The sequence below is a fragment of the Nocardia cerradoensis NBRC 101014 genome, assembly GCF_000308535.1.
In the GTDB taxonomy this organism is placed as follows: domain Bacteria; phylum Actinomycetota; class Actinomycetes; order Mycobacteriales; family Mycobacteriaceae; genus Nocardia; species Nocardia cerradoensis.
In genome coordinates this window covers 1-57671 of sequence record NZ_BAFW01000387.1, presented here as the reverse complement: position 1 = coordinate 57671, position 57671 = coordinate 1, and the positions used below count along the sequence as shown (strand labels likewise).

At 66.7% G+C, this 57671-nt stretch carries 57 protein-coding genes (1 of these 57 running past the window's edge); 22 read left to right on the top strand and 35 right to left on the bottom strand.

All coding sequences use genetic code 11. The features are described from left to right. Nucleotides 1-32, bottom strand: the beginning of a protein-coding gene (locus ON23_RS34765; protein WP_051043760.1) for a family 43 glycosylhydrolase. It extends 826 nt beyond the left edge of the window; 32 of the gene's 858 nt are visible here — the first part of the coding sequence; it begins with the start codon at nt 30-32; its stop codon lies off the left edge, out of view. A gap of 300 nt (nt 33-332) precedes the next feature. On the opposite strand from ON23_RS34765, the gene ON23_RS34760 reads away from it, so the two are divergent. Continuing rightward, complete coding sequence (locus ON23_RS34760; RefSeq protein WP_157170382.1) at nt 333-1166, top strand: alpha/beta fold hydrolase; 834 nt, start codon at nt 333-335, stop codon at nt 1164-1166. 113 nt (nt 1167-1279) lie between these two features. Here ON23_RS34760 and ON23_RS34755 read toward each other — a convergent pair whose 3' ends face one another. Beyond that, on the bottom strand, nt 1280-1570 hold the full coding sequence (locus ON23_RS34755) for a DUF427 domain-containing protein (protein WP_039784019.1): 291 nt from the start codon (nt 1568-1570) through the stop codon (nt 1280-1282). A gap of 198 nt (nt 1571-1768) precedes the next feature. On the opposite strand from ON23_RS34755, the gene ON23_RS34750 reads away from it, so the two are divergent. Beyond that, complete coding sequence (locus tag ON23_RS34750; RefSeq protein WP_039784105.1) at nt 1769-2335, top strand: hypothetical protein; 567 nt, start codon at nt 1769-1771, stop codon at nt 2333-2335. 70 nt (nt 2336-2405) lie between these two features. Here ON23_RS34750 and ON23_RS34745 read toward each other — a convergent pair whose 3' ends face one another. From ON23_RS34745 to ON23_RS34685, 13 genes are all read right to left on the bottom strand, one after another. Further along, on the bottom strand, nt 2406-4223 hold the full coding sequence (locus ON23_RS34745; RefSeq protein WP_039784017.1) for an acyl-CoA dehydrogenase: 1818 nt from the start codon (nt 4221-4223) through the stop codon (nt 2406-2408). Nucleotides 4224-4494: 271 nt separating this feature from the next. Then, nucleotides 4495-6654, bottom strand: a complete 2160-nt coding sequence (locus tag ON23_RS34740) for a 3-hydroxyacyl-CoA dehydrogenase NAD-binding domain-containing protein (RefSeq protein ID WP_039784014.1) — start codon at nt 6652-6654, stop codon at nt 4495-4497. 4 nt (nt 6655-6658) lie between these two features. Further along, nucleotides 6659-7870: an acetyl-CoA C-acetyltransferase gene (locus ON23_RS34735; protein WP_039784012.1), complete on the bottom strand. Its 1212-nt coding sequence runs from the start codon at nt 7868-7870 to the stop codon at nt 6659-6661. A gap of 107 nt (nt 7871-7977) precedes the next feature. Further along, entirely contained in the window at nt 7978-8505 is a 528-nt protein-coding gene (locus ON23_RS34730; protein ID WP_223273343.1) for a hypothetical protein, read from the bottom strand. Nucleotides 8506-8572: 67 nt separating this feature from the next. Beyond that, the gene (locus ON23_RS34725; protein WP_039784008.1) at nt 8573-9628 is read right to left on the bottom strand and encodes a 2,3-butanediol dehydrogenase; all 1056 of its coding nucleotides are present in this window, start codon (nt 9626-9628) and stop codon (nt 8573-8575) included. Continuing rightward, on the bottom strand, nt 9625-10767 hold the full coding sequence (locus ON23_RS34720; protein WP_039784006.1) for a beta-ketoacyl-[acyl-carrier-protein] synthase family protein: 1143 nt from the start codon (nt 10765-10767) through the stop codon (nt 9625-9627). Before ON23_RS34720 ends, ON23_RS34725 begins: the two co-directional genes overlap by 4 nt. A 90-nt stretch (nt 10768-10857) precedes the next feature. Then, entirely contained in the window at nt 10858-11706 is an 849-nt protein-coding gene (locus ON23_RS34715; RefSeq protein ID WP_039784004.1) for an enoyl-CoA hydratase, read from the bottom strand. Between the two features lie 2 nt (nt 11707-11708). After that, entirely contained in the window at nt 11709-13205 is a 1497-nt protein-coding gene (locus ON23_RS34710; protein WP_039784002.1) for an aldehyde dehydrogenase family protein, read from the bottom strand. Continuing rightward, entirely contained in the window at nt 13202-14869 is a 1668-nt protein-coding gene (locus ON23_RS34705) for an AMP-binding protein (protein WP_039783999.1), read from the bottom strand. The genes ON23_RS34710 and ON23_RS34705 overlap by 4 nt, the downstream gene beginning before the upstream one ends. A gap of 43 nt (nt 14870-14912) precedes the next feature. Then, nucleotides 14913-16607: a thiamine pyrophosphate-requiring protein gene (locus ON23_RS34700; RefSeq protein WP_039783997.1), complete on the bottom strand. Its 1695-nt coding sequence runs from the start codon at nt 16605-16607 to the stop codon at nt 14913-14915. A gap of 32 nt (nt 16608-16639) precedes the next feature. Then, on the bottom strand, nt 16640-17584 hold the full coding sequence (locus ON23_RS34695; RefSeq protein ID WP_083904430.1) for a TIGR03620 family F420-dependent LLM class oxidoreductase: 945 nt from the start codon (nt 17582-17584) through the stop codon (nt 16640-16642). Continuing rightward, on the bottom strand, nt 17569-18729 hold the full coding sequence (locus ON23_RS34690; protein ID WP_157170381.1) for an amidohydrolase family protein: 1161 nt from the start codon (nt 18727-18729) through the stop codon (nt 17569-17571). Before ON23_RS34690 ends, ON23_RS34695 begins: the two co-directional genes overlap by 16 nt. Before the next feature lie 542 nt (nt 18730-19271). After that, nucleotides 19272-19913 (bottom strand): TetR/AcrR family transcriptional regulator, encoded by a 642-nt coding sequence (locus ON23_RS34685; RefSeq protein ID WP_039783990.1) that lies wholly within the window; start codon nt 19911-19913, stop codon nt 19272-19274. 538 nt (nt 19914-20451) lie between these two features. Here ON23_RS34685 and ON23_RS34680 point away from each other — a divergent pair. Beyond that, nucleotides 20452-20790 carry an NIPSNAP family protein gene (locus ON23_RS34680; RefSeq protein ID WP_051043757.1) on the top strand — a complete coding sequence of 113 codons (339 nt, stop codon included), beginning with the start codon at nt 20452-20454 and terminating at the stop codon, nt 20788-20790. A 97-nt stretch (nt 20791-20887) separates the two neighbouring features. Next, nucleotides 20888-21655, top strand: coding sequence for an SDR family NAD(P)-dependent oxidoreductase (locus ON23_RS34675; protein ID WP_039783988.1), 768 nt, complete (start codon nt 20888-20890; stop codon nt 21653-21655). Between the two features lie 71 nt (nt 21656-21726). Here ON23_RS34675 and ON23_RS34670 read toward each other — a convergent pair whose 3' ends face one another. The 3 genes from ON23_RS34670 to ON23_RS34660 all read right to left on the bottom strand — a co-directional run bounded on the left by ON23_RS34670 (nt 21727) and on the right by ON23_RS34660 (nt 23458). Beyond that, nucleotides 21727-22236 carry a hypothetical protein gene (locus tag ON23_RS34670; protein ID WP_039783987.1) on the bottom strand — a complete coding sequence of 170 codons (510 nt, stop codon included), beginning with the start codon at nt 22234-22236 and terminating at the stop codon, nt 21727-21729. Between the two features lie 329 nt (nt 22237-22565). Beyond that, entirely contained in the window at nt 22566-23063 is a 498-nt protein-coding gene (locus ON23_RS34665) for a flavin reductase family protein (RefSeq protein WP_039784104.1), read from the bottom strand. Nucleotides 23064-23125: 62 nt separating this feature from the next. Continuing rightward, nucleotides 23126-23458 (bottom strand): putative quinol monooxygenase, encoded by a 333-nt coding sequence (locus ON23_RS34660; protein WP_039784102.1) that lies wholly within the window; start codon nt 23456-23458, stop codon nt 23126-23128. A 496-nt stretch (nt 23459-23954) separates the two neighbouring features. On the opposite strand from ON23_RS34660, the gene ON23_RS34655 reads away from it, so the two are divergent. From ON23_RS34655 to ON23_RS34645, 3 genes are all read left to right on the top strand, one after another. After that, nucleotides 23955-24494 carry a VOC family protein gene (locus ON23_RS34655; protein WP_039783986.1) on the top strand — a complete coding sequence of 180 codons (540 nt, stop codon included), beginning with the start codon at nt 23955-23957 and terminating at the stop codon, nt 24492-24494. Between the two features lie 92 nt (nt 24495-24586). After that, nucleotides 24587-25462 carry an SDR family NAD(P)-dependent oxidoreductase gene (locus tag ON23_RS34650; protein ID WP_039783985.1) on the top strand — a complete coding sequence of 292 codons (876 nt, stop codon included), beginning with the start codon at nt 24587-24589 and terminating at the stop codon, nt 25460-25462. 116 nt (nt 25463-25578) lie between these two features. After that, a complete protein-coding gene (locus ON23_RS34645; protein WP_051043756.1) occupies nt 25579-26094 on the top strand; it encodes a VOC family protein in 516 nt (171 codons plus the stop codon). A 191-nt stretch (nt 26095-26285) separates the two neighbouring features. Here ON23_RS34645 and ON23_RS34640 read toward each other — a convergent pair whose 3' ends face one another. From ON23_RS34640 to ON23_RS34600, 9 genes are all read right to left on the bottom strand, one after another. Further along, a complete protein-coding gene (locus tag ON23_RS34640) occupies nt 26286-27116 on the bottom strand; it encodes an SDR family NAD(P)-dependent oxidoreductase (RefSeq protein WP_063821404.1) in 831 nt (276 codons plus the stop codon). Nucleotides 27117-27144: 28 nt separating this feature from the next. Continuing rightward, nucleotides 27145-27537 carry an SDR family oxidoreductase gene (locus tag ON23_RS34635; protein WP_051043755.1) on the bottom strand — a complete coding sequence of 131 codons (393 nt, stop codon included), beginning with the start codon at nt 27535-27537 and terminating at the stop codon, nt 27145-27147. Between the two features lie 103 nt (nt 27538-27640). After that, the gene (locus ON23_RS34630; protein WP_223273342.1) at nt 27641-28606 is read right to left on the bottom strand and encodes an alpha/beta hydrolase; all 966 of its coding nucleotides are present in this window, start codon (nt 28604-28606) and stop codon (nt 27641-27643) included. 143 nt (nt 28607-28749) lie between these two features. Continuing rightward, nucleotides 28750-29793 (bottom strand): NADPH-dependent curcumin/dihydrocurcumin reductase, encoded by a 1044-nt coding sequence (curA, locus tag ON23_RS34625; RefSeq protein ID WP_039783983.1) that lies wholly within the window; start codon nt 29791-29793, stop codon nt 28750-28752. 36 nt (nt 29794-29829) lie between these two features. Next, nucleotides 29830-30660: an SDR family NAD(P)-dependent oxidoreductase gene (locus ON23_RS34620; protein ID WP_039783982.1), complete on the bottom strand. Its 831-nt coding sequence runs from the start codon at nt 30658-30660 to the stop codon at nt 29830-29832. A 16-nt stretch (nt 30661-30676) separates the two neighbouring features. After that, nucleotides 30677-31078 carry a MaoC/PaaZ C-terminal domain-containing protein gene (locus tag ON23_RS34615; protein WP_039783981.1) on the bottom strand — a complete coding sequence of 134 codons (402 nt, stop codon included), beginning with the start codon at nt 31076-31078 and terminating at the stop codon, nt 30677-30679. Continuing rightward, the gene (locus tag ON23_RS34610; RefSeq protein WP_083904427.1) at nt 31075-31533 is read right to left on the bottom strand and encodes a MaoC family dehydratase N-terminal domain-containing protein; all 459 of its coding nucleotides are present in this window, start codon (nt 31531-31533) and stop codon (nt 31075-31077) included. The genes ON23_RS34615 and ON23_RS34610 overlap by 4 nt, the downstream gene beginning before the upstream one ends. Before the next feature lie 3 nt (nt 31534-31536). Then, a complete protein-coding gene (locus tag ON23_RS34605) occupies nt 31537-32709 on the bottom strand; it encodes an acyl-CoA dehydrogenase family protein (protein ID WP_039783980.1) in 1173 nt (390 codons plus the stop codon). Further along, nucleotides 32702-33892, bottom strand: a complete 1191-nt coding sequence (locus ON23_RS34600; protein WP_039783979.1) for an acyl-CoA dehydrogenase family protein — start codon at nt 33890-33892, stop codon at nt 32702-32704. Before ON23_RS34600 ends, ON23_RS34605 begins: the two co-directional genes overlap by 8 nt. 601 nt (nt 33893-34493) lie before the next feature. Here ON23_RS34600 and ON23_RS34595 point away from each other — a divergent pair. From ON23_RS34595 to ON23_RS34575, 5 genes are all read left to right on the top strand, one after another. Next, nucleotides 34494-35486 carry an oxidoreductase gene (locus ON23_RS34595; protein WP_039784092.1) on the top strand — a complete coding sequence of 331 codons (993 nt, stop codon included), beginning with the start codon at nt 34494-34496 and terminating at the stop codon, nt 35484-35486. A gap of 79 nt (nt 35487-35565) precedes the next feature. Further along, nucleotides 35566-36075: a nuclear transport factor 2-like protein gene (locus ON23_RS34590; RefSeq protein WP_039783978.1), complete on the top strand. Its 510-nt coding sequence runs from the start codon at nt 35566-35568 to the stop codon at nt 36073-36075. Between the two features lie 129 nt (nt 36076-36204). Further along, nucleotides 36205-36894, top strand: a complete 690-nt coding sequence (locus tag ON23_RS34585) for a TetR/AcrR family transcriptional regulator (RefSeq protein WP_039783977.1) — start codon at nt 36205-36207, stop codon at nt 36892-36894. Further along, entirely contained in the window at nt 36879-37931 is a 1053-nt protein-coding gene (locus ON23_RS38370) for a helix-turn-helix domain-containing protein (protein WP_039783976.1), read from the top strand. Before ON23_RS34585 ends, ON23_RS38370 begins: the two co-directional genes overlap by 16 nt. 47 nt (nt 37932-37978) lie before the next feature. Beyond that, entirely contained in the window at nt 37979-40342 is a 2364-nt protein-coding gene (locus tag ON23_RS34575) for an ATP-binding protein (protein WP_157170380.1), read from the top strand. A gap of 17 nt (nt 40343-40359) precedes the next feature. Here the strand turns inward: ON23_RS34575 and ON23_RS34570 are convergent, their stop codons facing one another. Continuing rightward, nucleotides 40360-40581, bottom strand: coding sequence for a hypothetical protein (locus tag ON23_RS34570; protein ID WP_051043752.1), 222 nt, complete (start codon nt 40579-40581; stop codon nt 40360-40362). A 317-nt stretch (nt 40582-40898) separates the two neighbouring features. On the opposite strand from ON23_RS34570, the gene ON23_RS34565 reads away from it, so the two are divergent. After that, on the top strand, nt 40899-41408 hold the full coding sequence (locus tag ON23_RS34565) for a nuclear transport factor 2-like protein (protein ID WP_039783975.1): 510 nt from the start codon (nt 40899-40901) through the stop codon (nt 41406-41408). Between the two features lie 96 nt (nt 41409-41504). On the opposite strand, the gene ON23_RS34560 is transcribed toward ON23_RS34565, so the two are convergent. Further along, nucleotides 41505-42041, bottom strand: a complete 537-nt coding sequence (locus ON23_RS34560; protein ID WP_039783973.1) for a glutathione peroxidase — start codon at nt 42039-42041, stop codon at nt 41505-41507. 64 nt (nt 42042-42105) lie between these two features. Between ON23_RS34560 and ON23_RS34555 the strand changes: the two genes are divergently transcribed. Both ON23_RS34555 and ON23_RS34550 read left to right on the top strand, forming a co-directional pair. Beyond that, entirely contained in the window at nt 42106-42696 is a 591-nt protein-coding gene (locus tag ON23_RS34555) for a TetR-like C-terminal domain-containing protein (protein WP_051043751.1), read from the top strand. Nucleotides 42697-42831: 135 nt separating this feature from the next. Then, on the top strand, nt 42832-43659 hold the full coding sequence (locus ON23_RS34550) for an SDR family NAD(P)-dependent oxidoreductase (RefSeq protein ID WP_039783970.1): 828 nt from the start codon (nt 42832-42834) through the stop codon (nt 43657-43659). An 83-nt stretch (nt 43660-43742) separates the two neighbouring features. Here the strand turns inward: ON23_RS34550 and ON23_RS34545 are convergent, their stop codons facing one another. Next, entirely contained in the window at nt 43743-47042 is a 3300-nt protein-coding gene (locus tag ON23_RS34545) for a protein kinase domain-containing protein (RefSeq protein ID WP_306307157.1), read from the bottom strand. 417 nt (nt 47043-47459) lie between these two features. Beyond that, nucleotides 47460-48407, bottom strand: a complete 948-nt coding sequence (locus ON23_RS34540; RefSeq protein ID WP_143859940.1) for a CdaR family protein — start codon at nt 48405-48407, stop codon at nt 47460-47462. A 586-nt stretch (nt 48408-48993) separates the two neighbouring features. Between ON23_RS34540 and ON23_RS34535 the strand changes: the two genes are divergently transcribed. The 6 genes from ON23_RS34535 to ON23_RS36415 all read left to right on the top strand — a co-directional run bounded on the left by ON23_RS34535 (nt 48994) and on the right by ON23_RS36415 (nt 53608). Further along, nucleotides 48994-49530: a nuclear transport factor 2 family protein gene (locus ON23_RS34535; protein WP_039783964.1), complete on the top strand. Its 537-nt coding sequence runs from the start codon at nt 48994-48996 to the stop codon at nt 49528-49530. Between the two features lie 199 nt (nt 49531-49729). Then, entirely contained in the window at nt 49730-50527 is a 798-nt protein-coding gene (locus ON23_RS34530; RefSeq protein ID WP_039783962.1) for an SDR family oxidoreductase, read from the top strand. A gap of 105 nt (nt 50528-50632) precedes the next feature. Beyond that, entirely contained in the window at nt 50633-51412 is a 780-nt protein-coding gene (locus ON23_RS34525) for an SDR family NAD(P)-dependent oxidoreductase (protein ID WP_039783959.1), read from the top strand. A gap of 351 nt (nt 51413-51763) precedes the next feature. After that, the gene (locus ON23_RS39935; RefSeq protein ID WP_373282278.1) at nt 51764-52033 is read left to right on the top strand and encodes an alcohol dehydrogenase catalytic domain-containing protein; all 270 of its coding nucleotides are present in this window, start codon (nt 51764-51766) and stop codon (nt 52031-52033) included. A gap of 436 nt (nt 52034-52469) precedes the next feature. Then, the gene (locus tag ON23_RS34515) at nt 52470-52706 is read left to right on the top strand and encodes a hypothetical protein (protein WP_039783953.1); all 237 of its coding nucleotides are present in this window, start codon (nt 52470-52472) and stop codon (nt 52704-52706) included. Between the two features lie 62 nt (nt 52707-52768). Continuing rightward, entirely contained in the window at nt 52769-53608 is an 840-nt protein-coding gene (locus ON23_RS36415; RefSeq protein ID WP_157170379.1) for an alpha/beta hydrolase fold domain-containing protein, read from the top strand. 261 nt (nt 53609-53869) lie between these two features. Here the strand turns inward: ON23_RS36415 and ON23_RS34505 are convergent, their stop codons facing one another. From ON23_RS34505 to ON23_RS34495, 4 genes are all read right to left on the bottom strand, one after another. Further along, nucleotides 53870-54766: an aminoglycoside phosphotransferase family protein gene (locus tag ON23_RS34505; RefSeq protein WP_223273341.1), complete on the bottom strand. Its 897-nt coding sequence runs from the start codon at nt 54764-54766 to the stop codon at nt 53870-53872. Nucleotides 54767-55072: 306 nt separating this feature from the next. After that, nucleotides 55073-55582 carry a hypothetical protein gene (locus ON23_RS34500; protein ID WP_210743189.1) on the bottom strand — a complete coding sequence of 170 codons (510 nt, stop codon included), beginning with the start codon at nt 55580-55582 and terminating at the stop codon, nt 55073-55075. A gap of 141 nt (nt 55583-55723) precedes the next feature. Continuing rightward, on the bottom strand, nt 55724-56101 hold the full coding sequence (locus ON23_RS39655; RefSeq protein ID WP_262985048.1) for a DUF3626 domain-containing protein: 378 nt from the start codon (nt 56099-56101) through the stop codon (nt 55724-55726). Continuing rightward, on the bottom strand, nt 56037-56624 hold the full coding sequence (locus tag ON23_RS34495) for a DUF3626 domain-containing protein (RefSeq protein ID WP_262985047.1): 588 nt from the start codon (nt 56622-56624) through the stop codon (nt 56037-56039). The genes ON23_RS39655 and ON23_RS34495 overlap by 65 nt, the downstream gene beginning before the upstream one ends. Before the next feature lie 271 nt (nt 56625-56895). Here ON23_RS34495 and ON23_RS34490 point away from each other — a divergent pair, with 271 nt between their 5' ends. Further along, nucleotides 56896-57654, top strand: a complete 759-nt coding sequence (locus ON23_RS34490) for a class I SAM-dependent methyltransferase (RefSeq protein WP_039783949.1) — start codon at nt 56896-56898, stop codon at nt 57652-57654. Nucleotides 57655-57671: the final 17 nt, after the last annotated feature.

Genomic DNA, 57671 nt, shown 5'->3' with positions numbered 1-57671 from the left:
ATCGTGTGGAAATGCTCGGCCCGGACGCGCACTGCGGGTCCTGCAGGTCGATCGTCGAGACCGGGTCGGTCGGCGGCCGGTCCTTCTGGAAACTCGATCTCGGGCTCGGCCATCCGGCACCTCTCTCCTCGGTCTCGTTCGCCGCCCGGGGCGAGATCCGGCCACGCAGCTCGTCGCGCAGGACAGCCACCTCGCGATCCCATGCGCTGGGCAGAATTCAACCACGCACTCCCCCGCTGCCGGCAGAAATCCGGCCCGATCGCAGTCGGCCTCAGCGGCGAATTGCGCGCGAATACCGACGATCAGCGGAATCGCTTCCACCATCCCCATCGGTGGCGAAGACCTGGTATCGCTCTCTTAATAGACTGCGCGCCATGCGGACAGCGATGACGCTCGACAGCGGCCAAGTCGTCAGCTACATCGACCACGGCGGTTCCGGCCCGGCCGTGCTGCTGTTGCACAGCTACCTGATGGACGCGGACATGTTCGCCCCGCAGGTGCGTTCGCTCGGCCAGTCCTACCGGTTGATCGCCATGGACGAACGCGGCCACGGCGAAACGCCTGCCGACAGCCCCTTCACCTATTGGGACGTGGCCCGCGACGCACTCGGATTGCTCGACCACCTCGGAATCGCTCGGTGCGCGGTGCTGGGTACGAGTCAGGGTGGGTTCATCGGTTTGCGCATGGCCCTCCTGGCACCGGACCGGGTGGCCGCGCTGGTGTTGCTCGGAACGTCGGGCGCCGCCGAGGACCCGCAGGTCGCCGACGCCTACCGGCAGGCCGCTGCCGCATGGCGGCAACTCGGTCCCACGCAGGACCTGCTCGATATGAACGCCGCCATCTGCCTGGGCCGGCACGACGCAACCGAGTGGCAGGCCAAGTGGCGCACGCTTTCCGGAGATCATATCGACCGCGTCCTGACCCCACTGGTCGAGCGGGACGGCATCCTCGACCGGGCATCCGCGATCGACTGCCCCGCCCTGGTTCTGCACGGCTCGGCGGACGCCGCCTATCCGGTCGACCGCGCCGTCGAGTTGGCCGCGGCACTGCCGAACGCCGGGCCGCCGGTGATCATCGACGGCGGCGCGCACTTCCTGTCGCTCACCGATGCGGCCGCCGTCGAACCGCACCTGCTGAAGTTCCTCTCACAATCGCTGCCGAGCTGACTTCGAGGTCCGGTAATCCGAAGCGGGCACCGCGTCGCCTGGTGACAGGGACCCAGGCGACCGGCGATTCCGGATCGATCAGTTCGCCGACCTCTGTCGTTCGCCCGCCGGAGTCATTCGTGGATGGAGACCTTGTTCTTGTAGAACGCGACGTGGCCTTCGATGTTGGCCGCTGCCCGCTTCGCCTCGGGGTAATACCATGCGGCGTCGACGAGAGGGTTTCCGTCACCGACATCCACGGTGTAGTAGCTCGCACGCCCCTTCCACGGGCAGATGGTGTGCGTGTCGGTGGGCGTGAAGTACTCCTGCTTGATCGACTCCGGCGGGAAGTAGATATTGCCCTCCACTGTTTCGTAGTGGTCGGACTCCGCGATGGTGACACCGTTGATCGTTGCCTTTGCCATGCTCCTATTCTGCCCCGGTCGGCCACGCCACGGTGCCACCGAGCCGGGCCCGGCGGCGGCCCCGGTGTTCGCCGTCACAGCTGCCGCCGGCACGGCCACGCTGCCGACGAACGACGACTGCAGCTACACCCGCGGCTCGAGATCGTCCGCAGCCCGGCGGACATGGCCAATTCTGTTGGCGCACTCTACGATCGCCCGGTGACGCTTTCTCCCGCCGATCTGATCGGCTACGTCGACAGTGGCCTCGACGCCGATCTGAGCCGCTGGTTTCCCGACGCCGAACCTGTGGTGGTGCCCGAGCAGACCCGTTCGGCGACACCGTTTCTCGCCCGGCTGGCCCCGGCGGACGCGGCCGCACTGGCCGCGCTGGACGCCCGGGTGCGTTCGGGGGTGATGCCGCAGTTTCTCGACATCTTCGACTGGTCCTACGCCTTCGACTTCGCCGGCAACGAGTGCGGCATCCTCGACGCGGACTACACCACCGAACTCACCGACGCCGACGTCTTCTCCGTGGGTGCCGACGGCGGCGGAAATCTGTTCTGTGTGCTCACCAATGGTCAAGTGGCACTGTGGTTTCACGAGGAGGAGGTCCTCGAGGGCGGCACCCGCTTCGACAATCTCGACGTCTTCGTCTGGTCGTTCCTGCGTTACCGCGCGGTGCGCGCGGGCCGCCTCGAACTCGAGGCCGTGGCGGCGGATTTCCGTGCTCTCGGGCAGGACGGCGCACTGGAACCGCAGCTGGGCCTGCTGAGTCTGATGTCGTGAGAACGCCCCGGCTGTACCCACCCGATTCGATTCGATGCACAATCGATGCATCGAATATGCGGGCACGCGGTCAGAAGATCGACTCGTCGAGAGTCATGACGTCGGGGTCGACGTCGCGGACGATGGTGCGCACCTCGCCGAGTCCCGGCAGCACGTTCTTCGCGAAGAACGACGCGGCCGCCACCTTTCCCTCGTAGAACGGGGTGTTGCCGGTGGCGTCGATCGCGGCGAGCGCGACCTCCGCCTGGCGCAGCAGCAGCCAGCCGACGAGCAGGTCGCCGACGGCGAGCAGAAACCGCACCGACACCAGTCCGATCCGGTACACCGCGGTGGGTTCCCGTTTCGCCGCGGCCGCGTAGCCGGTGAGGGTTTCGACCATATCCTCGACGTCGGCGAGCGCGGTCGCGAGAAGCGAGCGCTCGAGGTCGAGACGGCCGGGGCCATCCGCGAGGAATTTCGCGATCTGCCCGGTCACGTGGTCGAATGCGACGCCTTCGTCCCGAAGGATCTTGCGAAAGATGAAGTCCTGGGCCTGGATCGCCGTGGTTCCCTCGTATATCGAGTCGATTTTGGTGTCGCGAACGTACTGCTCGATCGGATAGTCCTGCAGGAAGCCGGACCCACCGAGCGTTTGCAGGGATTCGGTCAGGCACTGGTATGCGCGTTCGGATCCGACACCTTTCACGACCGGCAGCAACAGGTGATTGAGGTCGAAGGCCGATTCGGCGTCGGCTCCCGACACCGCCGCGGCCGACTCCGGGTCTTGATGCGCGGCCGCGTACAGGTAGAGCGCGCGCAGGCCCTCCGTATAGGCCTTCTGCAGCAGCAGGCCGCGCCGCACATCGGGGTGGTGCGTGATCGGGACCCGAGGCGCGTCCTTGTCCGTCATCCGGGTCAGGTCGCTGCCCTGCACCCGGGTCGTCGCATAGGCGAGTGCGTTGAGATATCCGGTCGACAGGGTGGCAATCGCCTTGGTGCCGACCATCATTCGCGCGTATTCGATGACCTTGAACATCTGCGCGATGCCGGTGTGCGAGTCGCCGACGAGCCAGCCCACGGCGGGGATGCCGTGGCCGCCGAAGGTCAGCTCGCAGGTCGCCGACGCCTTGAGCCCCATCTTGGCCTCCAGGCCGGTGACGAACACGCCGTTGCGGGCACCGAGTTCTCCGGTGCCGGAGTCGAAATGGAATTTCGGTACGACGAACAGCGACAGCCCCTTGGTCCCCGCCGCGGCGCCCTGGGGCCGCGCCAGGACCAGATGCAGGATGTTGTCCGAGATATCGGAATCGCCGCCGGTGATGAAACGCTTCACCCCCTCGAGATGCCAGCTGCCGTCGGCCTGCGGAATCGCCGTGGTCCGGGCGGCTCCGACATCGGAGCCGGCGTCGGCTTCGGTCAGCGCCATGGTGCCGGACCACTCACGCTCGGCCGCGAGTTCGGCCCACCGCCGCTGCGTGGGGTTACCCAGGTCGTGCAGAATCGCGGCGTTCTGTGGTCCGCTGGTGTAGACGAAGGCCGCCGGTTGAGCTCCGAGCAGCAGCTCCCAGATCGCCCACTTGACGGCGGCGGGTGCCGGAGTGCCACCGACCTCCGGTTTGAGTCCGACCTTGTGCCAACCGGCATCCCGCCAGGCCAGCGTCGATTCGACGAACGACGCGGGCAGCGACACCGCGTGCGCGGCCGCATCGAACGTCGGCGGCGTGCGGTCCGCGTCGGCGAACGATTCCGCCACCGGCCCTTCGGCCAGCCGCGCCGCTTCCGCCAGCATCGCGCGAACCGTGTCGGCATCCAGGTCGCCGAACGCCCCCGAGTCGAGAACGCGGTCGAGCCCCAGCACCTCGAACAGGTTGAACTCGAGGTCGCGGATGTTGCTCCTATAGTGGCCCACCGTGGACGCCTCCCTATGCTGGTTCGATCGGATCAGGAAATCACCACGCGCGCAGCAGATCTCAGCGGCGGCGGTCCGGCACGGCGGGGTGAGATTGTGTTCCGCGAACGGATCGCGGCCCGGCGCTCGGCTCCTCGACACCGGCGTCCGGTCGCGAGCCGGACGCGGAATCCGCTTGCTGCGCAGCGGTTCCGCCGTCCGACATGCCCGCGCCCTGACTCCGGTAATTGACGCAAGACCAGATGAAACCCGTGACGATCACGGCGCCGGCCTACTCGTAGATCTCACCCTTGCCGGCCTTCTCCACCAAGGACCGCGGCGGCAGGAAATGCTCACCATAGCGTTCAGCCAATTCCCGGGCGCGTGCGACGAAACCCGCCAAACCACCCTCGTATTGATTGATGTACTGGACGACACCGCCGGTCCACGCCGGGAAGCCGATACCGAACAGTGAGCCGATGTTGGCGTCCTCCACCGAGTTCAGCACACCCTCGTCGAAACACCGGACTGTTTCGAGGGCCTCGGCGAACAGCATCCGATCGCGCAGATCCGCGAGCGGAATCCGGGTGCTGCCGCTGTTGAAGGCCTCGCGCAGACCCGGCCAGATGCCGGTGCGTCGCCCGTCGACGTAATCGTAGAAGCCGGCCCCCGTGGAGCGGCCCTTGCGGTCGAATTCGTCGATCATGCGGTCGAGGACGGCTTCCGAGCCGTGCGGGGTCCAGTGCCCACCCGCGGCCTCGACCGCGGCGCGTGTCTCCAGCCGGATCTTGCGGGGCAGCGTCAAGGTCAGCTCGTCCATGAGTTGCAGCGGCGGCGCCGGATAACCGGCCTGTGCGGCCGCCTGCTCGATGGATGCGGGTTCCACCCCCTCCCCGACCGCCGCCACGGCCTCGTAGATGAAGGTGCCGATCACGCGCGAGGTGAAGAAGCCACGACTGTCGTTGACGACGATGGGTGTCTTGCCGATCCGCAGCACATAGTCGAAGACCTTCGCCAGCGTCGCGTCGGACGTCTTCTCGCCACGGATGATCTCCACCAGCGGCATCTTGTCCACCGGCGAGAAGAAGTGGATGCCGATGAAATCGTCCTGTCGCCGCACGCCCTGGGCGAGATCGGTGATCGGCAGCGTGGAGGTGTTCGAACCGAGCACGGCGTCCGGGGCGACGACTTCCTCGATCTCGCCGAATACCTTCTGCTTCAGTTCCGGGCTCTCGAATACGGCCTCGATCACCAGATCGACACCGGCGAGGTCGGCAGGATCGGACGTCGGCGTGATCCGGGCGAGCAGCGCGTCCGACGCTTCCTGTGTGGTTTGCCCGCGCGACAACGCTTTTCGCTCGAGAGCGACCGCGTACCCCTTGCCCTTCTCGGCGTTCTCCGGTGAGACGTCCTTCAGCACCACGTCGATGCCGGCCTTCGCGGTCACGTAGGCGATGGCCGCCCCCATCATTCCGGCGCCGAGTACGCCGACCTTCCACGGGACGTACTTCTCGAAGCCGTCGGGGCGGGAACCACCCGCGGTGATCCGCTTCAGATCGAAGAAGAACGCTTTGGTCATATTCTTCGCGACCTGACCGGTGACGACATTGACGAAGTACCGCGTCTCGATCCTCGACGCGGTCTCGAAGTCCACCTGCGCGCCCTCGATCGCGGCGGCCAGGATCGCCCGCGGTGCGGGCAGCGGCGCACCCTTGACCTGTTTGCGCAGGTTGGCGGGCAGGCTCGAGAGGTGCGCGGCGAACGCCGGATCCGTCGGCGACCCACCGGGAATCCGGTAGCCCTCGGCGTCCCACGGCTGCCCGGCACCGGCATCGGCCTTGATCCACGCCTTGGCCCTGGGCAGGAGTTCGTCCACCGCGGACACCACCTCGTCCACGAGGCCGAGTTCCGCGGCCCGCGCGGGGCCGTGCCGCTGTCCCTGTAGCAGGACGTTCCGGGTCGCGCTGCGGATCCCCAGCAGCCGGGTGGTGCGCACGACGCCGCCGGCGCCCGGCATCAACCCGAAGGTCACTTCGGGCAGACCGACGACGGTGCCTCGCACATCGGCCGCGATGCGGTGATGCGTCGCGAGCGCGATTTCGAAGCCGCCGCCCAGGGCCGCGCCGTTGATGGCCGCGACGACCGGCTTGCCCAGTGTCTCCAGTCGGCGCAGCTGCGCGTTCATCGCGGTGGCGGCCTCGGTGACATGCTCGGCGTGCTCGGGTGTCGCCCGGATCAGATCCCGCAGATCACCACCGGCGAAGAACGCCTTCTTCGCCGAGGTGATCACGACGCCGGTGATCGAATCCTTTTCCGCTTCCAGCCGTTCCACGGTCTGAGCGAAGGACTCCTGGAAGTCGGCGTTCATCGTATTGGTCGCCTGGCTGGGGTCGTCCAGGATCAGCACGACGATGCCGTCGGAATCCTGTTCCCAGCGAATTGTTTTCGTCATATCCTCACACCCGCTCGATGATCGTCGCGATACCCATGCCGCCGCCGACGCACAGCGACACCAGTGCCCGCCGGGCCTGTCGTCGCTCGAGCTCGTCGACCATGGTGCCGAGGATCATCGCGCCGGTGGCGCCGAGCGGATGTCCCATCGCGATCGCGCCGCCGTTGACATTGACCTTCTCGTCCGGCAGGTTCAGGTCCTTCATCCATTTCAGGACGACCGAGGCGAACGCCTCGTTGAGTTCGAACAGGTCGATGTCGTCGACGGTGAGACCGGCCTGATCGAGCACCTTCCGGGTCGCCGGGGTGGGACCGGTGAGCATGATGGTCGGATCGGATCCCGTGATCGCCGCGGCGACGATGCGGGCGCGCGGGACCAGACCGAAATCCTTGCCCACCTGTTCGTTTCCGATCACAACCAGTGCGGCGCCGTCCACGATGCCGGAGGAGTTACCGCCGGTGTGCACATGCTCGATCTTCTCGATCCAGTGATACTTCTGCAGTGCCACCGCGTCGAAACCGCCTCGCTCACCGATGGTTTCGAATGCGGGCCGAAGTTTGCCGAGGGTCTCGACGGTGCTGCCCGGACGGCGATGCTCGTCGTGGTCGAGGATCGTCACACCGTTGATGTCCCGCACCGGCACAACCGATTTCGCGAAATGCCCGCCCGACCATGCGGCCTCGGCGCGGTCCTGCGACCGCACGGCGAAACGATCGACGTCCTCGCGGGAGAACCCCTCGATGGTCGCGATCAGATCGGCGCCGATGCCCTGCGGGGCGTGCAAGGTGTCGTAGGTCAGTACCGGGTCGTGGTACATCGCGCCGCCGTCGGCGCCCATCGGTACCCGCGACATCGACTCGACACCGCCGGCGATGATCAGGCTCTCCCACCCCGAACGCACCCGTGCCGCAGCCTGATTCACCGATTCCAGACCCGAGGAACAGAACCGGTTGAGCTGCACGCCCGCCACTGTGTCCGGCAAACCGGCACCCATCGCGGCGGCGCGCGCGATGTCGCCACCCTGATCACCCACCGGGGAGACGACACCCAGCACGATGTCGTCGATCGCGGCGGGATCCAGGCCGGGATGACGCGCCCGCAATTCCTCGATCAGGCCGATCACCAGATCGACCGGCTTGGTCCCGTGCAGCGACCCACCCTTGTTCTTGCCGCGAGGCGTGCGGATCGCCTCGTAGATATACGCCTCGTTGGTCACGCCGCCAGTCCCTGTTCAGCCATATCGATAACTTCGCTTTCGTCGAAAAAATGGAATGCGTGGCGTGCGGGCGAAATCTTCGGCACGCCGGTGCCACGCAGGCGCGACTAACCGGGCACGTTGATCGACCGGCCTTGCGCCTCGGCGTCCCGGAACGCATCGTGCTGGGCGATGGTCGGGGCCGTATCACGAATTCGCGTCACACCGGGCAGGCTTTCGAAATTGGCGCCGAGCTGCTCGGTCATCATCTCCCCGACCAGCGGGTCGGTATACATCCGCTCGCCGCAGATCAATTTCGTCTCCGGATCGAACGACATCACCACCAGATACAGGCCGTTGACACGTTCGCCCTGCCGGGTGGTGAACGTCATGTGCGCCTCGCGCATCAGCGTATTCGCGGCCACGCCGTACACCCGTGCCTCGGCGGCGACATCGCGCCCCTGATTACCGCTCAGAATCCGCCGATACGTTTCCCGCACCGCGTCCTCGCCGTCGACCGCCAACCCCACGAACGCCAGCTCGTAATGGGGGTTGGGCGCCAACGTCGCCATCGTCGCCTCGACATCCTGTTCCAGCTCGGCGATTTCGTGAGCCAGCAGGACTTCTTCCATTTCCCTCAGCGTCATGTCGGACATGTGATCGAACCTCTCGAATCAAAACTGTGGGCGGTGGTTTTCCATTGCGCCGGGGGACGCATGGTGGTCACTTCGCCCGGATGAGGACCTTCGCGCCGGTACCCGTGCGCAGCGCCTTGATGGCGTCGACGACGCCTTCCAGCGGGATTTCCTCCACCCAGCCGGTGGTGTCGTAGATGCCGTCGGCCATGGCGGCGATCACGGCATCGAATTCCTCGGGCAGATATCCGACGGCACCGACGATCTCGGTCTCGCCCATCATCATGTGGGTCGGGTTGAATTCCATCGGGTGCTCGTGCAGCGAGACGACGACGACCCGGCCGCCGGGGGCGAGGCTCGCCAAGGCAGAGGTGATCGCCGCACCGGCTCCGGCCGCTTCCACGGCCACGTCCACACCTGCCCCATCGGTCAATTCGGCGACGGCGGCGGCCAGATCCTCGTTCACCGGGTCGACGACGGTCGCGCCCAGCGCCTGGAGGATCTTGCGGCGGGCGGCACTCGGCTCGGACACGAGCACCTTCTCCACTCCGCGGGCCTTGAATGCGAACCAGGCGCCGATGCCGATCGGTCCCGCGCCGGCGACGAGAGCGGTCCCGCCGGGCTTGAAGCCGGTACGCGAAACGCCATGCCAGCCAACGGCCATCGGTTCGACGAGCGCACCCATCCGCAGGTCGACATTGTCGGGAAGCAGGTGCAGCGCCGAGGCGTTCACCGTGGTGAACTCCGACAGGCCGCCACCGGTCGCGCTCGCGCCGAGCGAGCCCATCATCGGGCAGGAGAACGGCAGGCCGCGCCGGCACGCCACGCAGGTACCGCAGGAGATCTCCAACGGAAATACCGCGGCACGGTCACCGACCTTCACCCGCGTGACGCCCTCGCCGATCTCGACGACGGTGCCCGCGAACTCGTGCCCCAGCACCTGCGGCAGCGTGGCACCGGTCAGCGGATGGGACCGGTGCACGTCCCACGGCACGGATTCAGGGTAATAGTAGAAGTGCAGGTCGGAGCCGCAAATACCGGAGTAGGCATTGCGCAGCTTCACCTGGCCGGGACCGGGCCGGCCGGGGTCTGACACCTCCTCGATGCGGACATCCTCCTTGCCGTAGAACAGGGCGGCCTTCATTGTTTCTCCTTTTTCACAGTGGCCGGTGTTCCCGGCGAGACGACGGTGTCCTTCCACCCTTTCGGCGCGATCGAATCGGCGAGAGTGAGGACCAGGGCGGTGGTGTGATGGACATCGGAGGACAGCAGCGCACCGGCCAGACCACCGGTGGCTTCCAGCGAATTCACCATGGTGACCAGCGAGCGCAACGAGCCCGACCGGGAAAGATGACCGAAGGCGAGGTCGCCGCCGCGCGGGTTCACCAGATACTCGTTGATGCCGGTTTCCTTGATCCAGGCCACCGGCGTGACGGCGAATCGTTCCGGGACCTCGAGCTGGTCCAGGCACCCGAGCGTGATCGCGCAGGGGGCGAGCAGTTCGTTCAGAGTGCCGGAATCGAGTGGGGCGATACCGAATTCGGCGCAGGAACGAATCACGTCGGTCACGTGCAGGCGCGCGCGGAATCCGACGCCCAGCTCGTTGGCTTTCGCCTCTCCGGCGAGGATGATCGCACTCGCGCCGCGTGCCGGGTGGGCCGGCACAGCGCCCTCGGGGCGACTGTGCCCGGCGCCTTCCCCGCCACGGAACGAATCGTCCGCGTCCGGCTTACGGAACAGGTCGGTGGCGTAACCGGCTGCGGGACAGACGATCTCGTCCGCGAAGTCGCGGGCCGCGGCACATTCGGCGGAACGGCTGTAGGACGATCGGGCCCAGCCGGCCATCTCCTCGGGTGCGACGTCCCACCACGCCGCCACCAGTTGTGCCGTCTGCTGTTGGCGGTGCAGCGCCGCGGTATCGACGTGGTTGCCGGTGGCGCGCGCCCCGAAATCCGTGGCCGCGACGACGGCGACCATCTCCGGATTCTTCTCGATGGTCCGCACCGCCCGCGCCACGCTGCGGGCACTGCTCGCGCTGACCGTGGTCGTCAGTCCCAGCGGCGGCGGTTCGAAGCTCCAGCCGGCCGGGCCGGACGCACAGCGCGTCGGCAGACAGCGGGGATCGGCGAGGAACAGCTCGCTGACTTCCGATCGGTCGAGACCGGTTCGGTACAGCAGAGCGGTGATGACGTCCTCGGTGAGCCCCGGGGGCGTTTCGGGCAGGTCTGGATCATCCGGGATGACTGCTGACCGGCCGGCATCGATGAGCACGACGCTGGTCATCTTGGCCTCTTCAGCACTGAGTGGGACGACTGTGGGTCAGTCGGGGTGGGAATTCGGGGCGCGGCGCCCGCCGGTCGGCACGGTCCTCGATCACGCTCCGGGCTTCGCCGCGAAGGTTCGCTGCAAGAACCCCGGATCGATCGGCAGACCGTGGATCTGCTGGTTGTGGCTGTGGCACAACTGGTGATAGGCGAACGAGGTCTGCATCGCATTCGCGCGACCCTGGTTGTCCTGGGCCACGTTGACGGCCTCTTTCGCCAATTTCAATGCGAACAAAGGCTTTTCGGCAATGCGGGACGCGAGCCGCAGCGTGAACGATTCCAGCTCGTCCACGGACACCACGTGATTCACCATGCCGAGTCGATGGACCTCGGCGGCGGTGAGGAAGTCGGAGGTGAACAACATCTCCTTGGCCTTGCGCACACCGACCTCGAACGGGTGGTTGAAGAACTCCACGCCCGCCACGCCCATCGACACCGTGTTGTCCTGGAACAGCGCATCCTCGGTCGCGACGATCAAATCGCAGGGCCACACGAGCATGAGCCCACCGGCGATGACCTTGCCCTGAACCGCGGCGATCGTCGGTTTCGGGAGGTTGCGCCACCGCTCGGACAGACCGAGGTACATCTCCTTCTCGACCGCCATCTGCGATTCCGCACCGGCACAACCGAATCCGCACCAGGTACCGACCCGGCGGTGGTCGGTGACCACCTGCACGGCATCGGTTTCGCGCAGATCGTGTCCCGCGGAGAAGTGCGGACCGGCGGCCGCCAGGATGATCACGCTGACCGAATCATCCTGCGCCGCACGATCGAACGCGTCATTGAGCTCGTACAGCATGCGCATGCTCTGCGCATTGCGCGCCTCGGCGCGGTCGAGGACGATGCGGGCGACCTTTTCGGCGGGCCGCTCGTAACGAATGGTCTCGAATCCCGTCATGGTCACCCCTGCCCGTCGGAGCCGCGCAGCCGGGCGGTGACCTCGGCGGCCGCGGCGGCGGCAGCGGCGGCGACGGCCTCGACACGCTCGGGTGTCAGCGGCGGCACGAGCGCACCGGCCAGCCCGCCCGGCAGGTCGTGGGAGGCGACCGGGCGCTGGTGGGAGAACGTGTCGAATCCGGCCTTGCCGTGGTAGGCGCCCGAACCACTCATCCCGACGCCACCGAACGGCACGGCGGGATTGCTGTAGGCCAGTCCGAAGTCGTTGCGCGACACACCACCCGAGGTGGTCCGCACCAGGAACCGCTGGAAGTCGTCGGTGTCGCCGCCGTACCAGTAGGCCGACAGCGGATGTTCACCGGCAGCGACGTAGGCGATGGCCTCGTCGACGTCGGAGTAGGTGTGCACCACCAGCACCGGGCCGAAGATCTCCTCGTTGTTGATCTCCGCGTCGGGCGTGGTGTCGAGCAGCAGCGTCGGAGGCAGGCGACGAGACTCCGGGCCGGGCACCCGATCCTTCTCTCCCTCCGGCACGATCACGATCTCCGTCGCGCCCTTGGCCTTGGCGTCGGCGACGAGCCCGGTGACACGAGAGTAGTTGGCGTCGTTGACGATCGACACGACATCGGGGTTGTCGGCGAAGGTCGGGAAGTAGGTCAGCACCGCCTGGCGGTAGGCCGCGACGAAGGCGTCCCGGCTCGGCGCGGGCACGAAGGCGTAGTCCGGCGACAGGCACACCTGCCCGTTGTTGAACAGCCGCGCGGCCGCGATCCGCGCCGCCGCATCCGCGACATCCGCATCGGGTGCGACGATCGCCGGATTCTTACCGCCGAGCTCGAGCGTCACCGGCACCAGGTTCTTGCCCGCCGCCGTGGCGACGAGGCGTCCGACCTTCGGTGAGCCGGTGAAGAACAGGTGGTCGAAGCGCAGGTCGGAGAACGCGGCAGCGGTCTTCAATCCGCCGTTGACGACGGTGACCTCCTCCGGGCTCATCCGCGAGGCCACCGCGCGAGCGAACACCGCACCGGTGCGCGGGGTCATATCGGAGAACTTGATCATCACCCGATTGCCGGCCGCGAGCGCTTCGACCGCGGGCACGAAGACGAGCACGAGCGGGAAATTCCACGGGCCGATCACGCCCACAACGCCTTTGGGGCGATTCTGGACGAAGGCCGGAATGGCGCCACCCATGGCCGCGGGCACCTCGGTGGGAGCCATCCACGCTTCCAGCTCCTCCCTGGTGTCGGCGATCTCCGGCAAGCCGCCGAGGATGTCGACCTCCAGTGAGGTGGTCGCCGGGCGAGCGCCGAAGTCGGCGTTCAGCGCCGCGGCGAGTTCGTCCCGGTGTTCCAGGACCGCGGCCACCAGACGATCGATGCGATCACGCCGGGTCGCGGCATCGGGGATCGGGTCGAGTGCCTGCGCGGCGCGCTGGGCATCGAGGAGGCGCTGCAATTCCTCGGGCGCGACGTCGACGGTCGGTTCGGCGGTCATAGTCATTTGATCAATTCCTTTACGGTCAGGTCCTGGGTGGCGATCTCGGCGGCCCATCGGTAGTCGGCCTTGCCCGCCGGGCTGCGGACCACCGAGCCCACGCGGACAACGGCTTTCGGCAGTTTGTAGCGGGCCAGCCGCTCCGCGGCGTCGGCGAGCAGTTCCTCGTCGGTCGGGTCGAATCCGGGAAGTACCTGCACGACCGCGACGACCTCGCTGCCCCAGCGCTCGCTGGGCCGGCCCACGACGACGACATCGGCGACGGCGGGGTGGACGATCAGCGCCTCCTCGACCTCCTCGGCGAAGATCTTCTCGCCGCCGGAGTTGATCGTCACCGAGTCGCGGCCGAGCAGTTCGATGGTGCCGTCGGCGCGGTGGCGCGCCCGGTCGCCGGGCAGTGCCACGCGACGGCCCGCGATGACGGGGAAGGTGCGCTCGGTCTTGTCGCGGTCGCCGAGGTAGCCGAGCGGGATGGCGCCGTGGCGGCCGAGCCACCCCGTCTCGGGGTCGCCGGGTTCGAGGATCCGGGTGCGGTCCTCGTCCACCACACAGGATCCGGCCGCCGCGCTGAAGACACCCGAAACCGCCGGGGCCGCACTGGTACTCACGTTCGTCAGCTGTGATCCGGTCTCCGAGGAGCCGGCGACATCGGCGATGGCGACATGCGGCAGCAGCCGCAGGATGCGGTCCTTCACCGAGGCGCTCGCGACCGCGCCGCCGGTGCCGATCATCTGCAGCGAACGCCCGTGGTGTCCGCCGCGTTCGAACTCGTCGCACAGCGGGGTCGCGAACGAATTGCCGACGAGGTTCATCAGCTGCACGCCCTCACCGTCGATCACCCGCCACACCGAGGCGGGATCGAGCCGGTCCACCACGTCGGGGAAGACGACGGCCCCGCCGGTGAGAATGCCGGCCATGGCCAGCCACTGCGCCGCCGCGTGCATCAGCGGAGGTAGCGGCAGCACGACTCGCCGGTCGCTGCCGACGGCCAGGTCGACACCCGCGGCGAGCGACGGTACCTCGAAGAAGCCCTCGGGAAGGAAAGCGGCCAGAGCACTTTCGAGGATTGCCGCCTGAGTCCACAACGTGCCCTTGGGCATTCCGGTGGTACCGCCGGTGTAGACCATGTAGAGGTCGTCGGCCTCCGGTGCCGTCTCGGGAGCCTCGGCGCTCGACGCCGACAGCGCGTCCTCGTAGTCGAGGGCGCCGGGCAGCAGGGCGTTGCCGGACTCGTCCGCGACCTGGAGCAGCAGCGCCGGCGGCTCACGCAGCGAACCGAGAACCGCACCGAGGGTCGGTGCGAAACGGGCGTGGTAGACGATCGCGCGCGGCGCGGAATCGTTGAGCAGGTAACTCAGCTCGGCTTCGACATACCGGTAGTTGACGTTCAGCGAGGCCGCCCGGGCGGTCGCCGCGCCCAGCATGCCCTCGAGGTATTCGTTGCCGTTGTACAGATACAACGCGACGTGGTCCTGGCCGGACTCCCACGGCCGCAGGTCGGCGCGCTGGCGGTGAATCGTGATCCCGTGCGACAGCAGGAGATTCGCCAGCCGGTTGACTCGCCCCGCGACATCGCGGTAGCTGAGCCGGCGGTCCCGGAACACGATGCAGTCGCGCTCGGGTGCCGCCGCGGCGATGCCGGCGAACAGCTCGGCGTGGTTGTAACGCATCAGATCTCCATCGGATGAACGATCGGCAGGGGTGCGGCGGGGGTCATTTGCAGCGGATGTCGAGCAGCGCCTGACGTTTCTCGTCCCGCACGACGCGCAGCGCCTCCTTGATCGCGCCCTCGAGCTCGCTGCGGCGGTGGACCGTCGCGCCGTGACCGCCCGAGGCGGTGCAGTAGGCGGCCAGATCCGGTGACGGTGAAAGGTTGGAGAACCGGTCTTCGCCCGTCGTGGCCGCGGTGCCGTCGGGATAGACCAGGTAGGTCGCCGAATCGACGGCGGTCCAGTTGCTGTTGTTGGCGATGATCGTCAGCACCGGCAGTTCGTGTTTGGCCGCCGCGTGATGGCAGGCCGCCGGATTGGCGAACATGTAGGCGCCGTCGCCGAGGGTGGCGACCACCGTGCGATCCCGCGCGGCGTACTGCGCGCCCAGCGCCGCCGGCAGACCCCAGCCCAGACCGCCGGACGCGGGCAGGAAGTAGTACGTACCGGGCTTGGTGCGGTGCAACAGGTCCGGATAGGAGACGTATTCGTTGAACACGATGTCGTCGTCCTCGAGCAGCTCCCCCAGGACCGCGGAGATCGCCGCCATACTGATGACGTCCTCGTCGTCGCGGTCGAGCTCGGCCTGCCGCAGCCCGTCCACAGCGGCACGATTCGCAGTCGCGAGGGTCCGGAACTGTTCGGCGCGAGCCTGATCGATGCCGTCCGCGCGCGTCTCGAGTGCCTCGGACAACCGTGCCAGGAATGCGGTCGGCGTCGCGCTGATCGTGAGGTCCGAGCGGTGCGACCGCATCGGGTAGGTGGTGAACAGCGGGTCGACGCCCACCTGGGCGACGAAGCAGCCCGCGGCCGGTGCCGTCCGGGCCTGAATCCACGGCACGTCGCACTCGACGAAGACGACGACGTCGGCCCGCTCGAGCACAGCCGCCACATCGGCGCCGAGGCGATGCGGATGATCCCAGGCAATGTTCAGGTAACGCGCCCACGGATCGGCCACGCCGATCGCGAACCGCGTGGCGAGATCGCCGAGCAGGGCGACGGATTCGGTCTCCGCACCCGATGCCGCGGCGACGATGACCGGGAACTTCGCCGTCGCGAGCTTGTCCGCGAGTGTGTCGATGGCGGCGGGATCGGGCTGCAAGGTGGCGGGCACCGGCATGGGCGGCTGCGCCTGCGCCGGTGCGTCGGCCTCCTCGGCGAGGACCTCACGGGGAAGGGAAAGATAGACGGGCCCGCGCGGGTGCGCGGTCGCGACGCTCAGGGCGCGGTCGACCACGGCCTCGACCTGGCGCGGATCGCGCAGCTCGTAATCCCACTTCACGAACTCGCGCACCATGCTCGCCTGGTCGAACATCTCCTGCGACCAGTGAATCGGAAGGTCACGCGCACCGACCGCGCCGAATTCGAGGATCGGCGAGCGACCGGCGGTGACCAGCAACGGAATCCGGTCCCGAGCGGCGTTCGCGACCGAACACACCGCATTGCCCGTGCCGACGTTGACATGCAGCATCAGCGCCTGCGGCCGTCCGGTCACCAGCGCGGCGCCGTGCGCCATTCCGCCGGCCAGGTTCTCGTGCGCACACAGCACCGGCAGCGGCAGCTCCGGGCCGCCGTCGCGCTTGTTGTCGGCATAGGCCTCGACGATCGGCGCGAAATCGGTTCCCGCATTGACGAAGAACCACTCGATACCTTGCTCGGCGAGCGCGGTGAGATAACGGGAAGCAGCGGTGTGCGGCATGGAAAGCTTTCTGTTCGAGGCGTGCACGGGTGTCATGTGGCCGACCGGGTGCGCAGCGAGGGAATGAGGGACGCGAGTTCGCGCCACTCCGTTTCCGGCAGCGTCCGCGGGTCGGAGGTGAGCACCTGCACGCAGACGTGGTCTGCCCCGGCGTCGAGGTGTGCCTGTATCCGGGCGGCGATCTGCTCGAGCGAGCCCCAGGCGACGATCGCGTCGACGAGCCGGTCGCTCCCCCCGCCGCCCAGATCGTCGTCGTCCCACCCGGATCGGCGAAGATTGTTCGTGTAGTTCGGCAACGCGAGATACCGGTGCATGAACCGGCGGGCGATGTCTCGGGCCCGGCTCGCATCGGTCTCGAAGACGACCGTTTGCGCGGGCGCGAGCAGCGCGTCGCCACCGAGTGTCTCGCGGGCGGCCGCGGTGTGTTCGACCGGGACGAAATAGGTGTGGGCGCCGGCGCCGCGTTCGGCGGCCAGCCGCAGCATCCGCGGCCCGAGCGCGGCCAGCACCCGCCGGGGGGCGACCGGTGCGGCCGCCCCCATGAAGATGCCCGCGTCCATCCGGTCGAGGTAGTCGACCATCGTGCTGTACGGCCTATTGCCGTACCGCCCTTGATGATTGCCTTCCACCATCGACTGGTGACTCACCCCGACACCCAGCAGGAAACGTCCCGGGAACGCCTCGCTCAGTGTCTGCCAGCCCGCGTTCATCGTCATGGCCGTGCGGCAATGCAGGCCGGCGATACCCGTGGCCACCATCAGGCGATCGGTGGCCGACAGCAGTAGTGCGGTGCCGGCGAACGGTTCGCGCGCCAGCGCCTCGGGCACCCAGAGGGCGCCGAAGCCGAGCTCGTCGAGTTCGGCAGCCGCCTTCTGCGCGACGGCCATCGGCTGGACGTCGAGCTGGTACGACCAGATCCCGAGCGGGCCGAGGGCTGGGGCGCGGGCATCTTCAGCGGAGATCACGGGAAGAGCCACTCGGCGTTCGTACGGAAGAACTTCGTGGTGATCTCCTCGCCGAGCGGTTCGATCTTCGCGAGCATGTTCTTCATCGAATCCTTCGTACCCTCGACGTGCGGGTAGTCGGTCGAATAACAGAACACGTCGGCGAGCTCCGGATCCTCGCGGAAGTAGCGGTCGGCCGGCTCGAAGTTGAACGGCGAGACACGCACGTTGCGCGCGATGAACTGCGAGGGCTTCAGCGAGAACTTGGCCGCGGACGCCCCGGGGAACACCTTGACGTACATGTCCATGCGGCGGGCGGAGTTGCCCACCCAGTCCGCGCCGACCTCGAACAGGCCCACGCGCAGGTTCGGGAACCGCTCGAACACGCCGCCGAGAACCATGGACGACAGGTAGTTCTCGATCGCGAAGTGCACGGTGGAGAACAGCTGGATGTTGGTGTTCGGGATCTCGGGAGACTGGAACAGATCCTGCAGGGTCTCGGCGATCATCCAGCCCGGGTTCAGGAACGCGAACTCGGTGCCGATGTGCAGCGTCACCGCGATGTTGTTCTCCTCGAGCAGCTTCCACAGCGGATCGTGCACCGAGTGCGACGGCGCCACACCGCCCGGAGGCACGTCGGCTTGGAGGTAGACCGCTTTGACACCGGCGTCGACCAGATCCTTTGCCATGGCGAGCATCTTGGCCGGGTCGGAGTTGGTGGTGAGGATTCCGACCACACGGATGCGGCCGTCGGCCAGGTTCGCGTTGGCCTTGACCCACTCGTTGTACGACCGGACGTAGTCCGCGGCGAATTCCGGCCGCGACAGGCCCTCGAACACCGAAAGGTCACCGCCGAAACGCATGTCGTAGGCGATGTCCTCCATCTCGCCGATCATCATCGCGGCGATCGCGGTGGTCGGGAAGACCAACTGCTTGTCGATGCCCATCACATCGAGCACCTCGACACGACGGCTCAGGTCGATGGCACTCGGAGCCGACGGGCCCTTGATCTTCCAGATCCCCTCGGGATCGACGTCCTTGACGTCACCCTCGATGTTGGGCTGATGCATATTGGTATCGCTCGGGTCCGGACGCAGCTTGTCCGCCGACTCGAAGATTTTGCCCATGATCCGGCCGGGCTTGCCCAGGACGTCCTCGAGCAGGTGGCTGGGAATCATTTCATGAGCGTCGACGTCATGTGCCAGCAGCTTCATTGCAGCCTCTCTGGATTGTGGTTTCGCGGTACGCAATCGGTTGTTCGACGCAAGCGCCGAGAGGTGCTCGGTCCGATGCCCGAGTAGGCGATTAGATAGATTGATCTAGCGAGCTAAGCGTAAACGGATCTTTCTCGGTCCGTCAATACTCGGGCCGCCAACCGCTTCGACTCGGAATCCGAAACGAACGGCAGGCGAACGGGCTGTGGTCGCGTCATCCGCCTGCCTCCTGACCGTTCGGTTTCCGATGAGATGAAGTCTCTTCCGGAACACCGGCGCCCAGCACCCGCCAAGCTTCGCGCGATCGGAGGTTCTCGCCCGCCAACTGCCGGGTCGCCGGCAAAACCCGATACCGAGCGCGTCGATCGACCACGCGGGGCGCTACATCAGCCGGCACAGACGACACGGGATGCGTCGAGCCCGCTCAACGGACCGCAGCGCCCCTGAACGAAAAGAACCCGCCAACGCGGCGAATCGCGTTGGCGGGTTGGTGATTACGACTTATGTCAGCTCGCGCTGCTGCCCCGGCCGGAACGGTCGTAGCGGCCCGCGGCAAGGCCGGCGGCTACCGCATTGGTGGCGGCGCGCCCGGCGGTGTGCAGAGGCGCCGACGAACGGGTGGTACGGGCCAGCAGCACCGCGCCTTCGATGAGGCAGAAGATCTCCACCGCAACCTCCCGGCCGCGCTCGGGGGTCATCCCGGCCGTGGTGAACCGCTCCTCGAGAACCTCGAGCCACGATTCGAACGCTGCGGCGGCGGCTTTCCGCATCAACTCGTCGTTGTTGGCGACCTCCAGCGCGATCGTCGCGATCGGGCACGCGTCCTCGTAGTCGGTGGCCTCGAGCATTTCGGCCGCCTGAACGAAGGACGCGGCGGTCGCCTCGACGACGTCGGCCCCCGCCGGGTACACCGACTCGAGCAATTCCCGGTACCGCTCGCCGCCGTGGGCCAGGGCGGCGGCACCGAGCTCCTGCTTTCCGCCCGGGAAGAAGTGGTAGAGCGATCCGTAGGGTGCCTCGGCGGCGGCGAGGACGGCCTTGATGCCGGTAGCCCCGTAGCCCTGCCGGCTGAACAGCTCTGCCGCGGACTCGACGAGGCGGTCTCGCGTTTCCGGCCGCTTTCCGAGGGTTGACGAGGTGGGAGACATGCGTCTAGATTACCCCACTAGATCAATCTGTCGTACTGTGACGTTCGCCCCAGCGCGATCGATCCGGGTATAGGTCCCAGGACATCGCCGACCGGCACGGTAACTCCGAATACGAAGGCCGTCGCCGCACCTACGTAGCGCCCGTCCGGGATCACAGGCTCTCCTGACGACCCGTTGACCGATACGAGCGCGAATCCGTTGCGCCACAGCGGGACCCGTACGACGCCACGAATTCATCATCGAACATCACGACGCGAAACCCGCCGCTGCGCTGTGGGGATCTGTTCGGGTCGAGTGGTGGCCGTCGACAGACCCACGCGCGACCGGACAGCAGCGTCGCTCGATTGCCGCCTCGACACCGCACGATCGGCAGCCGCCACAGGCGTAAACGCGAACGCCGGAACGCCACCTTGCCGAAGGGGCAGCCGCACAGTGGAATCCCTGCCCCGACCGTCTCCGGTCACTCCCGCTCACCCTAGCGCTCCTGAGCGATATCAGCAGTTCAGAGCCGCCGAAGCTCATGTGATAGATTGATCTAGTGACCGCAGATACACGTATTTTCGAGCTCCGCACATACGAGGCCGTGCCCGGCAAGATCGACGCGCTGCTGACTCGCTTCCGCGAGCACGCGGCGGCCCTGTTCGAGAAGCACGGGATGACCAACATCGGTTTCTGGGTGGCGAACGACGACGACGGCAAGCCCACCGAGACCCTGGTCTACCTCGTCGCTCACGCCAGCCGGGAGGCCGCCCAGAAATCGTGGGAGTCCTTCTGGGCCGACCCCGAGTGGGCCGCAGCCCGGGCCGACGGCGAACAGGTCACGGCCAGCGCGACCTCCCAGTTCCTCGACCCCGCCGACTTCTCCCCACTGCGCTGACGCACGCGCCAGGCCCGACCACGGCGGCCACCGGCCCCGCGGTCGGGCCTTCTCGACCTCTCCCCCGGCCACGCCGGAACCATTCGAAGGATTCTGCATGACCTCGCTCTTCGACCTCACCGGACACGTCGCCCTGATCACCGGGGGCAACTCCGGTATCGGACTCGGCATGGCGCACGGGCTCGCGCAGTGCGGCGCCGACGTCTGCATCTGGGGGACCAACGCCGAGCGCAACGAGGCTGCCGCGGAGGAACTGTCGAAACACGGCACCCGGGTGCGCGGGGTCCGCTGCGACGTCGGCGACGAGGACGCGGTGACGGCGAGCTTCGCCGAGACACTCGACCACTTCGGGCGGATCGACTCCTGCTTCGCGAACGCGGGCACCCACGCGCCCGACATCCGCTTCGTCGACACCACCCTCGCGGACTTCCGGTCGGTCACCCGGGTGAATCTCGAAGGCGCGTTCCTCACCCTGCGCACCGCGGCGAAACACATGGTGGAGCGCGGCGGAGGCGGTGTGCTCGTCGGCACCTCGAGCGTCTCCTCGCTGCACGGCACCCCGCGCGGTCAGGCTTATGCGGCGAGCAAGGCCGGCTTGTCCGCGATCATCCGCGGATGCGCGATCGAATTGGCGCGCTACGGAATCAACGCCCATTCGCTCGTGGTGGGCTGGACCGAGACACCGTTGATCTCGCGGGAGATGAACGACCCGGCGTTCGAGCACAACGTCATGAAGCGGATGCCGCACCGGCGATGGGGCGAACCCGGCGACTTCGCGCGCCTGGCCGTGTATCTGGCCGGCGGGGTCGGCGGATTCCAGACCGGCGACGAGATCGTGATCGACGGCGGATATTCGATCTTCTGACGACACCGTCCCGGCCGATCGCACTCGGGCGAGAGTGGCGATCGACCGGGACAGCTGCTTCGAACTACCGATCAGGCCTGCGCAGCAACAAGATTCGGTTCGCGCGCGGGTTGCGCATAACGCAGCCGCTGGAATCCGGCGACGGTGAGCGTCACCATCGAGCCGAGGAACAGGACGGTGCCCAGCCGGGTGTACTGCAGACTCGACAGCAGGACGGACACATCCGGTGCCGCCTTCACGGTCACGAACAGGGTGATCAGCAATTGCAGCAGGCCGACCAGCGCACATCCCGCACCTGTCGCCCGCCTTCCGTTGCGGAGCACGACGAGCGCCGTGATCGTCGTCAGCGCCGCGAACGTCCACGCGACCCACTGATAGAACGCGACCTGCAGGCCGCTGGGATTGGCGGCGTTCATCGCCGCCAGATCGGCGAAGGTCAAGGTGGTGGCGGGCGTCGTCGCGGTGGCCGGGACGTAGGTCCACACGGGCCCCAGCAGCGCCCACCAGACGGCGACGACGCTGATGATCAGAAGCGCGTCGGTGTTGCGTTGCACGCGCGAAAGCGGTTGCGAATCATTCATTTTCAGCTCACTTCTTCGGGAACGGAGTTGGGTACGAACGCGAGGAGCGCTGGGCTCCGCCGAGACGATGAGGTCCCCCTCGTTCTCCGATCCTCGTCGTCGGTGACGACGACAGGCCGAGCCAGCGGTGACCGGCCTGTCGTCGTCTCGTCGTCTGTTACGACGACGCCGGGCCGACGGGCGGCGAACGACCCGGCGTCCGGTCGCCACGGCCTACCGCGGGTTGCCCAGCGGAACCCGGCGCGCCCCCGGCAGAGACTCGATCCGCGCAGCCGCGGACCGATCCGATGCGTCTGCTCACGATTACCGCCACTCCCTCGTCCGGCCGGTCAGATGGCGGCGAGCCGGCGGAACCGGCTGCCGTGAAAGACGAGCGGCGCGGCCTCGGGATCCGCACGCAGCCCGTGGATTTCGAGCAGCGCGACGGTGTGGTCGCCGGCCGGGACCTCGCTGTACAGCGAACATTCGAGCCATGCGGTGGCGCCGTGCACGAACACCCCGCCGTGGGGCGCCCGATCCCAGGCGATATCGGCGAAGCGGTCGTCGCATTTGCGGGACAAGCTCAGACAGATGTCGTCGTGGCCCTCCGCCAGCACGCTGATGCCCAGCCGCGGCAGATCGCGCAGCCTGGGCCAGGTGGCCGAGGATTCCTGGAAGCAGACCGACACCAGCGGCGGTGCCACCGACACCGAGGTGAACGAACTGGCCGCCATGCCCACCGGCTCGCCGTCGACCAGGGCGCACACCGCGGTCACGCCGGACGGGAAACACCCGAACGCGCGGCGCAGCAGGCCCGGGTCGGCGGAGATCGGTTCGAACGCGATCATCGTTCCGGTCGGCCTTTCGTTCGCGTCGTATCGGGCACTCGCCTGCTGCCGGGCGGCCGTCATCACAACTGCCCCAGTTTCGCGTCGCCCGCCGGAAGCGGCTGCAGCACAGTGACATCCAGCGGTCCGGTGAGCAGGCCGTCGAGCTTCGCGGTGAGGGCGGCGAAGGCAGCGCCGGACGCATGAGCGCTGAGCAACTCCGCCGACGCCCACTTCTCCAGGACCACGAAACCGGGCTTACCGCGCACGCTGCGGTGCGCCGCATAGAGTTCACAGCCGTGGTCCTGCGCGTGCGTCGCGGCGACGGCCTCGAGCAGGGCGCTCTGGACCTGCTCCTCGGTACCCGGCCGGGGCACCAGGGTCGCCACGAGAACGACGGGGGCGGACTGATTCACGGGATTCTCCCAACATTCGGCCACCGGCGGCGCGTCACATTCCGACCGCGCGGCGGACCCGGTCCGATTTGATAGATTGATCTAATCGAGCGTAAGGGGATGTCTCCGGCCCCGTCAACAGTCCTTCTCGCATTCGCCGGCACCGAAATCGCGTGCCCGCCATCTGGCGGATGTTTCGCGCGGCAATGACGTCGTTTGGTGGCTACGACCACACGCCGCCGGCGGATTGACTGGACTACGCCCAGCGCCTGTCCCAGGCGGGCGTCGGCGTCGACCTTCACATGTGGGGCGGTGGATTCCACGGCTTCGATATCGGAATCCGCCAGCCGGCGGTATCGCAGGCTTCGCTCGCGGCGCGGGATGAATTCATCCGCCGCGCCCTGGAGCGATGGGGATCACCGGCTCTCTCGTATCGGCGGCGTACGCGCCGCCGGAAAGCCCTGCCGCGCACGGCGAATGCCCCCACCGACGTGGGCCGAAAAAAGGAGAAAGCACTATGCTCGCACCAAGCCAGTTCCGTCAGATCGCCTGGGTAGTCGACGATCTCGACGCCGCGGTCCGGCAGTGGCAGCAGACCACCGGCATCGGGCCGTTCTTCGTCGGTAAGCACATCGGCGCGATGATCACCGATACGACCTACCGGGGCCGCGCGGTCGAGATCGATATCAGCGCCGCGATCGCCTACGCCGGATCGGTGCAGATCGAACTCATCCAGCAGCACGACGACGCACCGTCGCCCTACCGCGAGGTCTACCCGGTGGGAGAAGGCGGCATTCACCATATGCAGGCCTTCGTCGAGGATGTCGACACCCAGTGCCGCGTCTACGAGAAGTACGGCTTCGAGGTCGTGATGACCGGAGCGGTCGGCGGCCTGACGCCGGTGGCTTATGTGGACACTCGCGCGGCGACCGGTTGTATGACCGAACTCATGAGCCGGCAGGGCCCCGCGGTGCACATGTTCGACGCCCTCGTGGCCGTCACCGCCGGCTGGGACGGATCCGATCCGATTCGCGACATGGCGACGCTGATGTCCTGAGGCCGCTGCCGCGTTCGGCCGGCACCTCGCCGACCAATTGCTTTGAAGCACAGCGGTTTACGACCGTCTACCACGACAGACAGGAGCACATCATGGTTTGGCCGGCAGGAGAAGCGGCATTCGTCACGGGTGCCGCATCGGGCATCGGACTCGGCATCGCCCGGGCATTGGTCGCAGCGGGAGCCAAGGTCGCGCTCGCCGATATCGACGGCTCCCGGCTCGCGGGCGTCGTGCGGGAACTGAACGACGCCGGTGGCGTGGTCACCGCGGTGGAACTCGACGTCAGCGACGCCTCCCAGTGGGAGGCCGCCGCCGATCACGCCGAGTCGGCGCTCGGCCCGATTTCGATCCTGTGCAACAACGCCGGTGTCAACGGCGGCGGGGCGATCGACGAGACCCCACTCGAAGTCTGGCGCTGGGTACACCGGATCAACACCGACGCGCAGTTCATCGGCGTCTCGACGTTCCTCCCCCGTTTCAAGCGACGCGGCGGCCGCGCGCACATCACCAACACCGCGTCCATGGCCGGTCTGGTACCGATGGCAACGGTGGGCGCCTACGTGTCCTCGAAATTCGCCAGCGTCGGCTTCTCGATGGTGCTGCGCGAGGAACTGCGTGGCACCGACATCGGTGTCTCCATGCTGTGCCCCGGCTCGGTGTCCACCCGCATCAACGAGACCGGCGAACAAGGACAGGCGAAACTGCTGGGCCGCGCGCCCAATGCCGCTGTCGCGGAACAGAACGGCGCATTGCTCGCCCAGGGCGCGAATCCCGATCGCGTCGGCGAACAAGTCGTCCAGGCGATGCGGGACCAGCAGTTCCTGATCATCACCCACCGCGACTGGGAACCGCTCGTCCTCGGGGTGCATCGCGAGATCGAGCGGACGTTCACCGAATTCGACAACCGATACGGACCCGACCTCGCGGCGCAGATGCTGGTCGCGGGATCGAATCCGGTCGCCTCGTAAGGCGCGGCACAGCGAGCGGCACCAAGCGCCGCGGTAGCATCGCTCTAGATAGATTGATCTAGTATTCTCGTCACATCGCAACTTCACGCGTAGTAAGAAATGAAAGGCCAACCGCAATGATCAAAATCGAGCGCGTCGCGCATGTCGTCATCAAGGTCCGCAGCCTGGAGAAGTCGCTCGACTTCTACACGCGGGTCCTCGGATTGAAGGTCATGGGCCGCATCCCACCGAACGTCGCATTCCTGTCGACGGGACGCGACCACCACGAACTGGGAATCGCCGAACTCGGCACCGAAGCTCCCGATGGGACCTTCTATCAGGTCGGAATGGAGCATTTCGCGTTCAAGCTCAGCAATGAGGCCGATCTGATCGAAGCGTACGAGACGCTGCTGGAGGAGAAGGTCGAGATCGCCTACACCGTCAACCACGGAGTGACCAAGAGCGTCTACTTCTTCGACCCCGACGGCAATGAGCTCGAAGTGTATGCCGACAATTCCCCCGAGGAAGTCGCGAGCTTCGAAAACCCTTACGGGGGAATGGAAAAACTGGCCTTCGCCACCGATCAGCCGTCGTTGATGGATTCGATCATCAAGGCCCAGCAGTCGATGGCCCCCGCGGGCGCGGCGGAATGATCCGGCGGTCCATCGCTGGATCCGGCAGTCGGCGCCTTCCACGGGTGATCCGCCGCGCGCTGGAGCACTGAGACCACAGGAACGCTCCTCGGGTGACCTGGTCATCCGAGGAGCGTTGTGCTGTGCGCCCACTGAACCGTAAATGCCGGCGCTACCGTCCGCCCCCGGGGAAAATCCCCGAGTGGAAGCGATCACTCGGCGTCTGCGAAGGGGACGAGCTCACCTTCGTGGGCCCACAGCTCCACCTGGTGCGGATTGATGATCGTCATCCCCCCGTGGATCGGAATCGTGACACCGTTGATGTATCCGGCCTTGTCGGAAGCGAGGAATGCCGCCATCTCGCCGATATCCTCAGGGACGCCGAGCCGACTGGTCGGCTGCGCCATCAAGTGCATGTCTCGCACCGCCGGTGGCAGGGCGATCAGCGCGGACTCGCTGAGAACGACGCCGGGCGCGATGCCGTTGCAACGTATCCCCCGCTTCCCGAAACCTGTTGCCACGTACTTGATGAGCGTGTCGAGAGCGCCTTTCGAGACGCCGTACGCAGTCTGATTCACGGTCGCGTGATGCGCACCCACCGACGAAGTGATGATGATCGAACCGCCGCCCCGCTTCTCCATCTCCGGGATCGCATACTTGCAACCCAGCATCGGGCCGCGGACGTTGATCGCCATCACCCGATCCCAGTCCGCAGCTTCGATGTCCACGACGGTCGTATCGCGTCCCAGGAACGCCGGATTGACGAGGGCCGCGTTGTTGTGCAGGATGTCCAGCCCACCGAAGGTGTCGACGGCGAGTTGCACCATGGCCTTGATGTGTTCCTCCACCGCGACATCGACCGTGGTCGCCACGGCGCGGCCACCCGCCTCCGTGATGGCGGCGACCGTCGCCTCGGCACCGGCGGTGTTGATGTCCGAGACCACGACCGCGGCACCCTCGCGGGCAAGTATCTTGGCCGACGCCGCACCGATCCCGCTTCCCGCGCCGGTGACGGCCGCGACCTTTCCACTCAACAATGACATGTCTTCTCTCCTCATCGAATGCTGTGATTCATCGGTCGTTACCGAAGGCGCGCAGTCGCCGGAAATACCCGACGAGGTCCCACATCGGCACCGCCTTCGGCCAGGCCGTCGGACGGAAATAGGCGTCGGAACCGCCGTCCACGAAGACTGTGGTTCCCACCAGATAGTCGGCCGCGTCCGACAGCATGAACACGACCCAGTCGCCGATCTGCGATGCGTCCCCCAGACCACCGATCGGCGCCGGCACGGCTTCGATCCGCTTGCGCTCCGCCTCGGTGGTCATCAAGTCCTCGAGCATCGGCGTGCGGATCGCGCCGGGGGCGATCGCGTTGAGCCGGATTCCGGCACCGGCCCAGTCCGCCCGGACTGCGTTCTGACGCACCCACAGACTGACCGCGGTCTTGGCTGCGCCGTAGATCACCGGGGACGCCGCACTGCGGAAGAGCCGGTGTGGCCGGCTCGGCGCAGCTTCGCCGCCGCTTGTTGCCCCATCCCGGATGCGGCTCCCGTGACGGCATAGGTACTCATTTCGTCACCACCGCATTGTGCGGCCGCGATCCGAGTGCGGTTCGGATGAACGCGTCGCGCGCCGAGAGGGCCGCCCGGCTGATCGCGGCCCCGGGCACCGAAAGGTCGAAACCGTGCACACCACCTCCCCACACGTGGAGGTCGACCGATACACCCGCCCGCGACAGCCGCGTCGCGTAATCGATGACTTCGTCACGGAAGGTCTCCACCGATCCGACGTCGATGAAGGTTCTCGGCAACCCCGCGAGGTCTTCCGCCCGCGCGGGTGCCGAGTACGGGGAGACATCCGGTCCCCCTCTGCGGTCGCCGAGCAGCGAGGTCCAGCCGTATTCGTTCTCCGCACGGTCCCATACGCCTTCACGCAGCAACATCTGCGCACTCGGAGTCCGAAGCCTGTCGTCGAGCATCGGCGCGCTGAGGATCTGATGAGTCAGTGCCGGTCCGCCACGGTCACGAGCGAGCAGCGCGGTCCCCGCGGCCAGGCCTCCGCCTGCGCTGATACCGGCGATCATGATGCGCGCCGGATCGACCTGCAGGTCTGCGGAACGATCCGCCAGCCAGCACAGTCCCGCGTAGCAGTCTTCGAGAGGCGCGGGATCAGGGTGCTCCGGCGCGAGACGGTAGTCGACCGACACGACCACGACTCCGATCTCGTGCACGTACGCGACCAATTGATCCAGTGCCGTGCGCGGTGTGCCCGCGACCATGCCTCCGCCGTGGATGTTGTAGATCGCGGGCCATGGCCCGCTGCCCTCGGCCGGACGCAGGACGACCACCGGAACGTCCGGTGCCCCCGCTGGGCCGGGCACCACCGACTCCTCGACGACCACGGCCCCACCTGCGGTGAAGTCAGGCGTCGGCGCTCCCGGAATGCCGTCCGCCACGATCGACCGAACCTGCGCCAGCGTGTCCGGTGCAACGCGAGGCACCAACTGTTCGATCTGGCGGAGCGCCCTCGCCACCTCGGCGTCGATGGGTGGGCATGGGCCATATTCAGTATTCACAAAAGTTCGCCTCCTGCGGGTGATGAGCGTTGATGTGGGATTCGGCCCATAGGGTCGGGCCGACATCCGGATGATCCGCTCAGCCAGGCCCACCGCGGCCTTCAGTCGCGCGTCGGATCCTCCCCGACTCGAACGAGCAGCTTGCCGAAATTCCGTCCGGCCAGCAGACCACGGAACGCCTCCGGCGCACGCTCGAGACCATCGACGATGTCCTCACGGTAGCGGACCGACCCTTGCGCGACCCAGCCCGCCATATCGCGGAGGAAGTCCGCTTGCCGAGTGGGGACGAACTCTTCGACGATGAAGCCTCGGACGGACAGGCTCCGGGTCAGGATCTGCCACAGGACTGCGGACAGATCCAGCCGGTCGGTGCCCGCCGATGTCTCGGTGCGGTTGTAGCCGGATACCACGCCACACACCGGGATTCGCGCGAACGGGTTGAGCCTGCCGACCACGGCCTCGGTGACCGGGCCGCCGACATTTTCGAAATAGACGTCGATCCCGTCCGGGGTGGCGGCCTCGAGGTCGGCGCGAAACGTAGGTGAGCGGTGGTCGATCGCCGCGTCGAAGCCGAATTCCTCGATCAGCGCACGGCACTTCACGGGCCCGCCCGCGATGCCGATCGCCCGCGCGCCTTTGAGTTTCGCGATCTGGCCGACGGCCGAACCCACCGGTCCCGACGCGGCGGCCACCGCCACGGTCTGTCCCGGCTCCGGCTTTCCGATATCCAGCAGGCCCGCGTACGCGGTCAGCCCCGGCATGCCCAGCACACCGAGGGCCGTGGAAATCGGCGCCTCGGCCGGGTCGAGGCGCCGGGTCTGCCTGGCCGGCACGACAGCATGGGTCTGCCAGCCGGTGAACGCCAGCACCAGATCGCCCGGCGCCCGGTTCGGCGAGCGAGATTCGAGCACCTCGCAGACTGTGCCGCCGATCATGACCGCACCGAGTTCGACCGGCTCGGCATAGGATTCGGCCGCGCTCATCCGGCCCCGCATATACGGGTCCAGCGACAGGTAGATCGTGCGCAGCAGCACCTGTCCGTCGATCAGTTCGGAAAGTTCGGCGGTGCCGACCTCGAAGTCGCTGTCGCGCGGCTCACCGACGGGGCGGCTGGTGAGTCGGATCTGAGTAGTCTTGTGTCCCAACGGTTCTCTCCTCCGTAACGGCTCGCGACGGCGCCGTCACATCATGAATCCGCCGCCGCAGACCAGGGTCTGCCCGCTGACGTAGTCCGATTCCGGAATGCACAGCAGATACACCGAACCGGCGGCGTCCTGCGGAGTGCCGGCCCGGCCGAGCGGGATGCCGCTCTCCATCGCCGACAGCACGTCGGGATTGACGCCGACCTTGATCCGGTTGCCCGCCATATCGATCGTCGCGTCGCCGCCGGCCGGCGCCTCGGTCAGCCGTGTCTTGATCAGGCCGAAGGCGACGCTGTTGACCGTGACGTTGTAGCGGCCCCACTCCTTGGCGAGAGTCTTGGTCAGCCCGGTGACACCGGCCTTGGCGGCGGCGTAGTTGGCCTGTCCCGCATTGCCGCCCACCCCGGCGAGCGAGGAGATGTTGACGACCTTGCGGCAGGGCACGTCCGCACCGGCCTGCCGGGCCTGCTTCACCGCGGAGGAGATCACCGGCTGCGCGGCGCGCAGAATCCGGAACGGTGCTTTCAGGTGGACGTCGAGAATGGCGTCCCACTGCTCGTCGGTCATCTTCTGGATGACGCTGTCCCACGTGTACCCGGCGTTGTTGACGATGATGTCCAGGCCGCCGTAGGTGTCGGTCGCCGTGTGCACGAAGCGTTCGGCGAAATCCTCGTCGGTCACGCTGCCGACACAGGCCACCGCCCTGCCCCCGGCGGCCTCGACCGCGGCGACCGTCTCCTTCGCCGGTTCGGCATCCAGGTCGTTGACCACCACTGCGGCGCCGTCGGTGGCCAGCTTCAGCGCGATCTCGCGACCGATACCGCGTCCGGAGCCGGAGACGAGGGCGACCTTGCCGTCGAGCTTTCCCATTGTGCAGCAGATCCTTTCAGTGCAGAGCGACGACGGCGTCGCCGATCAGAGTGGGGGTTCCGTCTTCCAACGCGACCGTCAGCTCGAGCGTGGCCAGACCGTCCGCCACCGAGACGACGTTCGCGGTGCAGATCGGCCGGCCGTGCACAGGGGTGATCGCCGCGAACCGCACCTGCCAGGACCGGATGCGTTCCTGCGGAAACCGATCGGTCAGCAGCCGCCCCAGATAGGCCATGGACAACATGCCGTGGGCGAATACGTCGTCGCGGCCGGCGGATCGGGCCACGTCGAGATCGATGTGGATCGGGTTGTGGTCGCCGGATGCGCCGGCGAACAGCGCCAGGGTGGCTCGCGAAATCGGTTCGACCTCGAGCGCGGGCAGTTCGTCGCCTGCCGAAAGCTCTGTCGCCGAGGTCATTTCGCTACCTCCGGGTTGCGGACGACGAGGACGCTGGTCGCCTCGGCGACCGGTTCGGCACCGCGGCTGATGCTGGTCTGCTTGACCAGGAAGTCCAGCGCGCCGCCCTTCTTGCTGTAGACGTCGACGATGCGGGGCCGCAGGGTCAGCGTGTCCCCCGCGTGAGCCGGACGGTGGTAGGCGAACGACTGCTCACCGTGCAGTACCCGGCGCAGGTCCACGCCGAGTGCGGCGAGATATCCGAACGGGTCGGGAGTCTCCAGCTCCAGGCTGTAGAAGAACGTGGGCGGCACCGGCAGATCGGGATGACCCGCCTGCCGAGCCGCGTCCACGACGGTGTAGATCGGGCTCGTTTCGCCGATGGCCTTGGCGAACAAGCGAAGTCGGCCGCGTTCGACGTCCACGGTGATCGGGTCGAACGACAGCGCGAGGGCTGCCTGTACATCGATCGGCACCGGTCAGCCTCGCCCTGTCGCGACCGCGACTTCGTAGTCACCGTTGCGTGTGTCGAGCACGAGTTCGGCGATCCGGTCGCGATGGTCCTCGGCGCTGCCGAGGAGGGCGGCGTCGGTGAAGGCGCGCTTGAAATACAAGTGCGCCCGGTGTTCCCACGTGAATCCGATACCGCCGTGCACCTGGACCGCATCGGCCGCGATGCGGGTGTAGGCGGCGGAGCAGACCGCCTGGGCGATAGACGCCGCGACGACGGGATCGTCAGTGCCGTCCTGCAGCGCCCATGCGCCGTGGTAGGCGGCGGAGCGGGCGTGTTCCTGGTCGACGAGCATATCGGCGAGGCGGTGTTTGACCGCTTGGAACGACCCGATGGCCCGGCCGAACTGCAGCCGCTCCCCGGCATAGGACACGCTCAGATCGAGCATGCGCTGGGCGCCGCCCACCTGCTCGGCCGCCAGCAGCACCGCGCCGACCTGCAGCGCACGCTCGCAGATCCGAGCCGCCTCGTCCGGACCCGCCAGCAGCCGGGCCGCGGCGGCGGCGAGGTGAACGGTGGCCTGCGGCCGGGTCGAGTCCATCGTGGACAACGCGATCCGCTCCACGCCGAATCCGGTGGCGTCGACGACGAACAGCGCCACCCCATCCGGGACGTTCGCGGCGACGAGCAGGTCGTCCGCCGCACCCGCGTCGACGACCCGCTCGACGGTTCCGGACACCGTCCAGATGTCACCGGATCCGTTGGCGCGCAAGGTCACCGCGTCCGCGGCGAAACGGCCCGCTCGATCCGGGACGGCGAAAGCAGCGGTCCGGACACCCGCGACGAGTGGCCCCAGAATCTCGGTACGCACCGGCGTGTCCGGTGCCGCGGCGAGCGCGGGAATCGACAACATGAGCGTGCCGAAGACGGGCCCGCAGAACAGGGCCGAACCCAATTCCTCGATGGCGATCGCGGCATCGACGATGCCGCCACCCGAGCCGTCGAGTTCCTCCGGCACACCGAGTCCGAGTACGCCCAACTCGGATCCCAGTCGCAGCCAGGCCTTCTGGTCGAAGGCGGGCGTGGACTCCATCAGCCGCCGCACGGTGGCCTCGTCGGAATGGTCGGCACAGAAGCCGCGCACGGCGGCGCGCAATTCCTGCTGCTCGCGCGTGAACGCGAATTCGGTGTTGTCAGCCACGGGGCACCTCACGCCAGGGTCGTCCGGAATCGGCGCGCAGGTCACCCGGCAGGCCCAGGATCCGCTCGCCGAGGATGTTGCGCAGCACCTCGGAGGTGCCGCCCTCGATGGTGTTGGCGCGGGAGCGCAGGAAACGCTGCTGCACGTCGGGATAGTCCTCGGCGGTATCGACCCGGCGCATCGCGTAGTCGCCGTAGAGGAGCCCTTCCGGGCCGAGCAGATCCATGCAGAACTCATAGACCCGCTGGTTCAACTCGGCGCCGACGAGTTTGCCGATCGAGCCCTCGGGGCCGGGACCGTGAACGGTCGCCGTGGCGCGAGAACGCTCCGAGGTGAGCCGCTGCGCTTCCGATCGCAACCACAACTGCGCCAATCGATCCCGCCGCACCGCGGTGCGCAGATCGGGACGCTGCGTCCACAGTGCGACGGCGTCGGCGATCGTGCCGTCGCCGCGACGGGTGCCGCTCGCGCCGATCGAACTGCGCTCGTTCATCAGGGTGGTCATCGCCACCCGCCAGCCGTCCCCGACCGCTCCGAGCCGATGCGCGTCCGGAATACGGACATCGGTGAGATACACCTCATTGAACTCCGCATCGCCGGTCATCTGCCGCAACGGTCGGACATCGACACCGGGAGCGCGCATATCGACGACGAAATAGGTCAGGCCCTTGTGCTTGGCCACATCCGGATCGGTCCGCGCGATCAGCAACGCCCAACTCGCGCGGTGGGCAAGAGTGGTCCACACCTTCTGCCCGTTCACCACCCACTCGTCACCGTCGCGGACGGCCGAGGTGGCCAGCCCGGCCAGATCGGATCCGGCTCCCGGCTCGGAGAACAGCTGGCACCAGATGTCGTCGAGGTTCGCCAACGGGCGCAACCACTGTCGCTTCAGCTCGTCGCTCCGGGCATGCTCCTGCAGAGTCGGTGCGGCCATGCCGTAGCCGATCGGATTCAGACTGTACGGAACGGGAGCTCCCGCCTCGTGAAAGATCGCATCCGCTACTGCCTGCAGGCCGCGCGAGACGCCCAGACCTCCGAGCCCCTCGGGAAAATGCACCCACGACAAGCCCGCATCGAAACGGGCGCCGAGGAATTCGGATGCAGGGACGGAACGGGGATCGTGCTCGCGCACCACGGCGCGTGCGGCTGCCGCCACGCGCTCCGCATCGATATCGGTACTCACACCCCGGCTCCCCTTGTCGAGGCACACTTGCCGCACGATCGCATTCGGCTCCCTTTCACTCGCAGCACGCTGCTCCGGCAATTCATCACCGCCGTACCCCGCTGCGGACCTCACGGACGAGGGCCGCATTTAGCGGGAGCGCCCACAACAACACTAAAATAGAACGATCTAGTGGCTTGACACTAGGTGCTGTGCCCCCGTTGCGTCAACGCCGCACGCTGCCGCGCCGGACAGAAGCATCCACGGAAGGAGTCCCGTCGACAGCGCAGACATTTCCCACTCCAGCGGTATATCGCACCAAACGCCCGTACACCCGACCCCACCCGCCGTTCGCGCCCGCATTTGCCTGAGCGGCAACATGTTTCGATCATGCGAGGCGAAGCCACCGTGGGGATGTGGCACCGCGATGGCGCCGCGTTGTTGACGCGACGGAAGTAGCGACGCTACTCTCGGCGGAGTAGATCAATCTATCTACGCACCGGGTTGCCGGTCCGGTTCCCGTTGCAGCTACTGATCAGGGGAACGTTCGCCCGTGACCGATCTCGCCGGCGGCCCGGTGGCCGCAGCGTGCGTCACCGAGTGCCCGATCCAGGAAGGTGTCATGTCCCAGTCCTTCAACGCTTTCGTTGTCAACAAGAGCGAAGCCGGGTTCAGTGCCGGTGTACAGCAGCTCACGCTCGATGACCTGCCCGCCGGGAATGTCACCGTGCGCGTGCAGTACTCCAGCGTCAACTACAAGGACGGCCTCGCCTGCCTGCCGGAGAGCCCCGTGGTGACCTCGTATCCGATGGTGCCGGGCATCGATATCGCGGGCACCGTCGCCGAATCGAGCGACCCGCGCTTCGCCGTCGGCCAGGAAGTGATCGCCATCGGCCGCGGCCTGGGCACCGATCACTGGGGCGGCTACGCCGAATACGCGCGCCTGTCCGGTGATTGGCTCGAGCCGCTCCCCCAGGGATTGAGCCTGAAAGAGGCGATGGCACTGGGCACCGCCGGATTTACGGCGGCCCTGTCGATCCAGCGGCTCGAGCAGAACGGCCTGCGGCCCGGCACCGGCCGCGTGCTCGTCACCGGGGCCACCGGCGGCGTGGGCAGCACCGCGGTGAGCATGCTCGCCGGCCTCGGCTACGAAGTCGTCGCGAGCACCGGCAAGACCGCCGAGCACGGCTACCTCGAGGAATTGGGCGCGAGCGAAATCCTCAGCCGCGAAGCGGTTTCCGCGCAGGTGCCGCACCCGCTGGAGGCGGAACTGTGGGCCGGTGCGGTGGATCCGGTGGGCGGTGACACGCTCGCCTACCTGTTGCGCACCACCCGCTACGGCGGCTCGGTGGCGAACTGCGGACTCACCGGCGGCCCGGCGGTGAGCACCACCGTGCTGCCCTTCATCCTGCGTGGCGTCAACCTTCTGGGTATCGACTCCGTCATGTGCCCGGAGGACGTGCGTGCCGCGGTCTGGCTGCGCCTGGGCACGGACCTCAAACCGAAGAACCTGCTGGAGAGCATCTCCCACGAAGTCGACTTGAACGGCATTCCCGCGGTCGCCGGCCAGATCCTCACGGGTGCGGTCAAGGGCCGGACGATCGTGCGCATCTGAGGCGCCGCCGAGCACGACATTTTCCGGCACCGCGCAGACGGTCTGCACGGTGACAACCTCAAAGAAGAGGACGAACACAATGGAAAACAAGTTGAGTCTGGCGCAGATGGAAGAATTGCTCGCCATCCACGAAATGGCCGAGTTCAACGTCGACCTCGACGCCACCATGGCCACCCTCGTCGACAACCCCGTCTACGAACTCCCCGCCCTCGGCTGGCGCATCGAAGGACAGGAAGCCGTCCGCGAAACCTACCGCCGGCTTCTCCACGGCGGCGACGTCTACAACCTCTGGGCCGACAAACGCGTCCACGCCACCTCGCCGACCAGCCTCGCCCGCGAGGCCTACGTCTACATCGACACCCCGGATGGCCGGGTCACCGGCCAATATTTCGTCGCCATGGACTTCGCGGGCGACAAGATCGCCGGGGAACGGATGTACATGGACACCACCTTCGCCAAGGCCATGACCGACATCCTCGGCCCCGACTTCGGCGACATCCCGGGTGTGAGCCGGCTCGCGGACACCGTCCCCACCCCCAGGCCGCGCCTGGACCGCGCCGCCGCACACGCCGCCGACTCCAACCACTGAGCAGCGGTAACCGAATACGGTCACAGTCCGGGCTTCAGCCGGCTCTCGGGTCCATCACCCGCGTGTGGTGGACCCGAAAGTCAGCCCCGAAATGTCACACCAAACAGTTTGGTTTGGTAGACTGTGACAGTGGCCACTTCTCCCGACGCAGATACCACTCGCGACCGCATCGTCACGGCCGCGGTGTCCGAGTTCGCCCAATACGGAGTGGCAGGGGCTCGCATAGATCGCATCGCCCGCGCGGCGAAGACGAGCAAAGAGCGGCTCTACGCGTACTTCCGCAGCAAGCAGCAGCTCTACCGTTTCGTCGCGGAACGCGAGCTGGCGGCGATGACCGAGGCCACCCACATGGACGCGCTCGATCTGCCCGGCTACGCGGGACGGGTTCACGACTACTTCATGGCCCATCCCGACCATCTGCGGATGCTGCAATGGGGAAGGTTGGACACACCCGACGTGGCCACCGCCGCGGACCCTTTCCAAGAGTCCGTACGGCAGACCGTGCGCGGTAGCGTCGAGCAGATACAGAATGCGCAGCTGGCCGGGCATCTCGATCCGGCGTGGGATCCGATCGACATCATGGTGATCGTCACGCAGATCGCACTGGCCTGGGCCTGGCAGCCCGATCTCGTCGAACTCGCCGAAGGGCAGGTTCGCGATCCTTCCGACGCGGCACGCCGGGCCGCGGTCGTCGCCGCCGTCGCGGGCTTGTTCCCCACGGCCGACCCGGAAGCAGCACCCGTGAGTCCCGGCACCGATGGCACGAGCCCGAGCCTTGTGCGTGAAGATCGAGGAGTCCGTTCGTGCGGGAGTGGATAGTCAAGCTCAATACGATCGACGGCGGCGCGGCCGAAGCGCTGCGGGTAGTCCAGCATTTCGACGCGCTGGTCGACCAGAAATCATCGGCACTGGCCATGCTCCGGGCCGCCGCGGTCCTGGCCGATTGCCCTGCGGGGCTGGAAGATCCGGAACGCGGCCTTCGGGTGGGCGTGGACGCGGCCGGTCGAACCCTCGCCGATGCGGGTAGCGCGACGGCGTTACGCCAGGTGCAGCGATTCGAGGGAATCACGGTCTGGCTCGACCGGCAGGAATCGCCCTGGCCGCTGGACCATCTGATCCTCGAGCGATTCGCCCGTAGCCTGCACGCGGTCAAGAAGTCTCGCGACACCTCCCCGGTCGTCGCCGCCCTGCGCACCGTCTGCGATTCGACCGTCCTTCCGGCCGAGCGTGACAACGCACTGCGCCGACTCGGCGTGGGGCCGACCGTCACGGTCGTGGTCACCCATGCCGCCGACGCACGGCGGATGCCACCGGGGCTCGTCGTCGACGAGCATCAGATCAACCTCTTCTCCGGATCCGTTGCGCCGGACACGGTCCCGCGCGATATCGCGGCCGGGATCCACACCTGCGCCGCCACGGAGGTCCACCGTGGATGGCAGCACGCCCGCACGGCACTGCGCATCGCGGTCGAACTCACCACCGGCGAACCCACGCACGTGCGGTACGAGCAGCTCGGCTGCATCGCCACCGTCGTGGAAAGCGTCGACGCGGAGGCGGCGGCGCAAGCGCCCGACGTCCGCCGGGTGATCGAGCTGCAAGCCCAGCGGCCGTGGGTCGTCGCCACACTCGAGGCCGTCCTGAGTCACAGCAGCATCCGCGAGGTCGCCCGCCTGCAGAACCTGCACCATTCGACCATGCGCCAGCGCATCGATTGGCTCGAACGCCAGCTCGGCTATCCCCCGCTCAGCAGCGCCGGATATGCCCGCGCGAGTACCACTTTGACGCTGTGGCGCATCGCGATGGCCGCGGAGCGGCGCCATCCGGCCGGTACGCCGGCAGCCGTCGCCTGCCGGTGATCGCAGCGACACAACGACATTCGCGGCGCCGGATCGGAGTGGAACGCATGACGGCACAAGTGGCGACCGGACATGCCACCGCCGGCGTCGATTCCGCATCGCCGGCGGTAGCAACCGGCGACGGGAACCTGCCTCCCGAGCTGACCAGTTTCGTGGGCCGCCGCAGTCAGGTGGGCGAGGTCGGGAATCTGCTGGCGAAGTCACGTCTGGTGACATTGACCGGAATCGGAGGAGTCGGAAAATCGCGGCTCGCGTTGCGCGTCGCGCACACGGTGAAAGCCGATTTCAGCGACGGCGTGTGGTTGGTCGAACTGGGCGATATGCGAGATCCGGCGCTACTGGCCGATGTCGTCGCCACAGCCGTGGGCCTTCGAACCCGGGCGGCCGGACCCGTATTCGACCTGTTGATCCGGTACTTGTCCGCACGCGACCTGCTGCTGCTTCTCGACAACTGTGAGCAGGTGATCGACGCCGTCAGCACGTTGACCGAAGCACTGCTCAAAACCTGTCCCCGGGTGCGGATTCTGGCGACCAGCCGGGAGGGTCTCGACGTAGGCGGCGAATCGGTGTTCGCGGTGCCTCCCCTGCCGATTCCCGACCCGGCACTCGAGTCGACCCCCAGAGCTGCTCGGGAGGACGCTGTGGCCCTGTTCGCCGACCGAGCCGCCGCCGTGGTGCCCGGCTTCGAAATCGGCGCCGACACCAGGGCCTGCGTCGCCCGGATATGCGCTCGGCTGGACGGGCTTCCACTGGCGATCGAACTGGCCGCGGCTCGGCTGCGGACGATGTCGCCCGAACAAATCCTGTCGCGGCTCGACGACCGTTACGGTCTGCTGACTCGCGGACGTCGCGGCGCTCCGATGCGTCAGCAGACCCTGGCCTGGTGCATCGGCTGGAGTTATGACCTGTGCACACCGCACGAACAACGGCTGTGGCGTCGATTGTCGGTATTCGCAGGCGGTTTCGAGCTCGACGCCGCTGAACAGGTGGCCGGTGGCGACCTGACGCCGCCGGAAATACTCGACTCGTTGTCCGCGCTGGTCGACAAGTCGATACTCATCCGCGAGGAAGTCGATTCGGCGGTGCGCTTCCGGATGCTCGAAACCGTGCAGGAATACGGCAGGGACAGGGCCGAGGAGAGCGGCGAGCACGCCGATTCGGCTCGGCGGCACCATGATTGGTGTCTTCGACTCGCCCTGCGGGCCGAGGCCGAGTGGATCGGACCGCACCAACTGCAGTGGGTCGCCCGGCTGGAGCGAGACCTGCCGAATCTGCGCAAGGCCCTGGAGTTCGCGGTGTCCGAATCATGTGACGACGCGGTGCGAATGACCGCCGCCCTGTTCCCGTTCTGGGTGATGCGGGGACGGCCCGGCGAAGGTCGCCGCTGGGCTGCTCGCGCGCTGCTCGGTACCGACGGCGCCACACCCGCTGTCGATCGGGCCAGAGCACTGTTTGCCGCGGGCTCGATGGCGGCGCTGCAAGGTGACGTCGCCGATGCCGGTGACAAGCTGGCACAACTGAGGCGCCTGGCCGAGGGCGGCACCCACCCGGTGATCGGCGCTCTGCTCGCGCACGGCGAGGGAAGTCTCGTGCTCATGACGGGCGCACCCGAGCCGGACCACGCCCACGATCTCGTGGCCCGGGCCGTCGCCGTCTACGAGGCATCCGGGGCGCTCAGCCTGCAGCTCGATGCCCTGATCTCGCTCGGATTGTCCTATGCGCTGCTCGGCGACACGTCGCAAGCGACCGGGTACTTCGAGCGGGTGCTCACGATCACCGGATCCGCCGGCGAAACGATGCTGCGCGCGTGGGCGTTGTGGGCGGCGGGGTATCTCGCGTGGCGCGGCGGCGAGCCGGATCGCGCGGGGGACCTGCTCGCGGAGGGGATTCGATCGGCTCGGCTGATGGCCGATCCGCTGATCTCCGCGACCTGTACGGAGACGCTGGCCTGGGTCGCCGCGGGGCAGCGGCGGTATCGCCGGGCAGCGGTGCTGACGGGCGCCGCCGATTCGCTGTTCGGTCGCGCCGGAAGTTCCGGATTTCCTTTTCCCGCATTGCTCGTCCACCACGACGATTGCGCCCACGTAGCTCGAGACTCGCTCGGGGACAACGCTTTCCAAGCGTCCCTGCGCGAAGGTGCGGCGATGACCGTCGACTCTGCCGCATCCTTCGCCCTCGGCGAGCGAACCGATACCTCGGCATCCACTCGCGAACCCGCAACCGTCCTGACCAAACGGGAGCGGGAGGTCACCGCACTGGTCACGCGCGGACTCACCAACAAGCAGATCGCGGCCCGGCTGGTGATCTCGCAGCGCACCGCCGAGGGACACGTCGAACATATCCTCACCAAACTCGGCTTCACCTCACGCGCCCAGATCGCGGCCTGGGCCAGCGAGCATCGCGGTGTCTGACACGACAGGTTCCGCTGTCATCGCCCCGTGGGGCCATCGTCCTGCGCACACCATGCCGAGGTGAGCGCGTCCGATAATCTCTGCTCGAGCCGCCGCTCCTCGGAGTCGTCGGTTCGGCGGAACCACAGCCCTTCCTCGATCAGCGTCATGAATCGCCGGCGGTCGATCCCGAAGGTGACGAGCAGATCGCCCGGATTCGCGCCGCCGAAAGGCGCCCACCGGATTGCGAATTCGATCATCGGCACAGTTTCGGCGTCGATTGTCCTGCGGGCTGCGAGAAACTCCAATTGGCTACGCGCCGAACGAGCCAGAACGAGTCGTAATTCCGGGCCGGCTGTTCCCGGCCGGACGGCGTGTGTCCGGAACGGGCCGTCATGATTGTCCCGAGTGTCAATGCGTGAGCTTTGCCTGTTCATGAGTGCGACCTCGATTCGACAACCGGCACCTGGCGGACAAATTGCGGCAATCGGCGCGCGATTGGCGGGTCCTGGGCCCACCAGTTTTCGGAGAGACTTCTCACATCGAGAAATCGTTCGCAGAGGTGGAGAAAATCACAATGGAAAACAAACTGACCCTCGACCAGATGGAAGAACTGCTCGCCATCCACGAAATGGCCGAGTTCAACGTCGATCTCGACGCCACCATGGCCACCCTCGTCGACAACCCCGTCTACGAACTCCCCACCCTCGGCTGGCACATCGAAGGACAACAAGCAGTCCGCGAACTCTACAAACGCCTCCTCCACGGCGGCGACATCTACAACCTCTGGGCCGACAAACGCGTCCACGCCACCTCCCCCACAAGCCTCGCCCGCGAAGCCTACGTCTACATCGACACCCCGGATGGCCGGGTCACCGGCCAATACTTCGTCGCCATGGACTTCGCCGGCGACAAAATCGCCGGCGAACGCATGTACATGGACACCACCTTCGCCCAAGCCATGACCGACATCCTCGGCCCCGACTTCGCCGACATCCCCGGCGTCACCCCGCTCCCCGCCACCGTCCCCACCCCCAGGCCGCGCCTGGACCGCGCCGCCGCACACGCCGCCGACTCCAACCACTGAACCGGATTCCGTTGCGGCGGAAGCGGTGAGTGCGAGTATGCAGTGACGCGCACCCTCGTTCGCGAGGGTGCGCGTCACCGTGCTGGGGTTACCACGTCAATTCAGCAGGCCGGCGATCTCGGTTTCGATCTGCTCGGGTGTCACGGTCGATTCGAAGCGGCGGATCACCTTGCCGTCGCGGCCGACGAGGAATTTGGTGAAATTCCACTTCACCTCATCGGTGCCGATGGCTTCCGGGCGCGTGGCCTTGACGTGGTCGTAGAGCGGTCCGGCGGAGGGCCCGAAATCTCCGGGCGCCTCCGCGCGCAAATAGGTGTACAGCGGATCGGCGTCGGGCCCGTTGACCTCGATCTTCCCGAGAACCGGGAAGGTGACACCGTAATTCGTGGAGCAGAACTCCTGAATTTCGGCGTCCGCGCCCGGTTCCTGAGCGCCGAACTGGTTGCAGGGGAATCCGAGAATCTCCAGCCCACGATCCCGGTTCTTCTTGTACAGCGCCTCGAGACCTTCGTACTGGGGCGTGAAGCCACACTTGCTGGCCACGTTGACGATCAGCACCACGCGGCCCGCGTAGTCCGCCAGCGAACGGTCTTCCCCGTCGGCGGTGGTGACGGAGAAATCGTGAATTGTCATATGGCCGAGCGTATTTCAGTTCCCCTATTTATGCAACGGGTCCGGTGCCATATATGCTGCCGAGATGACTTCGCCTCGGCCACGTGGACGACCCCGCGACGACACCGTCGACCACCGCGTCCTCGACGCCGCGGTCGAGGAGCTGGCGGAGAAAGGCATCGCCGAGTTCAGCATCACCTCGGTCGCCGCCCGCGCCCGCGCCGCCAAGCGCAGCATCTACGCGCGCTGGCCCCGCCGCGAAGATCTCATCCTGGCCGGAATGTCGACTCTCGCCGCCGGCCTGGTCCCACCGCACACCGGATCGATCACCGGCGATCTGACCGTCCTGCTCGACCGGATCGCCGCCGTCTTCGTCGAACCACGACTGAGCATCCTGCAGCGGTGCGCGGCGGAGATAGCCGACTACCCGGACATGTACGCCGTGTTCAAACGCGACTCGATCGATCGATGTCTCGCGGCGATCGAGGACGCGCTCCACGACGCGGTGACGCGCGGGGAAATCCGCGCGGACATCAACCCCGGCACGGTGGCCGACATCATCACCGGCACCATCGCGTTCCGAGCCTCCACACACCCGTCCGATGTGCTACCCGCCGACCGGCGCGAGGAACTGACGGCCCTCCTGCTGGACGGCCTGAGCCCGCGCGCACGCTGACACGAAGCGGTCTCCGGTCCGTTGCGCGATTGGCGGGCAGATGGTGCCGAACTCACGCCGATTGGCGGGGTGAAAGGCCGGCCCCGGCGACCGATCCTGGTAAGCGGACACCACCACCGACAGTTTGGAGTTGCCATGACCTGGCCCAGTGGAGAAGCCGCTTTCGTGACCGGAGCCGCCTCGGGAATCGGGCTCGGGATCGCCCGCGCACTCGTAGCGGCGGGTGCCGCGGTCGCCCTCGCCGACGTCGACGGAACCCGGCTCGCCGCGGTCGTGGACGAGATCACCGCGCAGGGCGGGAGGGCCGTGGCGATCGAGCTGGATGTCAGCGCGGAGGACGCGTGGGCTGCCGCCGCCGATCGCGCCGAGGCCGCCCTCGGCCCGACCTCGATCCTCGTCAACAACGCCGGAGTCATCAGCAACGCGCCGATCGCCGAGACGACGCCCGAGGCGTGGCGGCGCAACTTCCGGGTCAACGTCGAGGGACAGTTCCTCGGCACCTCGACCTTCCTGTCCCGGTTCATCGAACGTGGCGGGCGCGCACACATTCTCAACACCGCATCGATGGGCGGGCTCATGCCCATCCCCGGCGTGGGCGCCTACTGCGCGTCGAAATTCGCCAGCGTCGGGCTGTCGCTGGTCCTGCGAGAAGAATTGCGCGGCACCGATATCGGCGTCTCGGTGCTGACTCCGGGCACCGTCGCCACCGGTATGACCGCCGCCGAAGGCGCCGGCGGCGCGAACCCGGACCGAGTGGGCGAGCAGGTCGTCGAAGCGCTGCAGGCCGGGCGGTTCCTGATTCCCACCCACGGCGATTTCGAACCGATCCTGGCGAACATCCACCGCGAGATCGAACAGGCCTTCGCCGACACCGACGACCGGCACGGGCCCGACCCGTCCGCGCAGATGATCCTCGCCGGGGTCGACCCGTTGAACGAGCTCCTGGCCGACGGAGCCCGCTGACACGACGCGTGCGACGTGGTCGGCGGCCACGTCGCATCGTCCGGCCACGTCGCATCGTCCGGCTGCGGCGGCCGGGTCACGACTCAGGAGCTCTGCCGCTGGGCCCGGTCCACCATCCAGGCCGCGATCTGGGCGCGGGAGGTGAACCCGAGTTTGGTCAGAATGTGTTCGACGTGGCCCTGGGCGGTGCGGAGGGAGATCACCAGATTCGCGGCGATCTGCTTGTTGGTGAGTCCGCGCGCGACCAGCTCCGCGACCTGTTGTTCGCGCTTGGTGAGCTGAGCCTGCCCGGTCGCGGTGGGCGGCGTCTCGCTCGGCTGCTCGCCGAGCGCGTAGGCCACCGCGGCGTTCATCGTCATCGCCCGCCCGCGCCGGAACGCCGCATCGAAGCCGCGCGCGCCGAGCGAGCGGCGCACGATGCGATCGCAGTCCTCGTGCGACTGCGACAGCTGGGGGAAGAAGATCGAGAAACCCGAACCGGACCGCAACAGGCTTTCCGCGGCGCCCATCAGCACCGCCGCGCGCTCGCTGTCCTCGTCGGCGATGATCCACGCCAGTCCCTCGAGATCGAGCACCGCGACCAGCGGGCTGCGGACGCGTCGATTCACCCGCAGCGATCGGCCCAGCAGCTCGCGTGCGCGCGCGTGTTCACCCTGCTGCCAGGCGTAGATTCCCAACCCCCACAACGTGCTCGACCGGAACAGCGATTCGCCGCTGGCCTCGGTGATCGCCAGGACTCGTTCGTGATTCTCGATCGCCCGCCTGGTGTCGCCCTGCGCCGCCAGTGCCCAGCCGAGCGTCATCAACGCCGCGATATGCAGATGTCCCTCGGGCTCCGAGGCGGCCACCTCGACCGCATCGTCGAAGCAGGCGACCGCGCGGGCGGGATCGCCTCGATACAGCGCCAGAATGCCGTCGGCGGAGGCGACGAGCCCACCGTGCAGCGGCGTCGGGTCGCGCTCGGCGAGTTCGCGGAGCTGCGCCAGCAGTGACTCCGCGGCCGGAAAATCCTGCTGCTCGGCGGCCATCACGGCGCCGACGTGAAGGCCCCGGATCCGGACCAGTAGGTCGCGGGCGGCGGGGTGCGCGAGGACTCGGTCGATCCAGCGCCGCCCCTCGCCGTACAGACCCCGGAAGCTCCAGAACAGCCACAGCGCGGTGACCGTGCGCAGTCCCGCCGCACCCGATTCCGCGGTGTTGTCGGACAGGCAGAATTCGAGTGCTTCGCGCAGGTTCAGTTGCTCGCGTTCGAGTCGCGCCAGCCAGTCGGGCTGCCGCTCGCTGATCCATTCGGCTTCGGCATCCGCCGTCAACTGCCGGCACCAATCGCGGTGGCGCGCACGTACAGTGGTCTCCTCGCCGGCCTCCCGCAACTGCTCGCGCCCGTAGTCACGCACGGTCTCGAACATCCGGAACCGGACAGCGCCCTCGAGTTCCTCCCGGATCACGATCGACTTGTCCACCAACGACGACAACTCGTCCAGCAGACTCCCCTGCCCCGCCTCGGCGCAGACCTGCTCGACCGCATCCATCTCGAAACCGCCTGCGAATACCGATAATCGGCCCCACAGCCGCTGCTCCGCCGGTGTGCACAATCGGTAGCTCCAATCGATGCACCACCGCAGCGTCTGCTGCCGCTGCGGCGCGGTGCGGCTGCCGCGAGTGAGCAGTGCGTAGCGGTCGGTCAACCGAGCCAGGATCTGCTCGGGCGACATCGTGCGGATGCGCGCGGCAGCGAGTTCGATCGCCAGCGGCAGGCCCTCCAAGCGGGCGCAGATGCCCGCCACCGCGGACATATTCTTCTCGGTGACCTCGAATCCGGGCACCACCGCCGCGGCCCGCTCGGTGAACAACGCCACCGCGTCGTATCGCGGCAGTCCCCGCAGTGTGGGCCGATCGTCGTGGCTCGGGACGGTCAGCGGCGACACCCGCAGCACGGCTTCTCCGGCGATGTCGAGCGGCTCCCGGGTGGTCACCAGAATCCGCAGGTCCGCACACGCCAGCAACAGCGTTTCCACCAGATCCGCCAGCGCGTCCACGACCTGTTCGCCGTTGTCCAACACCAGCAGCGCGTGCCGCGAACGCAGGAAGTCCAGCAGTGCCTCACGCATCGGCGACGGTGAATCGTCGCGCAAGCCCAGCGCGCCCGCCACCACATCGATCAGCAGTGCCGGGTCGGTCACCTCGGCGAGTTCGATCAGCCATACCCCGTCGGCGAAATCGGTACGCACGGACGATGCCGCACGCACCGCCAGCCGTGTCTTTCCGACACCGCCGACTCCGGTCAGCGTCACCAGCCGGCCCGCCGCCAGCAAGCTCTTGATCTCGGCCGTCTCCGCCCGCCGGTCGATGAAACTGGTCAGCTCGAGCGGAAGCTCGGCGGTGGCGCGTCCTGGAAACGATTGCGGCAGAACGGATTCGGTATGCGGCGACGTGTCGTCGCCGCGCGCTCGCGGGGCGGCCGGCTGTCCCCGCAGCGCCATCTCACCGACCCGGTATCCGTGACGGCGCTGCACCTCACGCAGCGCCTCGCCCAGTTCCGCCGCCGAGGGCCGTGCCCGCCGATCCCGATTCATCGCCGACTCCACGAGCGCGGCGACGTCTTCGGGGATGCCACCGTCGCGCAGATCCGGCAGCGGCGCACTGGTGATCCGCAAGAACTGGGCGACGACCTGCTCACCACTGCGCCGCTCGAACGCGGCATGCCCCGTCAACGCGGCGAACAGCGTCGCACCCAGCCCGTACACATCCGCGGCCGGCGTCGCTGCCTCCCCTGCGAGCACCTCTGGCGCGGTGAACGCCGGCGACGCGGTCACCACCCCCGTGGCCGTGTGGAAGCCCCCGGCGATCCGGGCGATTCCGAAGTCGGTCAACGCCGGCTCCCCGTACTCGCTCAGCAGGATATTGCCCGGCTTCACATCCCGATGCATGATCCCCAGCCGATGCGCGGTCTCCAGCGCACCCGCGATCTTCACCCCCACCCACAGCACCGTCTCGACCGGCAACGGCCCTTCCCGGCGGATCCACGCATCCAGCGAATCCAGCGAGTGATAGGGCATCACCAGATACGGCCGCCCACTCGCGGTCACGCCCACCTGCAGCACCGTGACGATATTCGGATGCCCGGTCAACCGGCCCATCGCCTTCTGCTCCCGCAAGAACCGCGCCTGATTATCGGCGTCCAACTCCGCGGTCAGCACCTTCACCGCGACCGTGCGATCCAGGGCCGGCTGCGCGCAGCGATACACCACACCGAAGCCGCCGTGCCCGATCTCCTCGGCATCCTCGAAACCGGACGCGCTCAATTCCATCGCCACGGGCATGTTCACCTCGCGGCCGGTGCGCAGCGGATCCTCGTCGACCATCAGTCGCTCGCGAACCACTGGGCACGGGCACGTATACCGGGCACCATGCGCTCACCTTCCGACACCCCAGCGTATCCCCGGCAAAGCGTCCGGGCCCGCACTTCCCACCACCCCGCCGAGGAGGCCGGTACGTAGGCGAAAAGGTATCTCCCGGGTAGTTCTGCCGTCCCGCGATACCCGTTCCGGAACGAAGCTGTGAATACGGGGATCCGACATCACCTTCGAGGTTTGCACGGGGCCGGCACATACACCGGGCAACCACCGGTCTGCACACCCGCCATTCGGGGGCAGATGGGAGCTGTTCCGACCGCCGTCCGGACACCCGTTCCTGCGTCCGGATGCCCGCGGCGCGGTCGGACACGAGCCGCCACGTGCGGCTGACAGTGAGCGATACATCCGCTGTTCGTCGAATCCTGCGACAACCCGCGCACTTCGTCAGTAGTCGCCGAGCCGGCGAAGGAACTCCGCGGCGATGTAGCGCATCCGGCCGGCGGTCGTGCGCAGATCGTAGCCCAGCAGTCGCGTCAGGCTCTCGTGTTTGGCCTGAAGCGTCGAGTGGTGCATGGAGAGCTCGACCGCGGCACTGCGCAGGCTGGGCGCATCGCAGAGCGCCTGGAGGACCTCGGCAGAGTGATCATCAAGGCGGGCAAGCGCTTTCACATCTCTGTGTGGCGAGTCCGGGTCGTGCGCGCGAGCCAGTATGGTCATCGCCCCGAGAGCAGTGGCGTCGACAACGGGCGTCGACGAAGTAGTGAGCCGGTGGGCGATGACCGCTCCCTCCCACGATTCCGGGGCGTGATCTGCCCGCACCCATTCCCCCAAGCCGGCCGGACCGGCAGGGGTGACCTGTCCGGTGATATCCAGAGTCGCTTGGAGAAGCCCGTACCGGGTGGGAACGGCCGCCGAGATACCGGACAGTGCCGTTCCCCGCTCCGTGGCGATGAGCCTGATACGGGTGCTCGGATCGATGTGCAGCCGTACGAGCCCCGGCATCCGCTCATCGATCGACCGGGTCGGATCGACAACGAGAGCAAGGCCGGCCGAGCCGGTGCCTCTCGTAGCCAGCAGCCCGACCGCGAAGGCCAGCCGCTCGACGATCAGCTCATCCTTGTCGCGTGTGGCGTCGTCGTCGCGCTCGAGCCAAACACTCCCGCCATCGAAAGACCGCTCCAGCTTCCTGAGCCCCTGGTTGTTACCCGGAACGCTCTGACCTGTCGGAGCGAACCGCGATATCCTCCCGTTTCGTTCGAACCCCGCTACGGTTCCCGCACGAACCGCCGCACCCCGCAGCAACACATCCAGCCCTGCCCCGCCGGCGATGAGGGCATCGAAGAACCGGACGACATCGAGAGCTTCGCTGACATCGCGACTCCGCTCGCTCACGACTTTCACCCCTCGGTACGTACGTCACTGCGCGGGCAACCATCCGATCGCCGGCCCGGTCGATTCGCAAAAGTACTCTGCCAGTACGAGTTCCGAGGCGACTGGAGGGGAGCAATGAAGACGGTCATGTCAATGTCCTTGTTCTTTACGTCGCTCTGCTCGCGACTCCGACACGCGATCTCACGCCTCCTCGATGGCAGCCCCCATGTGCCGCGGTCGCGGGAGCGTCGAGGGACCAGCGAACGATCTGCGACCTCGAACACGATCCCACATCGAGCCGTACGGCGTTACTGGAAAGCTGTGACACGCCGACCATCGTCACATCGGGATACGTCCGCCGACAACCGCCAAATGGGCGGAAATAGCGGCACATATTGTCCAATCGCGCACTCACCCTTGGTCGAATCAACCTCTGCGCATTGTTTCCGCGTATCCGGTATTGACAGTGCATCGACAACTTCCTACGATCCGTTAGATCGGTCTATCTAGTCGTGCAATCTGCGTAGACCGATTCTTTCAAGCGAGTTTTCGAGCACATGCATTTCCACGCATCGGCTCTCTTTCCCAGAACAAGGAGCGTAGAACAATGAGCGAACTCACTATGGACCAAATGGAGGAGATTCTGCTCGCTCACGAGAAGGCCGAGCTGGAGATGGATATCGAGGCCACGATGGCGACCGTGTCTCCGAACTGCCGTTGGGAGTTTCCCACCGACGGGTTGGTCGCCGAGGGGCCCGAAGCGGTTCGCGAGCACTACCGACGAGTGCTCCCCGGCGCGCAACAGTGGAATGTCGCCGCAGAGAAGCGCGTACATTCAGCCGGCCCGAACGCACTCATCCGCGAGGCATGGGTCTCCTGGGACACCCCCGAAGGCGGCCGGGCCAATGGCCTGTACCTGGTGGTGATGACGTTCGATCCCGAGGCGAAACTCATTACCGCCGAACGACTCTACGCCGACACCAACTTCGCGAAATACATGGACCGGCAGCTCGACGTTGCGACCTACAAGGACTTCCCCGGCGTCCGAACCCTCAGCTCGGTCGCGCCCGTCATCAACACGCATGACGCCTTCGCGCTCGCCGAGTCCCGGGGAATCACCATCGACGGCAAATACGGCCGGTAACAACCGATACCGAACACCATAAAAACCGAACGACCCGCACTCGTTCCGAACAACCGGCTCGGTGGCAGTCACCGAGGCAATCACGACTTGAAACTGAACGTCTCCGACTGCCACCGAACCACACGCCGAATATAGAGAGAACATCTCCAATTCCAAGGCTATGCGTTCGGAAGAAGTTACTTCACTGAAAGGCTTCTCCATGAGTACTGCCACTGCCGCTCCCATCCCCGTTCGTTCCCCGCTCACGAGCGATCTCTCCGACTCGACCGTCGTCGTTGTCGGCGGCAGCTCCGGCATCGGACTGGCCGCCGGCACCCTGCTTCGTTCGATCGGCGCGCGCGTCGTCCTGGTCGGACGCGACTCCGAGCGGCTGAAGGCCGCCGTCGACCGGGTCCGCGGCATCAACCCGATCGACTCCGACGACGCCGTACAGGGCGTTGCGGGCGACGGCGGAGACGAGGAGGTCCTCGTCGAAGCCTTCGACCGAGCGGGACACGTCGACCACCTGTTCGTCACCGTGGGCGGGACCAGCGGGATGGGTCCGCTGACCGAGGTGTCACTCGATGTCCTGCGCGCGACCTTCGAGACGCGTGTCCCGGCGGCCTACGCCGCTGCCCGAGTGGCCTCGACCCGGCTCCCCGCGGGCGGCTCGCTCACATTCAGCTCCGGCACCGTCGTAGTTCGCCCCTTCCCTGGAGCGTCTGCCGGACTGTCGGCCGCCGGTGCCGTCGAAGCTCTCACCAGGTCCGTCGGCGTAGAGCTCGCCGCCGCGCGCATCCGAGTGAACACCGTCCGATTCGGACGGATCGATACCCCACTGCTGCGCTCGAACCCAGGAATGGAATCCGACGAAGCGATCGCCGCCGCCGGATCGACGTGGCCCCTCGGCCGGTTCGGTACCGCCGAAGAAGCCGCCTCCGCAGCACTGTTTCTGATGGCCAACAACTACATCACGGGCCAGATCATCAACGTCGACGGCGGCGAGACCATGGCCTGACGCGGCTTTGCCGTCCGAACTCGGCGCTCGAACACAGTCGCCGCCAACATCCCCACTGGTGCCGTCAACGACCGCACCGACATAACGCCTGCAAGGAAGAATCAGATGAACCTGAACGGTTTGTTCGAAGTACGAGGCAAGACCGCGCTGGTCACAGGGGCCTCCGGCGGAATAGGTTTGACGATCGCCACCGGCCTCGCCGAAGCGGGATGCCGGGTACTGATCTGCTCACGTAAAATCGATGAAATCACCGCCGTGGCAGAGAAATTGTCCGTTCACGGTACCGTTATTCCGTTCGCGGCGGATTTGTCGACTCCCGAGGGAATTGCGACCGCGGGAGACATCGTCGGCAGCGACCAGCCGCTACATGTCCTTGTCAACAATGCCGGTGCCACGTTCGCAGCGCCGATCGATGAATTCCCGCGGTCCGCGTTCGAAGACATCCTCAATCTGAACCTCATCGCGCCGTTCGAACTCATCAAGACGCTGCTACCGTCACTGCGTCTGGCCGCCACCCGGGAAGATCCCGGGCGCATCATCAACATCTCCTCCGCCGGGGCGCTGCTGGTGCCCGACTGGGACGGCTTCTCCTATACCGCCTCGAAGGCGGGACTGATTCACCTGAGCCGGCACCTCGGCAAGGCTCTGGCGAAGGACCAGATCACCGTGAACACCATTGCGCCGGGCCACTTTCCATCGAAAATGACGTCGTCGCTGATCAACGACGACGGCAGCCCGAAAGGCGATGACTATACGTTCTTCGGGGGGCGAGTCGGGACACCGGAGGATATGGTGGGCGCCATCGTCTATCTCTCCTCCCGAGCGGGTGCCTGGCTCACCGGTCTCACCATTCCGATCGCGGGCGGCTTGAGCACGATCAGCTGAGCACATCCACGGTGTTGCGGCATCACGAACGCAGACGCGGGAGACGCTGTCCCTGTTCGAAGACGGCTTGGTGTGCGGCATCGCTGTCGATGTCGCGTCCGCGCCATCGACAGCCGAGCCGAATCGCCATCCACTCGTCACGAATGCGACGACTGAAACACAGCCACCCGAGGCCGCACACCAGGCGCGAACGGCGCGTATACCGCTCATATCTGCCACATTCGGCGGATTCCGCAGACCCACACCGCGAGCCGGTATGGGACGCCTCAGCAACGATGAAAAGGGTGAAGTCTGCGGGTCCGATCTCCATTTCTACTTCGCGCCGGATACGACCTGGAATCACCGCACCCGTTGACCGGTGCCAAACTCCCGCAGATCCTCGGTCACGAATTCAGCGGCACCGTCGTCGAGATTGGTGACGGCGTCACCGATATCGCGGTCGGTGACCGCGACGCCGTAGGCTACCGATCGGACGAGTTCGGCTCCGTTATCGCGGCGATGGCCGGCGGCGTCTACGACACCACCGGCTGGGTCCAGGAACGTGAACTCGACGAGATCGTCGACGCGATCCACGAACTGCGCGCGGGAACCGCATCGAAGATCCTCATCCGCGCAAGCTGACACCGCGCGCGGCGCGCCGGACTCCAGCACGAGCCCGGGCGCCCGCTGGTCGACCGATCGTGTCGGATCGATGATGAGGGCAAGCCCGACGGCGAACGCCGGCCGTTCGAGGATGATCTCATCGTTGACACCGATGGCGCCGTTGCGCCCGACCCCGCTGGCACTGAGAGCGTCGAAGTACCGTACGCACCGGTCCGAGTCCGGGATCCGACTTCGGACGAGAAACATCCACACTGTGGCGGGACCCGCCAAATGAGGCATAAATTGCTCGATATACCGGCCGATTGCGCGGTCGGCTTTCCGGCGATTCGAACTTCGAGCAAGAACGAGCACGGAGTGTTGACAATCAGATGCGACCTTTCTACGATCCACTAGATCGTTCTATCAAATTGATGATCGATCTGTCGGACGTTCTGTGAAACCAGGGAATCGAAACATGATCGAACTCGCGATGGAACAAATGGAAGACATCCCTCTTTCCCACGAGAAGGCGGAGTTGGAGAAGGATATCGACGCAATGATGGCAACCGCATCTCCGAACCGTCGGTGGGAGTTTCCGAGTGACGGATTGGTAGCGGACGGAGTCGAGGCGGTTCGCGAGCATTACCGCCGCGCACTTTCCGGCGCGCTGTCACGCGGGATGGCCAACGACGGAAAGTACGGCAGAAAATGATTCGTGAGAATATTCGTCGGATTCCCGGCAAGGCTCTTTATTATGCGATAAGAATGGTGCCGATGGACCTGGGCGATCCGGCTTTCGTCACAAAGATGATCGCGAAAGATCGCGCGACCGGACCGAAGCGGCCTTCGCGTCGCGGCCTGGCCAAACTCGACTTCTGGGAAGATACCGAAGCCGGACTGCGCACATTCCACGCCAGACGCAAGGGGGCCCCGGCAACTCCTCTGCGTCTGCTGTTCCTTCATGGTGGCGCCTTCGTCATGAATTTCCAGACGACCCAGTGGACTATCCCGATCGGCCTGCTCGAACGGGTCGATGCCGAGGTGGTGGCTCCGGTCTATCCGCTGGGCCCCGAAGCAGACTGGAAGGAGACGACCACCGCAATCGAGCGACACTACCTCGCCCTCGCCGAAGCCCATGGCGCGGAGAACATCATCGTCTTCGGAGACTCCGCGGGCGCCTCTCTGACGCTGCTGCTCGCGCACGCGCTGCGCGATGCGGGGCTTCCGCTGCCGAAGGCCCTCGTTCTGTTTTCGCCGGCACTCGATCTCACCGGCACCGACCCCGGTCAGAAAGCTTTGGCACCTCGCGATCCCATGCTTTCCCTGGGCGTGTTCAAAGAGATCGAGCGCCGGTGGCTCAAAGGCCTTCCGCCGCACGATCCGCGAGTCAGCGCACTGTTCGCATCACACGCCGACCTGCCGCCGACCATCATCTTCAGCGGGGACCGCGAAATCCTGGACTCCGACGCACATCGACTGAAGGCCGCCAACCCCTCGGTCGATCACCGGCACTATCCGGGCATGGTGCACGTCTGGCCCAACTTCCCCATCCCCGAAGGCCGTCAAGCCCTCGACGAGGCCGCATCCTTCATCCACCTGCACCGCGACAGGTGAACGGGCCCTTCACAATTGGCGATGTGTTCTGCATCTCTGGGGAGATGTGCGCGGCAGCGACTGGTGCGAGCAGCCTCGATCACCGTCTCGCGACCTCGGGCCGGGGCAGCCCGGCCGGTCGTCCCCACAGGATGATCCGACACATCCTGGGCACACACCGCGAAGCTCCACGAGATCAGTCCCATGATGCGTTCACTTACAGCCCTGACCAACCGATGCGCAAGTCACCGGGGGGTCGGTGTCACCCGCTGAAACGGTGAGTTAGGTTTCGTCGGTCAGTATTTCGTTGACGAGGCGCTGTGCCCGGCTCGCCGGCTCGTGATCAGTGGCTTGATACTCGGCGAGGGTGAGCAGCGCTTTCCACAGCGCCCAGCCGCGGGCACGGTCCCACGTCGCGCTGTCGCGGTCGATTGCTCGACGGAAGGCTTCGCGGCTGGCTCCGGACAGCATCGTCCATGCCAGGACGAGATCGCAGGCAGGGTCGCCGATTCCGCAAGTGCCGAAGTCGATGACGGCAGCCAGCTTCCCCTGGTCGACGACCAGGTTGCCGGGGGCCAGGTCGCCGTGAAACCACACCGGATTCCGGTCCCACTCGGTAGCCAGGGCCTTTTCCCAGACGACTGTGGCCGGTGCGGTGTCGACGCAACCGTCGAGGATGTGCAGGCAGTGCCGGGTCTGTGCGTCGTAGTGGCTAGGTGGTCGGCCTCGGTAGAAGCTGTGCGCACCGGCTGGGGGTGCTTCGGTGGTATCGCATCGCTGCAGAGCGTGAATGAATTCTGCGGCAGCGACCGCGAATTCGGTCATGTTCCCAATTTCGGCTCGATCAGCGGTCTCGCCGTGGATCCAGCGACGCACCGACCACGGATACGGATAGCCGAGGTCGGGTTCGCCATCGGCGAGGACAGTCGGCACCGGTATCGGCAGCGAGGGCGCCAATCGCGGTAACCAGCGGCTTTCCTTGGCGACGGCGGGTGCGTAGCCGGCCGCGGTCGGCAGCCTGACCGACATGTCCTCACCGAGGCGGTAGGTGCGGTTGTCCCACCCGTCGTTGTCCACCGGCGTGACCGCCAATGCGCTCCATTGCGGAAATTGTCTCGCGATCAAACGCGCGACCAGCCCCGCATCGATTCCGGCGCGGCCGTCCGCGGAAGCTGTCACCACGCCATCCTGAACCCGCCAGCCGTGCTCGACAACCGATTTCCGGCCGTTTCGTGGACACCGTATTCGGTTGCTGCCTTGCTGCTCCTGCCTGTGGAGTGGAATTGTGATGTCCTCCCAAGGTCTGTCCCGGCTCGTCGCGGCCGTCACGGGTCCGCCAGGCCTTTCCCCGTGGGCGAGTCGGCCAACCCGACGACCCGGCCCGATTGATCGCCTGGCCGGTCACCGATGCCGGACGCTAGGTGGTAGGTCAGGTGATCGACACCGAAGGCGGATTCCGCAGGTTCCGGTCGTAAACCGTGACGTTCAACTCCAGTCGAGTTGCGCTTCGGGAATGCCAACTGCTCGAGCATGCGCGATGGCGTTGTCACGGCCATCCGGTTCATTCCGGCTGTAGCTGAATACGCGGCCCGAGAAGACTACGTAGGTTGTTGTCGCGGTGTGGAAGTCGATGTACCAGGGGCCCGCTTCGAGCGTGTCGGCGAAAATGGCTGCGAGCCTTTCGGCGGCCGCCACGTCGGCCTCGAAGTGAATCAGCGTCCACGTGTCCGGTTGCCCCGCACCACGGATCTCGGGCCGAATACGCGAGATAGTGCTCACCGCGATGGCGAGATCGGTCAACTCCGCTACAGGACGAAGACTTTCGATGATGAGCACGCCGCGCAGACGGCCCGGTTCTGCTTCTGCCACATCGCCGAGCATGCCTGAATGTCGGGGATCTCGCCGACCGATGCACTGCGCCGAGTCCTCGAATCCGCCCATGTCTTCACCTTCGTCGCCGGTTTGAGCACGGCTGGTGTCCACCTGCACCAGCACGTGGTCACCCGCCCGTCCGGCACCGCACGCGAAGTTCTTTGGCACGACGCAGATTTCCGGGACGCGCCCCGGATTCCCGCATCCGGACTCGATGCGCTGTGCGCCGAGCTTGCTGCCCCACTACCCGTGCAAGGGGGGACCTCAGATCGACACTCGAGGTGTGGTGTCGCCTGTTCTGCCGAACCGGGCGAGGTAATGCCAAACCTTCTTCAGATCCTGTGAATCGGCCCAGGATCGGGCAGCTCCGACTATGCGGGGAGAGAGTGATCCGTGCTCGCCGGCGACCGCTTCAGCAAGGTCGACGACCGAAGCGCCACGGTAGTCCGCGTGAGCGCGAACATGGTCGATGCCGAGGGTGTAGCCGTGGTGCCAGCTCAGCGGACAGGGCAGCGAGGCAGCGGTGGCATGGATCGAGGTGTTGCGGTAGCTCGGATCGAGAACCAGCTCCTCGACATCACTGTCCATCGACAGCGGGCCGTGCAGGTGCGCCTCGATGTAGTGATCGAGCGGATCTGTCATGGTCCTGCTCGACCATCTCGAGCAGGCTCATCCGGCGCGATGTCGCGAAAGCACCCGGTTCGAACACGCTGTCCGGGAAGCAGAACGTGGTGCGTTCGAGAGTGTGCTCGGCCAAGCGCAGGTAGCAGGAACCGAAACGAGGTGATCCACCGTAGGGGTCGCCTCGATGGTTCAGGGCACCGTATTTCGGACGCTGCGCGGCCGGCGCCGAATCGTAGCAGCCGCCGAACATCCGGCTTTCCCACTGCCAGCGGGCCCCACCAGGGTGCGCGCTCAACCCTCCGTTACTCAGCCCGGTCTCGAACTGTGACCGGTACACGCCCTCACCGGCAAGAGCATCGAGCACGGTCCCGGTGCCGAACACGGCATCGGGGTGGAAGTGCACCGTGACTCGCAACGAGCGATCCAGCGGAGCTCCCGCCGACAGCGCAGCCACGTGAGCCACAGCGGAATCGGCGACACTGGCCTCGGTTTCGCGTGGACTGCGCAACTGTTCTTGCGCATCGAGGGGAAAGTCGTCCATGTCGAATGTGTACCTCACGAGACACTGGCCATCGAGCAATCGCTGCGCGGAACCGGCGACCGGTACGACGTGCGTCGCTACAGCGCGTCTCTATGATCCGATCCCACGAACTCGCTACACGGTCATGTTCGCGTCTTCGCCGCGGTGACACCGTTCGCCCGGTTTTCCGGCCAGTTTCCCGACGACCCGGCCGCGATCGATGAGTTGACCCGGCTCCTCCACGATCATCGCGCCACTCAGGACTGACAGCACTGAATTACAGTGATCTCCGATGCCCGACCCACTGCATTTCGACATCCATGCCGAGGTCTACGACCGCGCCAGACCGCCATATCCGGCCGTACTGTGGGCCGAGCTACAGGATCTCGGAGTGCTGCGGCCAGGAATCAGGGCGATCGATCTTGGCGCCGGTAGTGGACTCGCTACCGGACCGCTTCTCGAGACGGGTGCGTCGGTCGACGCGGTCGAGCCGGGCCGGGCCCTGGCCGATCGTTTGCGCCGGCGCTGGCCGGCCGCAGTCGTGCACGTCGACACGGTCGAACACGTCGAGTTACCGACAAACTTCTACGATCTCGCGGTCGCGGCCACCGCCGTGCATTGGTTCGACCTCGAGGTGGTCATGCCGAAATTGCATCACGCGCTGCGACCTCGCGGCCATTTCGCCGTGTGGCGCAACGCCTTCGGCGACCCGACTGTCTCGATCACACCGTTTCGCGAACGAGTCGCCCACATCGTAGCCCGCCGGGAAACCGCGGAACCCCGGCGCGTGTACGGCGAACTCGACACACAGGCGTGGGCGGCTCGCCTCACTGCCAGCGAGCATTTCGAAACCAGGCATATTCGCCACTTCCCCTGGTCGATCGACATGCGCACCGACCAAATCCACGATCTGTTCACCACATTCAGCAACTGGACCCCCGCCGAGGTGGATGAGGCGGCTCGAGCTGTGGACGAACTCGGCGGGCAGGTGACCGAGCACTATGTCACGCCACTGATCGTGCTGCGCAGCAACGAATTCGCGCCCGACTGATGTGTTACAGCACATCG

Excerpts from the sequence above, each read along its gene's own strand:
- ON23_RS34705 (WP_039783999.1), bottom strand. The coding sequence starts at position 14,869 with ATGCGTTACAACCACGCCGAGCTGTTCGCCGGCATCGCCGCGGCGGCA.
- ON23_RS34590 (WP_039783978.1), top strand. The coding sequence starts at position 35,566 with ATGGAAAACAAGTTGAGTCTGGCGCAGATGGAAGAATTGCTCGCCATC.
- ON23_RS34650 (WP_039783985.1), top strand. The coding sequence starts at position 24,587 with ATGGTTTGGCCGGCAGGAGAAGCGGCATTCGTCACGGGTGCCGCATCG.
- ON23_RS34710 (WP_039784002.1), bottom strand. The coding sequence starts at position 13,205 with ATGACTATGACCGCCGAACCGACCGTCGACGTCGCGCCCGAGGAATTG.
- ON23_RS34620 (WP_039783982.1), bottom strand. The coding sequence starts at position 30,660 with ATGGGAAAGCTCGACGGCAAGGTCGCCCTCGTCTCCGGCTCCGGACGC.
- ON23_RS34560 (WP_039783973.1), bottom strand. The coding sequence starts at position 42,041 with ATGACAATTCACGATTTCTCCGTCACCACCGCCGACGGGGAAGACCGT.
- ON23_RS34720 (WP_039784006.1), bottom strand. The coding sequence starts at position 10,767 with ATGACCAGCGTCGTGCTCATCGATGCCGGCCGGTCAGCAGTCATCCCG.
- ON23_RS34725 (WP_039784008.1), bottom strand. The coding sequence starts at position 9,628 with ATGAAGGCCGCCCTGTTCTACGGCAAGGAGGATGTCCGCATCGAGGAG.
- ON23_RS34550 (WP_039783970.1), top strand. The coding sequence starts at position 42,832 with ATGACCTGGCCCAGTGGAGAAGCCGCTTTCGTGACCGGAGCCGCCTCG.
- ON23_RS34740 (WP_039784014.1), bottom strand. The coding sequence starts at position 6,654 with ATGACGAAAACAATTCGCTGGGAACAGGATTCCGACGGCATCGTCGTG.
- ON23_RS34655 (WP_039783986.1), top strand. The coding sequence starts at position 23,955 with ATGCTCGCACCAAGCCAGTTCCGTCAGATCGCCTGGGTAGTCGACGAT.
- ON23_RS34595 (WP_039784092.1), top strand. The coding sequence starts at position 34,494 with ATGTCCCAGTCCTTCAACGCTTTCGTTGTCAACAAGAGCGAAGCCGGG.
- ON23_RS34675 (WP_039783988.1), top strand. The coding sequence starts at position 20,888 with ATGACCTCGCTCTTCGACCTCACCGGACACGTCGCCCTGATCACCGGG.
- ON23_RS34615 (WP_039783981.1), bottom strand. The coding sequence starts at position 31,078 with ATGACCTCGGCGACAGAGCTTTCGGCAGGCGACGAACTGCCCGCGCTC.
- ON23_RS34535 (WP_039783964.1), top strand. The coding sequence starts at position 48,994 with ATGAGCGAACTCACTATGGACCAAATGGAGGAGATTCTGCTCGCTCAC.
- ON23_RS34645 (WP_051043756.1), top strand. The coding sequence starts at position 25,579 with ATGATCAAAATCGAGCGCGTCGCGCATGTCGTCATCAAGGTCCGCAGC.
- ON23_RS34530 (WP_039783962.1), top strand. The coding sequence starts at position 49,730 with ATGAGTACTGCCACTGCCGCTCCCATCCCCGTTCGTTCCCCGCTCACG.
- ON23_RS34570 (WP_051043752.1), bottom strand. The coding sequence starts at position 40,581 with ATGATCGAATTCGCAATCCGGTGGGCGCCTTTCGGCGGCGCGAATCCG.
- ON23_RS34565 (WP_039783975.1), top strand. The coding sequence starts at position 40,899 with ATGGAAAACAAACTGACCCTCGACCAGATGGAAGAACTGCTCGCCATC.
- ON23_RS34690 (WP_157170381.1), bottom strand. The coding sequence starts at position 18,729 with ATGATTCCCAGCCACCTGCTCGAGGACGTCCTGGGCAAGCCCGGCCGG.
- ON23_RS34515 (WP_039783953.1), top strand. The coding sequence starts at position 52,470 with ATGATCGAACTCGCGATGGAACAAATGGAAGACATCCCTCTTTCCCAC.
- ON23_RS34755 (WP_039784019.1), bottom strand. The coding sequence starts at position 1,570 with ATGGCAAAGGCAACGATCAACGGTGTCACCATCGCGGAGTCCGACCAC.
- ON23_RS34700 (WP_039783997.1), bottom strand. The coding sequence starts at position 16,607 with ATGCCGCACACCGCTGCTTCCCGTTATCTCACCGCGCTCGCCGAGCAA.
- ON23_RS34555 (WP_051043751.1), top strand. The coding sequence starts at position 42,106 with ATGACTTCGCCTCGGCCACGTGGACGACCCCGCGACGACACCGTCGAC.
- ON23_RS34490 (WP_039783949.1), top strand. The coding sequence starts at position 56,896 with ATGCCCGACCCACTGCATTTCGACATCCATGCCGAGGTCTACGACCGC.
- ON23_RS34730 (WP_223273343.1), bottom strand. The coding sequence starts at position 8,505 with ATGTCCGACATGACGCTGAGGGAAATGGAAGAAGTCCTGCTGGCTCAC.
- ON23_RS34495 (WP_262985047.1), bottom strand. The coding sequence starts at position 56,624 with ATGGACGACTTTCCCCTCGATGCGCAAGAACAGTTGCGCAGTCCACGC.
- ON23_RS36415 (WP_157170379.1), top strand. The coding sequence starts at position 52,769 with ATGGACCTGGGCGATCCGGCTTTCGTCACAAAGATGATCGCGAAAGAT.
- ON23_RS34685 (WP_039783990.1), bottom strand. The coding sequence starts at position 19,913 with ATGTCTCCCACCTCGTCAACCCTCGGAAAGCGGCCGGAAACGCGAGAC.
- ON23_RS34575 (WP_157170380.1), top strand. The coding sequence starts at position 37,979 with ATGACGGCACAAGTGGCGACCGGACATGCCACCGCCGGCGTCGATTCC.
- ON23_RS39655 (WP_262985048.1), bottom strand. The coding sequence starts at position 56,101 with ATGACAGATCCGCTCGATCACTACATCGAGGCGCACCTGCACGGCCCG.
- ON23_RS34640 (WP_063821404.1), bottom strand. The coding sequence starts at position 27,116 with ATGTCATTGTTGAGTGGAAAGGTCGCGGCCGTCACCGGCGCGGGAAGC.
- ON23_RS34525 (WP_039783959.1), top strand. The coding sequence starts at position 50,633 with ATGAACCTGAACGGTTTGTTCGAAGTACGAGGCAAGACCGCGCTGGTC.
- ON23_RS34670 (WP_039783987.1), bottom strand. The coding sequence starts at position 22,236 with ATGAATGATTCGCAACCGCTTTCGCGCGTGCAACGCAACACCGACGCG.
- ON23_RS34665 (WP_039784104.1), bottom strand. The coding sequence starts at position 23,063 with ATGATCGCGTTCGAACCGATCTCCGCCGACCCGGGCCTGCTGCGCCGC.
- ON23_RS34715 (WP_039784004.1), bottom strand. The coding sequence starts at position 11,706 with ATGACGGGATTCGAGACCATTCGTTACGAGCGGCCCGCCGAAAAGGTC.